36 protein-coding genes and 2 pseudogenes (2 of these 38 cut by a window edge) are annotated in these 57,671 nt (G+C 38.6%); 18 read left to right on the plus strand and 20 right to left on the minus strand.

Annotated features, from left to right (window positions below; all coding sequences use genetic code 11):
* The 4 genes from AC503W_RS19290 to AC503W_RS19305 form a co-directional block, all read right to left on the minus strand.
* Positions 1-1,271 carry the 5' portion of an ATP-dependent helicase ComFA gene (locus tag AC503W_RS19290; protein WP_494915480.1) on the minus strand. It extends 118 nt beyond the left edge of the window, so the window shows 1,271 of its 1,389 coding nt (coding positions 1-1,271); its start codon is at positions 1,269-1,271; its stop codon lies beyond the left edge, outside the window.
* A gap of 117 nt (positions 1,272-1,388) precedes the next feature.
* Positions 1,389-2,231 (minus strand): DegV family protein, encoded by an 843-nt coding sequence (locus tag AC503W_RS19295; protein WP_402954653.1) that lies wholly within the window; start codon positions 2,229-2,231, stop codon positions 1,389-1,391.
* A gap of 182 nt (positions 2,232-2,413) precedes the next feature.
* Complete coding sequence (locus tag AC503W_RS19300) at positions 2,414-3,097, minus strand: response regulator (protein WP_402870571.1); 684 nt, start codon at positions 3,095-3,097, stop codon at positions 2,414-2,416.
* A gap of 48 nt (positions 3,098-3,145) precedes the next feature.
* Positions 3,146-4,297: a sensor histidine kinase gene (locus AC503W_RS19305; RefSeq protein WP_402954656.1), complete on the minus strand. Its 1,152-nt coding sequence runs from the start codon at positions 4,295-4,297 to the stop codon at positions 3,146-3,148.
* 634 nt (positions 4,298-4,931) lie between these two features.
* Here AC503W_RS19305 and AC503W_RS19310 point away from each other — a divergent pair.
* Complete coding sequence (locus AC503W_RS19310) at positions 4,932-5,567, plus strand: YigZ family protein (RefSeq protein WP_494915483.1); 636 nt, start codon at positions 4,932-4,934, stop codon at positions 5,565-5,567.
* Positions 5,568-5,728: 161 nt separating this feature from the next.
* The gene (locus AC503W_RS19315) at positions 5,729-6,751 is read left to right on the plus strand and encodes an LCP family protein (RefSeq protein ID WP_494915487.1); all 1,023 of its coding nucleotides are present in this window, start codon (positions 5,729-5,731) and stop codon (positions 6,749-6,751) included.
* A gap of 151 nt (positions 6,752-6,902) precedes the next feature.
* On the opposite strand, the gene AC503W_RS19320 is transcribed toward AC503W_RS19315, so the two are convergent.
* The 3 genes from AC503W_RS19320 to AC503W_RS19330 form a co-directional block, all read right to left on the minus strand.
* Positions 6,903-7,955, minus strand: a complete 1,053-nt coding sequence (locus AC503W_RS19320) for a glycosyltransferase family 4 protein (RefSeq protein ID WP_494915491.1) — start codon at positions 7,953-7,955, stop codon at positions 6,903-6,905.
* 72 nt (positions 7,956-8,027) lie between these two features.
* Positions 8,028-9,134 (minus strand): glycosyltransferase family 4 protein, encoded by a 1,107-nt coding sequence (locus AC503W_RS19325; RefSeq protein ID WP_494915493.1) that lies wholly within the window; start codon positions 9,132-9,134, stop codon positions 8,028-8,030.
* 19 nt (positions 9,135-9,153) lie between these two features.
* Positions 9,154-9,897 carry a WecB/TagA/CpsF family glycosyltransferase gene (locus tag AC503W_RS19330; protein ID WP_402992086.1) on the minus strand — a complete coding sequence of 248 codons (744 nt, stop codon included), beginning with the start codon at positions 9,895-9,897 and terminating at the stop codon, positions 9,154-9,156.
* A 111-nt stretch (positions 9,898-10,008) separates the two neighbouring features.
* Here AC503W_RS19330 and AC503W_RS19335 point away from each other — a divergent pair, with 111 nt between their 5' ends.
* The 3 genes from AC503W_RS19335 (at position 10,009) to AC503W_RS19345 (ending at position 14,195) form a co-directional block, all read left to right on the plus strand.
* A complete protein-coding gene (locus AC503W_RS19335; RefSeq protein ID WP_494915495.1) occupies positions 10,009-11,433 on the plus strand; it encodes an O-antigen ligase family protein in 1,425 nt (474 codons plus the stop codon).
* A gap of 4 nt (positions 11,434-11,437) precedes the next feature.
* Positions 11,438-12,964: a murein biosynthesis integral membrane protein MurJ gene (murJ, locus tag AC503W_RS19340; RefSeq protein ID WP_494915497.1), complete on the plus strand. Its 1,527-nt coding sequence runs from the start codon at positions 11,438-11,440 to the stop codon at positions 12,962-12,964.
* Between the two features lie 88 nt (positions 12,965-13,052).
* Positions 13,053-14,195 (plus strand): glycosyltransferase family 4 protein, encoded by a 1,143-nt coding sequence (locus tag AC503W_RS19345; RefSeq protein ID WP_494915498.1) that lies wholly within the window; start codon positions 13,053-13,055, stop codon positions 14,193-14,195.
* A gap of 13 nt (positions 14,196-14,208) precedes the next feature.
* Here the strand turns inward: AC503W_RS19345 and tagH are convergent, their stop codons facing one another.
* The 6 genes and pseudogenes from tagH to AC503W_RS19375 all read right to left on the minus strand — a co-directional run bounded on the left by tagH (position 14,209) and on the right by AC503W_RS19375 (position 24,661).
* Positions 14,209-15,006, minus strand: coding sequence for a teichoic acids export ABC transporter ATP-binding subunit TagH (gene tagH, locus AC503W_RS19350; RefSeq protein WP_494915500.1), 798 nt, complete (start codon positions 15,004-15,006; stop codon positions 14,209-14,211).
* Positions 15,007-15,021: 15 nt separating this feature from the next.
* Positions 15,022-15,831 (minus strand): ABC transporter permease, encoded by an 810-nt coding sequence (locus AC503W_RS19355; protein WP_427591471.1) that lies wholly within the window; start codon positions 15,829-15,831, stop codon positions 15,022-15,024.
* Between the two features lie 3 nt (positions 15,832-15,834).
* Positions 15,835-17,037: pseudogene (locus tag AC503W_RS19360) on the minus strand (CDP-glycerol glycerophosphotransferase family protein); the annotation flags it as partial.
* A gap of 177 nt (positions 17,038-17,214) precedes the next feature.
* Positions 17,215-18,753, minus strand: coding sequence for a glycosyltransferase family 2 protein (locus AC503W_RS19365; protein ID WP_427685860.1), 1,539 nt, complete (start codon positions 18,751-18,753; stop codon positions 17,215-17,217).
* Between the two features lie 74 nt (positions 18,754-18,827).
* Entirely contained in the window at positions 18,828-22,157 is a 3,330-nt protein-coding gene (locus AC503W_RS19370; protein WP_427685861.1) for a CDP-glycerol glycerophosphotransferase family protein, read from the minus strand.
* 347 nt (positions 22,158-22,504) lie between these two features.
* Positions 22,505-24,661, minus strand: a complete 2,157-nt coding sequence (locus tag AC503W_RS19375) for a CDP-glycerol glycerophosphotransferase family protein (protein ID WP_402954695.1) — start codon at positions 24,659-24,661, stop codon at positions 22,505-22,507.
* Between the two features lie 389 nt (positions 24,662-25,050).
* On the opposite strand from AC503W_RS19375, the gene tagD reads away from it, so the two are divergent.
* From tagD to AC503W_RS19390, 3 genes are all read left to right on the plus strand, one after another.
* Positions 25,051-25,449 carry a glycerol-3-phosphate cytidylyltransferase gene (gene tagD, locus AC503W_RS19380; RefSeq protein WP_402954698.1) on the plus strand — a complete coding sequence of 133 codons (399 nt, stop codon included), beginning with the start codon at positions 25,051-25,053 and terminating at the stop codon, positions 25,447-25,449.
* Complete coding sequence (locus AC503W_RS19385) at positions 25,442-26,614, plus strand: CDP-glycerol glycerophosphotransferase family protein (RefSeq protein ID WP_427685864.1); 1,173 nt, start codon at positions 25,442-25,444, stop codon at positions 26,612-26,614. Before tagD ends, AC503W_RS19385 begins: the two co-directional genes overlap by 8 nt.
* A 110-nt stretch (positions 26,615-26,724) precedes the next feature.
* Positions 26,725-28,446 (plus strand): transglycosylase SLT domain-containing protein, encoded by a 1,722-nt coding sequence (locus tag AC503W_RS19390; RefSeq protein WP_427686044.1) that lies wholly within the window; start codon positions 26,725-26,727, stop codon positions 28,444-28,446.
* A 35-nt stretch (positions 28,447-28,481) separates the two neighbouring features.
* Here the strand turns inward: AC503W_RS19390 and AC503W_RS19395 are convergent, their stop codons facing one another.
* On the minus strand, positions 28,482-30,632 hold the full coding sequence (locus tag AC503W_RS19395; protein WP_494915504.1) for a PA14 domain-containing protein: 2,151 nt from the start codon (positions 30,630-30,632) through the stop codon (positions 28,482-28,484).
* A gap of 318 nt (positions 30,633-30,950) precedes the next feature.
* Here AC503W_RS19395 and AC503W_RS19400 point away from each other — a divergent pair, with 318 nt between their 5' ends.
* The 4 genes from AC503W_RS19400 to AC503W_RS19415 all read left to right on the plus strand — a co-directional run bounded on the left by AC503W_RS19400 (position 30,951) and on the right by AC503W_RS19415 (position 37,565).
* Complete coding sequence (locus AC503W_RS19400; RefSeq protein ID WP_427685867.1) at positions 30,951-33,092, plus strand: S8 family serine peptidase; 2,142 nt, start codon at positions 30,951-30,953, stop codon at positions 33,090-33,092.
* 186 nt (positions 33,093-33,278) lie between these two features.
* The gene (locus AC503W_RS19405; protein WP_427685869.1) at positions 33,279-34,550 is read left to right on the plus strand and encodes a C40 family peptidase; all 1,272 of its coding nucleotides are present in this window, start codon (positions 33,279-33,281) and stop codon (positions 34,548-34,550) included.
* Between the two features lie 102 nt (positions 34,551-34,652).
* Positions 34,653-36,437 carry a M14 family zinc carboxypeptidase gene (locus tag AC503W_RS19410; protein ID WP_427685871.1) on the plus strand — a complete coding sequence of 595 codons (1,785 nt, stop codon included), beginning with the start codon at positions 34,653-34,655 and terminating at the stop codon, positions 36,435-36,437.
* 201 nt (positions 36,438-36,638) lie between these two features.
* Positions 36,639-37,565 (plus strand): LCP family glycopolymer transferase, encoded by a 927-nt coding sequence (locus AC503W_RS19415; RefSeq protein WP_427685873.1) that lies wholly within the window; start codon positions 36,639-36,641, stop codon positions 37,563-37,565.
* A 1,221-nt stretch (positions 37,566-38,786) separates the two neighbouring features.
* Here AC503W_RS19415 and AC503W_RS19420 read toward each other — a convergent pair.
* Genes AC503W_RS19420 through AC503W_RS19430 form a run of 3 tightly spaced genes read right to left on the minus strand, consistent with a single transcriptional unit; the run spans position 38,787 to position 45,001 of the window.
* Positions 38,787-40,898, minus strand: coding sequence for a DUF6270 domain-containing protein (locus tag AC503W_RS19420; RefSeq protein ID WP_427685875.1), 2,112 nt, complete (start codon positions 40,896-40,898; stop codon positions 38,787-38,789).
* 25 nt (positions 40,899-40,923) lie between these two features.
* The gene (locus AC503W_RS19425) at positions 40,924-42,117 is read right to left on the minus strand and encodes a glycosyltransferase family 4 protein (RefSeq protein ID WP_427685877.1); all 1,194 of its coding nucleotides are present in this window, start codon (positions 42,115-42,117) and stop codon (positions 40,924-40,926) included.
* A 16-nt stretch (positions 42,118-42,133) separates the two neighbouring features.
* Entirely contained in the window at positions 42,134-45,001 is a 2,868-nt protein-coding gene (locus AC503W_RS19430) for a CDP-glycerol glycerophosphotransferase family protein (protein ID WP_427685879.1), read from the minus strand.
* Positions 45,002-45,513: 512 nt separating this feature from the next.
* Between AC503W_RS19430 and AC503W_RS19435 the strand changes: the two genes are divergently transcribed.
* The 4 genes and pseudogenes from AC503W_RS19435 to AC503W_RS19450 all read left to right on the plus strand — a co-directional run bounded on the left by AC503W_RS19435 (position 45,514) and on the right by AC503W_RS19450 (position 49,754).
* A complete protein-coding gene (locus AC503W_RS19435) occupies positions 45,514-47,058 on the plus strand; it encodes a right-handed parallel beta-helix repeat-containing protein (RefSeq protein ID WP_427685880.1) in 1,545 nt (514 codons plus the stop codon).
* A 336-nt stretch (positions 47,059-47,394) separates the two neighbouring features.
* The gene (galU, locus tag AC503W_RS19440) at positions 47,395-48,279 is read left to right on the plus strand and encodes a UTP--glucose-1-phosphate uridylyltransferase GalU (protein ID WP_427685882.1); all 885 of its coding nucleotides are present in this window, start codon (positions 47,395-47,397) and stop codon (positions 48,277-48,279) included.
* Between the two features lie 524 nt (positions 48,280-48,803).
* Positions 48,804-49,265, plus strand: coding sequence for a hypothetical protein (locus tag AC503W_RS19445; protein WP_427685884.1), 462 nt, complete (start codon positions 48,804-48,806; stop codon positions 49,263-49,265).
* Positions 49,266-49,400: 135 nt separating this feature from the next.
* Positions 49,401-49,754 (plus strand): annotated as a pseudogene (locus AC503W_RS19450) (transposase).
* Positions 49,755-49,842: 88 nt separating this feature from the next.
* Here AC503W_RS19450 and AC503W_RS19455 read toward each other — a convergent pair.
* Together AC503W_RS19455 and secA2 are read right to left on the minus strand one after the other, a co-directional pair.
* A complete protein-coding gene (locus AC503W_RS19455; protein WP_427685885.1) occupies positions 49,843-50,724 on the minus strand; it encodes an accessory Sec system S-layer assembly protein in 882 nt (293 codons plus the stop codon).
* Entirely contained in the window at positions 50,724-53,108 is a 2,385-nt protein-coding gene (gene secA2 / locus AC503W_RS19460) for an accessory Sec system translocase SecA2 (RefSeq protein ID WP_427685887.1), read from the minus strand. Before secA2 ends, AC503W_RS19455 begins: the two co-directional genes overlap by 1 nt.
* Before the next feature lie 241 nt (positions 53,109-53,349).
* On the opposite strand from secA2, the gene AC503W_RS19465 reads away from it, so the two are divergent.
* Positions 53,350-54,006: a C40 family peptidase gene (locus AC503W_RS19465; RefSeq protein ID WP_427685888.1), complete on the plus strand. Its 657-nt coding sequence runs from the start codon at positions 53,350-53,352 to the stop codon at positions 54,004-54,006.
* On the opposite strand, the gene AC503W_RS19470 is transcribed toward AC503W_RS19465, so the two are convergent.
* Positions 53,967-55,757 carry an IS1182 family transposase gene (locus AC503W_RS19470; RefSeq protein WP_427686046.1) on the minus strand — a complete coding sequence of 597 codons (1,791 nt, stop codon included), beginning with the start codon at positions 55,755-55,757 and terminating at the stop codon, positions 53,967-53,969. The genes AC503W_RS19465 and AC503W_RS19470 overlap by 40 nt on opposite strands.
* Positions 55,758-56,344: 587 nt before the next feature.
* Between AC503W_RS19470 and AC503W_RS19475 the strand changes: the two genes are divergently transcribed.
* A protein-coding gene (locus AC503W_RS19475; RefSeq protein ID WP_427685890.1) for a YhgE/Pip family protein crosses the window boundary here: on the plus strand, positions 56,345-57,671 show its start. Its footprint extends 2,183 nt past the window's final position; 1,327 of the gene's 3,510 nt are visible here — the first part of the coding sequence; its start codon is at positions 56,345-56,347; the stop codon falls past the right edge of the window.

Consider the following 57,671-nt stretch of genomic DNA (forward strand, 5'->3'; position numbering starts at 1 on the left):
TAAGCAGAGCTTCTGCCCACACGTCCGGCAATCTGGACGAGGGCACTCTCGGAAAACACCTCATGTTCGGCTCCAATCACCGCCACCTCCAGACGTTCGATCGTGACGCCGCGCTCCAAGATGGTCGTCGTCATCAACCCTGGCACTTCGCCATCTCTCAGAGCCTGCACCCTTTCTTTTCGCTCCGGATGCTTTGAATGAACGGCTTCCACTTTCGGGTCCAGATCTTGAAACAGAGGAAGCACCTGCTCCATCACTTGTATGCTCGGGAAAAATAATAATAGAGGCGTCTTTTTCTGTAGGCGGTCGCTTACCCACTTCTTGATCACAGGAGGAATCCTTTTTTGGAGGAACTGCTTTTGCCAATTGCCACCCCACTTCATTTCAGGTACAGGAATGGGTTGCCGGTGATAGCGTGCCGGAATGGTCACCGCTTGCAGTTTTCCGTTTTGGTAAGCTTGTTGCATTGGTTTGGAGGGTGTCGCCGTTAAGTAGATGGTGGTAGAAGTAGGTTTTTTGGATTTCTGGACTGCATAATATAGCGATTTATCCATGGAGTACGGAAACGCATCGACTTCATCAATGATGATGACATCGAAGGCTTCGGAAAAGCGAAAAAGCTGATGGGTAGTGGAAACGGTAAGGGGGGATGGTTTATGTCGATCTTCGCTCCCCCCATAGAGGGCGGATACTTCGATTGTCGGGAAAGCCCGTTTTAAACGGGGAGCTAGTTCTAGTACGACATCGGTACGGGGTGTCGCGATACAAATCCGCTTCCCAGCTAGCAAGCCTGCCTCGATTCCTGCAAACAGAACTTCCGTCTTCCCGGCACCGCACACGGCCCATACGAGGAATTCCCCGTTCTTTTGGATGGCTTGAACGACACAGTCCGAGGCTGTTTGCTGCCCGGCCGATAGTGTTCCCTCCCAGCCCATAACCTGATCCGGAATAGGGAACGCGAGTGGAGGACCACTCCAGCTGTATAATTTGCTACATTCACTGACCCTCCCCATCATGATGCAGGACCGGCAGTACGTACAACCTTGATGGCACACTTTACATGGAAACGTATAAAACAAGGAAGGATCCTTGTTCCCACAGCGTATGCATGTGAAGCGCCCATTCTCGCGCCGTACACCATTTAGTTCTGAAACATGGCCTTTTGTAATATGTTTAGTCAGGATTTCTTTGGGGAAGGGAATTTCCGCTACCAACAGCAGCCGTCCAGCGAGGTGTTTCTGAAGTTCTTTTGAAAAGGGGAGAGTATTCACATTCCTACCTTCTTTCTTGTAAACTGATGGCTCTTGATTAGAATTCTCGCATTCTATAAATGAATCCTTTTTTATTCGCAAAAAAAAACGCCTCTCCTCTGGAAAGACGTTCATCCTTTAGATTTTATACCAGCCCATTCCCATTGCACCTTCGCCCAGATGCGTCCCGATGACAGGGCCGAAATAGCCAAGGCTGAACTCCACATTCGGGAACCGCGCTTCAAGTTCCGTTTTCCATTCCGTCGCTTCCTCTTCCCGCTTGGCATGGATGATGACCGCTCTATACGGTAGCCCGCTTGCCGCGTCTTCCCCAAGTAAATCCGCAATCCGTTTCATCGCTTTCTTTCTCGTACGGATTTTTTCAAACGGTACGATGACCTTGTCGACAAAGTGAAGAAGAGGCTTCACTTGAAGTAGACTTCCGATCAACGCTTGAGCACTACTAAGTCGTCCGCCACGTTGCAGATGGGATAAATCATCTGCCATGAAATAGGCCCGGACGGACTGCTTCATTTCCCGGAGCCTCGCCAAGATTTCGTCTGCAGATTTGCCATCAAGGGCCATCTGAGCTGCTTCAAGAACATAAAGCCCTTGGACCATGCAACTGATTTCGGAGTCAAAGGCATGGACGCGAATCCCTTCAACCATGTCACCGGCTGCAATGGCCCCTTGGTACGTCCCGCTTATCCCACTCGATAGATGAATTGAAATGACATCATCGTAATTCTCCTTCAGTTCTTCAAACTTCTCGACAAACAAACCAATTGGGGGCTGTGAAGTGGTCGGCAATTTTTCTTGCTTTTTAACTTCTTCATAAAATTCATCTGCGGTAATATCCACTTCTTCCCGGTATGCCTCATTCGAGAAAATTACATTAAGCGGCATCATATGTATATGTAATCGTTCACGTACTTCCTTAGGTATATATGCTGTGCTGTCTGTTACGACTGCCGTTTTCATAGTATAGTACCATCCTTAACCATATTTACTCTCTGTACTTATTCAACATTCTATAGGAAAAAGCCTTTATTTGCATTAAATAGCTTTCCTTTCTCCTATGATTATCATGATAAGTCAAACAAAAAAGCCGGCCCTCCCTACGCGTTGCGTAACGGAAGAACCGGACAAAATCATGAATTTATTTATTTCACTTCGACCCAGCCGTTTTTGATAGCCATGACAACAGCCTGCGTACGGTCATTTACATTCATTTTCTGAAGAATGTTACTTACGTGGTTCTTGACGGTTTTCTCACTGATATAAAGCGTTTCACCGATGGCACGGTTACTTTTTCCGTCAGCTAGAAGTTGAAGGACTTCACACTCGCGTCGAGTCAACAGGTGAAGAGGTCTTCTGATTTCCACAGCGTATAGGGAATCGCGATCGGCGCCTTCTTCAGCGGCCAAACGGCGATATTCCTTGACCAGATTGTGCGTCACTTTCGGGTGAAGGTATGAACCGCCTTCAGCAACAACACGAACCGCATCAATCAATGCATCTGCGTCCATTTCTTTTAACAGATAGCCTTGTGCTCCTGTTTTCAATGCATGTTGTACATAGTTTTCATCATCATGAATCGATAAAATGATGACCTTTGTATCAGGATAACGTTGTACAAGCATCTTCGTTGCTTCTACCCCGTTCATATTCGGCATGTTGATATCCATGATAACAACGTCTGGCTTGTGCTCTTCTACGAGGTCCATAGCCTCGCTTCCGTCATCGCCCTCGGCGACAACGTCAAAGGATGATTCAAAATCTAAAATACGCTTAACGCCTTCGCGGAAAAGCTGATGGTCATCGATAATGATGATACTTGTCTTCAACGGCTTCTTCCTCCTAATTTCTATTTAAATGCCTCTGCATTTGGATGTTTATTTTAATTGATAGGGGACTTGGATCAATACCAACGTTCCTGCCCCCGGCTGCGAGTCTATCGTCATGCTTCCTTCGAGGAGCTCGACTCTTTCCCTCATTCCGACTAAGCCGAAAGAACCCTCTTTTTGGATGGCCGCATCGAACCCTTTTCCATCATCTTTAATGACGACGGTCACTAGCTCTTTGGAAATGGATAGTTTGACACTAATATGTTTGGGCTGAGCATGTTTTAATGAATTCTGCACGGCCTCTTGAACCAGACGGAACAAAGCGACTTCCATATCGGAGGGAAGCCTTATAACTTGGCCCATATTGACAAAATTCAGACGCACGCCGCTATTGATATTATAGTCTTCGGTTGTTTGTAGATATTTTCTGAGGGTAGGAACTAGTCCTAAATCATCAAGCGCCATAGGACGAAGATCATAAATGATTCTGCGCACCTCATATAATGCATTACGCACCATGACTTTTAAGCTGCGGATTTCCACAAGTGCTTCATCAGGACCTCTCTCCCGTTGGACACGTTCAATTAAATCCGAACGCATCATGACGTTGGCGAGCATTTGTGCCGGACCGTCATGAATTTCCCGTGAAAGTTTTTTCCGCTCCTGCTCCTGGGCTTCAATGATCTTCAAGCCGAAGTCTTGCTTACGCTTAGCTTCTTGAAGGGCTTCCCCTACAAATTTCAAGTCCTGGGTTAAATAATTCTGTACAACAGAGATTTGCGAGACAAGATGTGCGGCTTTATCAATCGTGTGTTGCAATCCTTTTATTCTGAGTTCAAGTTCATCCCGTCTATTACGAAGCTCTTTTTCAAGCTGCCGGTTCATTTGTAAATCGACTTGCAACTTATGAGCCCTTTCATACGCATCGCGCACCTGTTCCTCAGAAAAATGGTTGAAGTGCATACTGACTTCAGAAAGCCTCTTTCGAGCAAATCTTGCTTTAGAATCCAGTGAATCGCTGTCATTTATCATTATCGCAACTCTTACTTTCACATCTTCAAGCTCTTTTGTCAGTGATTCGAAATCTTTGCGGCATTGCTCTTCAATATCAAAGACTTCATTCCTGCTTTCACTAACCGTGCTTACCATTGTTTCTAAGATCTTGTCCAATGCTTTAGCATCAACCTTGTGTATGGACATCAAGATCCCTCCACTTAAATCAACACACTTTAACCATGTTGTTGTCATTTAGACTATGTATACGGAAAAATATTCTTTTTCCTAATTCATGAATGTTTATATTACAGCAGGTAACATTTAAGAAGAAACCTTCATGAACATATTGTACCAAAAAAAGAAGAAAAATACGTTACTTTCAATAATGGATTTACACAAAATATACATATTTAGCATACTTCGAGCTCACTGGGCTGATACAGAATTGAGGATGAACGGCCCACTTGTAAAGATAAGAAATCTCATTATCCCATACAACTTATCCTAATCAAACAAAATTGAATATTCTACAACCTTAATTATTATACGAAACAGAAAATTACTAAAATGGCATAATTCCTTATATGCATGAACTCTATCAGGAAGAGTCAAGAATATAGTCCAAAACGCATTGATTTAGCCATAAAGATATTCTTTTAAGCATAAAAATACAACTACGAAAGATTTACAGTCAATAAAATTAATTATAACACGTACAAATTTTTCTTATATTAAAGTTTCTTTACACATGTTTAATTTACGTCAAACTTCGTTGCCACAATTCGTGCTAAGACTTATAATTAATCGATTATATAGAAAGAACGAAGGTGAAAAAGTCATGCTCCCTCATTATTTAACGGTAAAAGGACGAGGGGAACACGAAATCGTCATTGAAAAATCCCGGTTCATTTCCCATGTCGCCCGAGTCGAAACAGAAGAAGCAGCACAGGCCTTTATTCAGGAAATAAAGAAAAGACACAAAGATGCAACTCATAATTGTTCAGCTTATATGATCGGCGAACAAAATCAAATCCAAAAAGCACTCGATGACGGTGAACCAAGCGGAACGGCAGGCGTACCCATCCTTGAAGTCCTTAAGAAGAAAGACCTCAAAGATACAGCCGTCGTGGTTACGCGTTATTTCGGAGGCATCAAGCTCGGTGCGGGCGGTCTCATCCGCGCTTATAGCAAAGCCACTTCAGAAGGAATCAATACAACAGGTGTGGTCGTTCGGAAACTAATGCGTGTGATGTCTACAAGCATCGAGTATACGTGGCTCGGAAAAGTGGAAAATGCACTACGCTCCTCTATTTATCAAATGAAAGATATCCAATATCTTGATCAAGTCATTCTCCTTGTTTATGTGGAGGAAGGACAGAAGCAGGCGTATGTAAATTGGATGACTGAGCTGACGAATGGCCAAGGAAGTATAGCAGAAGGCGAGATTCTATATCTAGAAGAGAAACTCCTGTAGGACGTTCTATTTCCTTTTTTTACTATTTTTCACTTGAAAAAGAAATATTTATTTTACGAATTCATGATATCCATGTAAAATTAACTGTAATACTTGACGATATATATTGAAGGATTCGAAGAATAGCGGGTTAAATCTGCTATTTAAAAGGAGAAGAAAAGATGTCTACTACTAGACGTGTTTATAAAATTAAAAAAACAAAGAGAAAAAGACGTAAAAGACTTTGGCTAGTTCTAGTCCCCCTGTTGGTTCTGGCTTTAGGTGCCACTACGTATGCCGCAACTTTATATGTGAAAGCACAGAACGTATTCAATGGTTCCTACGACCCCGTTGAGGCTTCCGCAAAGCGGGATGAAGCGATAGACCCGCTCGAAGATAATTTCTCGATCCTGTTCATTGGAATCGATGACAGCGATGAACGGGACTACCAAGGGAATTCTCGCTCAGATGCCCTGATCTTGGCTACATTCAACAAAGATCAGAAATCGATCAAGCTCTTAAGCATCCCACGTGATTCATATGTGTACGTGCCCGAAAAAGGCGTGACCACGAAAATCAATGCGGCACATGCAGCCGGTGGGCCAAAAGCTACGATGGACACAGTGGAAGAATTGTTTGATATTCCGGTTGATTATTATGTCAGAATGAACTTTAACGCCTTCATCGATGTTGTCGATTCTTTAGATGGCATCGAAGTTGATGTGCCTTATGAAATGCATGAAATGGATTCTCATGACAAAAAGAACGCCATTCATTTAAAAGAAGGATTACAGACAGTCGATGGTGAAGAAGCATTGGCCTTTGCCCGGACACGTAAGCAGGACAGTGATATCCAACGTGGTGAACGTCAACAGGAAGTCTTGAAAGCCATCATCTCCAAAGCAACTACGGTTGGCGCCATATCAAAGTATACCGATGTAATGGAGGCTGTAGGCGACAACATGACAACGAACCTTCAATTTTCACAAATTAGAGGCTTCATCAAATATGTGACGACGGATAATGGCCTTAACCTCGAAACGGTCAAGCTTGAGGGTACCGATTCGAACATTAACGGAACGTACTATTATCAATTAAATGAAACCTCCGTTGAAAACATTAAGCTGCTTTTAAAATCCCACATGAACCTGGGACCGACAAAGACTAGCAGTCAAGCAGATGCCGCAGAATCACAGATTGAATAATGAAAAAGGGACTCGACCTCGAGTCCCTTTTTCATTTGACTGAGCTAGAGATTCCTTCCCCATCTGCCCTTTAAACTCCATAAATCACAAGCTTATAAAAAGCGTAAAATAAAGAAAAGGCTGTCCTGAAAAATCAGGAACAGCCTTCCGTTTATTTTTTCATATTACGTGCATTAAGCATTTTCAACAGTGGCTGGTAATTGGAACCGACCAGCCCGATTTTCTCGACCAATATCTCAATGAGCACGAGGATACCGGCTACAAGAATCAACGCTCCCCATAATGTCGCAAAGGAGAAGATGATCGCAGCGAGTCCAAAGCATGCTGCTAATGCATAAATGAGTATAACCGTCTGCTTATGAGTGAAACCTAAGTTCAATAAGCAATGATGTAGATGCGATTTGTCAGCGGCCGAAATCGGTTGCTTATTGACAAGCCTGCGAATGATTGCAAAGAATGTATCCGAAATGGGAACCCCCAAGATGATGATCGGGACAATCAAGGAAATCATTGTGACGTTTTTGAATCCAAGCAAGGAAAGTACCGCAATGATGTACCCCAGGAACAGGGCACCTGTATCCCCCATAAAAATCTTTGCCGGGTGAAAATTGTATTTCAAGAACCCGAGGGTGCTACCAATGACAATCAAGGCAATCGTCGCAACAAATAAATCTCCTTTGATAAGGGCCATCGTCGCGATGGTCACCAAAGCGATCGTCGAGACCCCACCTGCAAGTCCGTCTAGGCCATCAATCAAATTGATAGCATTGATGATGCCGACAATCCATAAAATCGTGATGGGGATACTGAAGATTCCAAATTCAAGCTTATCCGTGAAAAATGGAAGATTGATAAACTCCACTTCAAGGCCGCCCCATAACACGATGATGAGAGCAGCTAAAATCTGGCCTAAAAACTTAGGCGCAGCCTTTAATTCATATATATCATCCGCGATACCAATCAAAATGATGACAAGGGCGCCGACCAACAGTGGCAACTGCCCTAAAAAATCATCCGTGAAAACCAGTACAGTAATTAAAAAACTCAAGAATATCGCCAAACCACCCATGCGTGGCATAATTTTTACGTGAACTTTCCGCTCATTCGGTTTATCGGTTGCTCCAAGTTTAAAGGCGAGTTTCCCGACAAATGGAGTCAAAAGAAGAGATAAAAAGAATGCTACAAATAAGGCCCCTATTAACATCAAGAACCACCTCTATTCAACTTAAAATCTAATACCCTAATAATCTATAAAACAAACTATATATGTCATTACTTAATATTTATTCATCCTCAAATAAATATTATATATGTTTTCAGCTAAAATCTCTATAGGAAAGTTGTTTTTTGCAAATTTTTGTAAGTTAATTCCTATCTTTGTCAACTTTCCGTCTTTTTTCAGGATGATGGCCTCGCGGATGCTTTCCGTGATTTCCTGGACATTGCCCACCTGGGTAATCCAACCATGTTCTCTATCGGGTATGAGTTCCTTCACTCCTCCGACATCACTCGTAAGGGCCGGCAATCCAGCCCTCGCCCCTTCCAATAAAACAAGCGGAAAACTCTCGCTTATCGAAGTCAGCAAGGTCAAATCTGCCAAAGGATATAGCCTTTCCATATCATCACGGTACCCTAAAAAGAACACATGGTCAGATAATCCCTTATCCAAAACCACCTGTTCTAATGCACGCCTTCTTCTGCCATCTCCAACAATCAAGAGCCTTATATGAGGAAAATCAGAAACCATGTCAGCTACTGCTTCCAAGGCGAATTCATGCCCCTTCACCGGTTCAAGCCTGGCTGTCATGATCATGACGAAATCATCCGCTTCCAAACCGAACTCCGCCCTTTGATAAGGTTCTTCTATGTTCTGTTCAAAATTTATGCCATTCATAATTTTCGTGATTCTGGTGGGTGATATTCCCTGACCAGTCAATTCATCTTTAAATTCATTGGAAATCGCCAATAGATGATCCGCTTGCTTTAATGACAATAGATGCAAGCTTGTATAGAGCTTCCCTTTTAGCCCCATCCCTAAAAAATCATAAGCAGGGGAGCTGTGTACAGTAAGGACCCACGGACATTTTACTAACCGCTTTAAAAGCACCCCGTAAATATTAGCCCGTGGTCCATGTGTATGAATGATGTCTATATGATGTAGACGGATAAAGTTCCGTAAAGGTTTCAATATGGTCAAATCAAATTTGGATCGTTGCCTGAAAATTTCGGTTTGAATGCCAGAAGCCACTGCCTGACGATACAATTCCCCTTCTTCAAACACGCCAAGCAGGCACTCTTCTTTATTTAGTTGATTCAGCAAGGACAGAATATGAAACATACCACCGCCGGTTTCATTTCCAGCGTTTAGGTGCAAGATTTTCATCCAGTCCACTCCTTATTGTTTAGGAACGCTGTACCTTTCTCCTTATCCGCCTGACCTTCCATACGAATTGTGGCAACACCAGCATCCGCTTCCATCGGGAAGGCTCCTGAATCAGCCGGTACATCCATTCAAGACGCATTTTTTGCCACACAACGGGAGCCCGGTTCACCTTCCCTGCGAGAACATCGAAGCTTCCGCCGACTCCCATGAAAAGCCCTTTCTTAAACAAGGGATAGTGGAGCGATGTCCACTTTTCCTGCCGTGGAAAGCCTAAGGCCGTCAAAACGATGTCCGGTTCAAGATCCGCTATCGATTTCGCCAAGGTTTCATCCTCAATATCAATATAACCGTGATGATGGCCGACCAGGTTTAGTCCAGGATACTGCTGTTGGACTTTGGCGGCCGCTTTTTCAATCACGGATTCCTCCGCCCCCAATAAATACACCTTAAGTGCTTGTTCATTGGCAATGGAGAAAAGTTCATTCATCAGGTCGAACCCTGTAATTCGCTCCTGTAGTGGTTGATCCAGCCATTTGGACGCCATAATGATACCTATGCCATCCGGGGTAATGTAATCCGCGTTCGTAATGATGTCCTTATAATCCTGATGTTCATTTGCATACTCCACAATTTCAGGATTTGCCGTTACGACAAACGTTTTTTCTTGATTTCTCATTCTTGGATACAGCATCTGATTTATAAATTCATCCATATTCGTATCTATAAAGGGAATCGTTAAGATTTCCACAAACTTCTCGCTCATATTTTTTCAGCCTTTCATATGTACTATATATTTAGAGGGTCAGGAATTATTCAAGGTTTTTCTCATACACATCTTATAACGGAACCTTCATGCAAAGGTGGTTTTTCGTCGTTGAAGCTTCTTGAAAAATATTCACTGCCCATTCTGATCGCGTGCCTACTCTTCCCATTAGCCATGCCTAATCCGATTGTCGGCTACGCCGCAACCGCAACGATGGTCGTTTTTGCATTCATCCATAAAAAACATCTGTTATTCATTCTATTCTTATACTTCCCTGCCCGACCCTTATTCATGGAACTAAATAACGGATTAACCTATACCGGGGACCTCATCATCCTCATTTTGTTTTTGTCTATGCTGATTGAAAAAGTGAAGAATAAAGAGTGGTCCACCGCAAACTATCATTTTACGGTTCCATTTTTGTTGTTCTGCTTAGTCGGGGTGATCGCCGCGTTCATGACCGGTGTGAGTCTCATTCCGATTCTATTTGAACTACGGGCATTGCTCGTGACCTTCTTGCTCCTCTACATTATCGGTGAACTACATCTAGAAAGAAAGGATATCTTACTCTTTTTAAAGGGGATGCTCCTATTTGCGGTCGCACTTTCCATTCACGGTTTAATCGAGAAAGGTTTCTCGCGCACGATTCTCATTCCTGACAGTTGGGGCGCATGGAATCTCCCTCCTATAAACAACATGAGAATTTATGGAGCAGCCGCCAATCCCAATGTATTTGCCTTATTTTTAGGCATTCAGTTCTTTTTTAGTTTCTTTCTCTTCCAAGCTGCCAAAAAACATAAAGTCTGGATCTTTCTTTCGTCCGCCTTGATATTCGGGACTTTTTTATTCACCTATTCCAGGGGTACGATGATTGCATTCGGGTTGGCCTCTCTCCTGTACATCATCCTGACAAAAAACAAACCGCTTTTTCTATATGGGTTGGGTTCATTCCTTTGTGGCCTGCTTCTCATTTACTTTCCCATTTCATTCACATCAAGCAATGATGATCTGTCCGCTTCCGTTCCTGTCGACACGATGATAGGGAGCCTACCTCCCGAAGGTGATCAGGCCCTCTCCAAGCGGTTTTCAGAGATTTATTCTGATGAGAGCTTAAGCCAGAGTACAGAGTGGGGTCGGTTATATGTGGTGATCAAAGGAATGGAGATTTTCATGGACCATCCTGTAATCGGTACAGGGCTTGCGACTTTCGGAGATTCCGCCACCCTTTCTTTTTCATCGCCGATTTATCAGGAATACGGAATTGGCGAAAACATGTATACAGATAACCAATACATCCAGGTTCTGGTCCAGACCGGCCTGCTCGGCTTGGCGGCCGTTTTCGGATTTGTTTTTTTAACCTATCGCACACTACTTCACAGCAGCAACCGGTCGGCGGCCACCTTCACCATCTGCCTATTGCTGGCAGCGCTTATAGCCGGACTTTTTTACAATATCCTTGAAGATAAGACATTTACGCTCTTCTTTTATAGTTGTTTAGGCTTTTGTTTACAAAAGGACATCTTTTCAAAGGGTTGAACCTATGCCTGCACTTTCACATGTTGTTAAATCGGTAGGAATCGTCACCATCATCGGTGCCATTGGAAAAGTCCTGGGCTTTGGGCGGGAATCCATCATCGCTGCGTACTTCGGTGCATCATCGACGGCCGACATCTTCTTTGTCGCAAGCCTTATTCCGACCATACTATTTACCGCACTCGGCAGTGGCCTTCAAGCGGGTGTCATCCCCATCTATTTGGAGAAAAAAGAGAGAAACCCAAGAAAAGCCGATGAGTTCATCAGTGTTTTGGGCTCCTTTTTCGTGATGGTTGCCATCATCCTGACCCTCCTCTGCCTTCTCTTCACAAAGCCGCTCGTCTGGATGGTAGCCCCAGGGTTCACGGGTTCTGCACTCGAATTAACGGAAGTATTGACTAGGATCATGCTGCCAAGTTTACTGTTTTTCACACTTGCCTACATGGCAACAGGAATCCTGCAAGCCAATCAGCGTTTCCTGCTTCCCGCCTTCACGTCAACGGCTCACAATACGGTGATCATTGTAGCCACGGTCTTATTAGCAGCACCCTTTGGTGTGAAAGGATTGGCCTGGGGATTTTTAATCGGGGCCGCCAGTCAATTCTTGATTCAATTCCCGGCATTAAAAAAGGACCATTTTCACTTGGTGTTTTCTTTCAAATCACATAAACGGGAAATCATTGAGGCATTGTCGATGTTTTACCCGATCATCATCGCGGCATTGGCACTCCAGCTGAATAGTGTCGTCGACCGGATCATCGCGACCTCACTTGAGTCAGGAAGCGTGTCGGCCCTTAACTATGCAAACCGGCTGCTTTGGCTGCCACTGAGCATTGTCCTTACACCCATCATTACCGTACTTTATCCTTCCATCGTCGGTCGTGCCCTTGAAAGTTATCGTGCTTTTCTCACTCTTACCTTAAAAGGGCTGAAGGCACTTGCCTTTTTATCAGTCCCCTTTATGATCGTCATGTTGGTCAGTGGGAAAAGCTTGATCGCACTTGCCTTTCAACGTGGTGCCTTTGATGCGTCCGCAACAGACACCACCTATGCCGCTTTCTTCTTTTATGCGGCAGCCCTTCCCTTTTTTGCAGCGAGGGATTATTTGATGAATGCCTTTTACGCCTTGAAAAAAACGAAAATGGCGATGTATTCCTGCTTGAGTGCCGTTTTACTGAATATCCTGCTCAGCTGGGTGCTATCGCGTTTTCTCGGTGTCGGAGGAATCGCCCTTGCAACAGGCCTTTCGATGCTCCTCCAATGTATCTTCCTGTTCAGCTTGCTACACGTGAACACGACAAAAGCGGATGCATCCTTATTCACTGACATTCTTCAAGAGATGGGCAAGCTTTTGGTCATGGGTAGCATCCTCTATGGAATCGCTTCATGGCTTCATCCATATAGTATAGAGTTTCCGATTTTCCTTGAATTGAGTATGATCACCGCTCTCGTATTCGGAGGTTATCTCCTTCTATCCTTCCTTTTTAAAAGCAGCAGCCTGCAGATTTTAAGAAACATCCGTTCAAGAAATTAAAGAATTTGGATACTCACCATTCAAAAGAAAGGATCATCGTATGAACATTTTGATGACAACGATATTTTCCTATCCCCATGAGGGAGGCTTGTCCAGTCACATCACGACGTTGAAAAGCGGCTTAGAATCGATGGGACATACGGTGGATGTTTTATCCTTCTCGCACTTGCCGCCATTCAGGAAAACGCTTCTTGCAAAAGCCCCTGGCTTTCTATTGAATTCAATGAAAAAAGGAAGCGGACAGCTGTTTAACGACCGGCAACGGATGAAATTATTGACTGCAACCATTAAAAAATCCACGAAAAGGTACGACATCATCCATGCCCAGGATATCTTTGCGACCCTTGCTTCCATTGAAGCCGGAATCCCGACGATCCAAACGGTGCATGGATATTATTCATTTGAGGCAATTAGCAGGGGCGCCATTTTCGAGAACAGCGAGGAGGACTTACTGCTTCAAGAGTATGAAAGAAAAGCTTATCGTTCAGCGGCAAAAGTCGTGACGGTCGACCGGCGCATCAAGGAATACATCGGCCATGCTGCACATGTCGAGGCCACCACGATCAAAAACTTCATTGATGTCACTGCTTTCAAACCCAAAACCACCAACCGGGAAGAAACGCAAAAACGATTCCTAATTCCTTCACATAAAAGGATGCTTCTCGTCCCAAGGCGGATGACGGAAAAAAACGGTGTCATCTACCCCCTTCTTGCTCTTCCAGAAGTGCTGAAAAAGAATCCTGATACGGTGTTAGTCTATGCCGGGACAGGTGAGCAACAAAGCAAGCTTGAAGAAACGGCAACAAAGCTTTGTCTACAAGAGTCCGTGCTCTTCCTCGGTTCTGTTCCCTATGAGAATATGAATAACGTGTATGGCGCTTCTGATATCGTCCTTATCCCGAGTGTCCATTCACACGGAGTGGAAGAAGCCACCTCCATTTCAGCCTTAGAAGCGATGGGCTCCGGGTCACCCGTCATTGCCAGCAGGATCGGCGGACTTAAAGAAATCATTACAGATGGGGAAGACGGACTGCTAGTGGAGGAAAAGAATCCCGTGGAACTCGCTCAAGCCATTACAATGCTGCTTAACGATTCCTCCCAAGGCGAGAGGCTCGCCATAAAAGCCAGAGAAAAAATCGAGCTGGAATACTCTCATCTGGCAGCCGCCAAGCATTTTATGGACGTCTATCAAGAAGTGCTCGACACAAAAACAGGCAGACCCAAGTTTTGAGTCTGCCTGTTTTTTATACTGTTGCTTTACTGCGTTTTTCCATTTGCTCTTCGCGATATTTTTTTTGTTCCTTTTTGGACATCGCTTTATATTCCTTCAAGAACGTTTCATATTGTGGCATGACTTCTTTCATCGTGCCATATGCTTTAACTTCCCCATATTCGAGCCACAATGCCTTCGAACAGAACTTCTTCATCTGACCGATTGAATGGCTGACGAAGAACATCGTTTTGCCTTTTCCCTTGAATTCATTCATCTTTTCCAAGCACTTTTCAGCGAAGTTTTTATCGCCGACCGATAAAGCCTCGTCAATGATCAGGATATCCGGGTCGATATGGACCGAAATGGAGAATCCAAGTCGTGACTTCATCCCGCTTGAGTAGGATTTTACCGGTTGATTGATGAACTTGCCCAGTTCCGAAAACTCGATGATTTCAGGCTCCAGCTCACGGATTTGCTTTTTATCGAATCCGAGCATCAGCATTTTCAATTCGATGTTTTCTCTCCCGGTCAATTGATTGTTAAGACCGGATGAAACGGCGATCAATGCCGTCTTACCATTGGTCACGACGTTTCCATCCGTTGCCGGTACGATTCCGGCAATGATATTCGATAACGTGGATTTCCCTGAGCCATTGACCCCGACAAATCCGATGACGTCACCTTTTTCCGCTTCAAAGCTAACGTTTCTCAGCGCATAATACTCTTCCCCATAGCTTTTGGGCAAAAGGAGGTCGAGAAGCTTTTCCGAGTTTTTATTATATAATTTATATTTCTTCGTTACGTTTTTGACAATTACCGATTTTTCCAATATCTCACTTCCAGTTTACTTAAAGTCAACAAAGCGATCTCTAAATCTAACATGCAGCGAGGAACCTATCAAAAAGAAGACGAGTACGACTGCCCAGAAATAAAGTGTGTATTCCCAATGACCGATGAAGTACCATGATTCCCCCAACAACGAAGCGCGATACCCTTCCACTATATAGTATAGGGGATTCAGCTTCATAATACTGACGATCGTCGGATGCTGGGTCGCATTTAGTATCCAAAGGATGGGTGTTAAATAAAACAAGATTTTCATCAATGACTGGATCATATTGTGTACGTCACGGATGACAGTCGATAACGTCGACGTGATCAATCCGAACGAAAACAGCAACGCTACCGTTGCAACGATGTAATATGGCAGTTGAACGATGTAAAACGTCGGGACATATCCCGTGAAAACTAAAAGGATGATGATGACTGCTAGTAACATAAAGTGCTGATACAACTTCGCAAAAATGACATAAGAAGGAATGACACTCATGGGAAAGTTCATCTTGGACACCATATTCAATCTCGAATAGATCGATTTGGACGCCTGGGTCGTGGCTGGGTTCACGAAGAACCAGACGACAATCCCCGCCATCAGCCATGGTAAGAATGGATGGCCATCTACATCTTTACGATTGAAGATCCCGAAACCGAACACGAACCAATAAATCGCAATCTGAATCATCGGATTGATGATTTCCCAGAGGATCCCCAGGTAATTATTGCTGTTGGCGCTTTTCATTTCATAGGCTGACAAGCGTCTAACCAAATAAAAATTATTGATTTGTTCTTTTAAAACGGTCAAAGCTGAACTCATATATTACACAGACCTTCCTAAAAACACTTTTTCTACGATACGGCGTGAAGCCTGACCATCCTCGAGTGCACAAAACTTCTCATGGAACTGATCCAACTCTACGGGCTTCTCCAATTCCATCGCCTTGATGCTTTCAATGACAGCATCCGACGACCTTACTAACGGACCTGGTGCGGTCCCTTCAAAATCGAAATAAAACCCGCGAAGCTTGTCCCTGTATTTTTCAATATCATATACATAGAACAACATCGGTCGCTGTAAATTTGCGTAATCAAAGAAAACCGATGAATAATCCGTTATTAATAAATCTGAAATGAGATACAAATGGCTAATATCCTCATAACTCGATGCATCGTAAGCAAAGCCTTGATAAGCCGACAAATCCAAGTTCTCGGAAATCAAATAATGAAGACGGAGTAAAATGACATACTCATCCCCTAATTCCTGTCTCATTTGATCCAAATCCAGCTTTATTTCAAACTTATATTTTCCTTTGCTATAAAACTCATCGTCTCTCCAAGTGGGGGCATATAAAATGACCTTTTTCTCCACCGGTACCCCTATTTTCTGTTTCAATGAGTCGATTGTAACACGATTATTCCCATTATACAGTAAATCATTGCGTGGATAACCGGTTTCCAGAATTTTAGAGGGGTCGACATTAAAAGCGCGCGCAAAAATCTCGCTGGAATAGGCATTCGGAGAAATCAGATAATCCCATTTGCTTGATTCAGCATGGAAATTCTCTTTATAGCTCTCCGTCGTCGTCCCAGGCATATGGACTTCCTTCATATCTGACGCAAGTTTCTTCAATGGTGTACCATGCCAGGTTTGCAAATATACGGTGTGCTTTGGCTTTGGAATCCATAGCGGCATCCTACTATTCGTCACCCAATAATGGGCACGCGTCATCTTAAGCAACCACCCTACCGAAAATCGTTTGAGGTGTGGAATGCCCGCCTCTTCAAACAGCGCCGTATACCTTTTGTCGACACTCCAATACATTTTATATTCAGGATGGTTACTCTGCAAGTATTCATATATCGCACGTGGATTACAACTGTATTGTTTTCCTAAAAAGCTTTCAAAAACAACAAGCTTTTGATTGACGGGCAACACTTTCCCTGCCATGCTGAATGCCATTTTATATGCTCTAAAAAAGATGGCTTTCAAACTTTTTTTCAATATGGATAGCAAGGAAGGTTTATTCGGCGTTTTCGGTTTTTCAATTGACATATATTTTCTCCCTGTTTATTGAGTAGTAGTAGTGGTGGTGATTGAATGCTTTAACCCAGAGAATAGAACCTACTTCTTTAAAATATTCAAAACTAAAAATAAGCTCGCCCATATCAGGGAGAGCTTATTTCCGTGTACACGTAACAGCTACTCCAAAGACTTTATTGCTAGTCCTAAATTATTTGCCACTGTTGTATAAAACTCCACATTTTTATTATTATAGATCATCTTATTTTTCAGGATCCTTTTAATATTCACCAATTGATAATCATTATAGCGAATGAATACTGCAAATAATGACTTTTCCATTCGATCAATTTTATCTAAAGAAACAGTGAAATGACCTCTATTATCTTCTATTTGGACTTCACAATTGATTTCATTGTCAATTCTTTTTCTATCACGTATCAATACAGAGTCTATGTTATCTAGATCATCACCATAGATCTCAAAACTCTGATGATAGACATTATCCATAACAAAGGAATCTATTGCACGAGCTAGCATCGGTATCCTTACGTAGCGATAATCATCTTTCAGAAATGGAAGTTCATAATAAGGTAAACCATCTATAATATGATATTTTTTATTGGGATCTCGTTTTAACCATTCAAATAACTTTACGAAATCATCAATACGATCCTCCATAAATAAATCAATGGCACATTTATAAATAGGTTCTTTAAATTCATTCTTAAAGTCATATGACAGAGCTTTCGTTGTTTCGACAGCTTCCCTTAATATTTCTATAAAATCATTTTTATGCTTAGATTTCACAAAAGTTTGACTATCGAACGTTTTTACAATATCGTACTCATAAATCCGGTTAAGAGCCGCCTTTTTCAATTCATTGGCAATATCCTTGGATTGAATATATCTTATTACCTCTAGATCCGCTTTTCTTTTATCTAACACATTCGTAGCACGTGTTAAGGACGATGGGTTCTCAGAAGTTCTATTGACATAATAAATAGGTTTTTTAGTAGTTGATACTGCTCTCACTTTAAAGAAAACATCCGTAAAAAACCATTTATCTTCACCAAATTTCAAATTAGGAAAACCAATTTCATTTTCTTTAACCATAGGCAGTTTCATCATTCTAGCCGTTGGACCCATATGATAAAAAAAGTGTGGAACATCCATTGGGGTAATACTTCTTCTTTCTTTAATGGAAGCAAACTCACCTATAACACTCTCTGACTTAGATTCGACTTTTACCGTTTTCCCCACTACATAATCATCGCCTGTTTCTTCGAGGATGTTATAGAGGGTTTCCAATCCATCATGAGCAAGCCAGTCATCCGCGTCTAAAAAAGTTATATATTTGGATGTCCCCAATTCTATTCCAATATTTCTGGGGGTCCCAGGTGACCCATTATTTTCTTGTAGGGTAACTGAACAGATATTTTTATACTTAGCTGTATACTCTTGAATGATTTTATTAGTCCCATCTGTCGAACAATCATCAATAATGATATATTCGATCTGATCTATACCTATGGATTGATTTACTACTGAATCAATCGTTTTTCTTATGAATTTTTCGGCATTATAAGCAGCAGTAACTACAGTAACTTTTCTAACTTTTCCTAAAAATTTATTTCTTAAGCTTGAAGGATTATTTTTTATAAGAAAATTACCGCTCTTTAGAAGTTCCCTCGCTTTTTGACGCACCAAAAAATTCATTCGATACACTCCTTTTAAGTCTAAAGTACATATTTCAATAAAACAGCTATTGTACTATATACCCTTTTAAGGAATCAATTATCAAAGAATTTATCAACGATTCTTTTCGCTGCCTGTCCATCTTCTATTCCACAATACTTTTCTCTAAATAAACTATATCTTGTTTCATATTGCCTATTGATTTCATCAATATTGGTAATGGATTCAATAATATCCTCAGTCGTTTTAAGGAATGGCCCTGGTGCTTCACCTTCAAAGTCAATATAGAATCCACGGATATTATCTCTGTAATCTTCCAGATCATAGGTGTAATACAAAATTGGACGAGCCGTATTAGCAAAGTCAAACATGACTGATGAATAGTCAGTTATCAATATATCACTAATTAGGTAAAGTTCCTGTATATCTGAATACTTGGACACATTTATAACAAAATCTTCATACCCTTCTGGAATTTTGAGCTTGTTACTAATCACTACGTGCATTCTTAGTAATAGAACATATTCATCCCCAAGTGCTTCTTTCATTTTCTCTAAATCTAAATTTAAATCAAATGTAAATTTATTATTTTTTGAGGTTTGATTATCCCGGAAAGTAGGAGCATACAGGATAACCTTTTTCCCTTTCGGTAACTTCAATCTATCTGTTACAACATTAGCAATCGTTGAAACGTCTTCTCTATAAAACAGATCATTCCTCGGGTAGCCAGTTTCTAATATTTCTCCTTCATAACGGAATGCACTCCTGAAGGCATTAGAGGCATACGAGCTTGGTGACACTAAGTAATCCCATGTCTTTGTTGCACTGTGCACTCGATTTAAATATCCATCATCTCTACCTTGAATATTTTCAATGTCGAATTGCATTTTTTTCAAAGGTGTACCGTGCCATGTCTGTATATAAGTAGTTTCTTTCCTTTTACTTAAATACGTAGGGAAGTTTTGATTATTTACCCAATAGCCTGCTTTCGCTAAGTAATAATAATATTCCGGACTTAAACGTTTTATCCGTATAGTATTCTTATCCTTCAGAGGTAAATTACTGTTGTAAACCCAAACCTTTTTATAGTTATTATCCCTTTTCACTAGTTCTTCAAAAATGTACTTAGGACTATCGGAATATTGCTTCCCGATTCCACTTTCAAAAAGAATAAGATTTTGATCAACTGGAATGGTTTTAGACATGATTTTATATACTTTCTTCATAACAGGGAAGTAATATTTACTCTTTCTAAAACGATTCATTAAGAGCTTGCTAACCGGATGATTGTAAATTTTCACTGCCGTCTTTTCATCTTTGCCTACATTTTGAATGACTTCAAAGATTCTCTCACTAGCATGAACATCACGATATTTAATAAAGCGGTTGGCTCTGTCAATGTACTTATTCTCCATTGTAAAATCATTTTTGACATACTTATCAAGTATAGCAAGCAGTTCATCCAATTCATTACTGATTTCACCCGGAAGATCGTTATCTAAATCCAAATGCGATGGTCTTCTCCCTATGAAACGATCTCTATCAAATTGATAGTAAATCACTGGCTTATGAAGGAAGCTAAAGTCGAAGGCCACACTAGAATAATCCGTTATCATAATCGAGCTTTCCTTAATTAACCTTTGAACGTCCACTTCTCCCTGACTAATCACCCTTACTGGGGCATCTTTAAAATAAGAAGTGAATTTCTGCATATTGGGGTGCAAGCAAAATATGATTTCAAAGCCGAAATTCTTAGAAAGAGCATGTAAAAACGGATGATTTACTAATTCCTGATAACGCTCAAAATACTCGCTTTCCAAAAAGATTTCATCGGATGTAATCCAATCTCTCCAAGTTGGAATAATCAACAGTTGTCGTTTTACTGATACATCATTATTAAAAAGGGAATCAAACCTAGATAAACCCGTAGCAAACACTTCTTTTTCATTGTAGCCAAAATCTGTAACAATCATATTCTTTTCAAAATCTGAACTCACTAGAAAAATATCCGTTTTGAAACCAGATGTTGAGTTCTTCCCGTAATTAGCCACCATATTTTTTGTGCCCATTACACCATGTTGAAGAAAGACTTTAATCGACTTAACCCGCTTTTTAAAGGTAGACGTTCTTAGAGGGTATAAATAATCTGGATGATGTGAAGAAATAACACGTGTCGATTCCAATGTCTTTTTAATATGTTCCTTGGATTTGAAGTAGAGTACATTTCCAAGTGGCTCTACGTTCTTAGCTTCAACAGAGCCTTCTTCAATCACATAATAAACTTCTTTATCCGGATGATTCTCTCTCATATATTTAAAGAAATGATATCCTGTATCCTGTGCTTTATAAATTCTTTCACCAATCAGCCAGACATCTTTCTTCTGTTTAAATACATTCAGGAATCTTCTCCATCCCATTTTCCTTCTTAGATATTCATACGTATCTTTCGGGAAGTTAAACACTTCTAAAGACAGATTGGAAGCTTTAAACGTATAGTACGGATTGATAATCGCAACGGTACGATTTCTACTAACGTTGGTCTGTTTAGTAAATAATTTAGCTCGAGTCGTTGGTCTCCCAATACGGACCAGCTTCGGTTCTTCCTGATCATGTAACTGCAGCCTCATATAAATATCATATACATCATCTTCTAAGGATTCACTTACTATTTGTTCCAGATCTAATTTAATATTATATATATAGCGATTCAGACCAAACTTCTTTATATTCATTTCTTGGTTATATATAAAAGAAATATCTGCCTTATACTCTTGATCGCTTTGTCGTCCTTTGATTACACCTTCTCCAGATAAAATTTTTGAATGTCTAGTGAAGATTTGACCATCGATAAGCATCATTTTTGGTTTATTGATTATTTTTTCAATTTGAGATTTTATCGAAGTATTAGGTGTGACATTCATATAAAGAGACAAATTCCCTTTTTTAGTTATAGAGAATATACATTGTCTATCTTTATTGTTATAAAAATCTAATTGACCAATGTTCGTCTCCTGGAAACGGCCAAGTCGAATAAGATATTCAATATTTAAATGCCCATCAACTTCTACACAGTCGGCCCCATGCTGCACTTTGAATAATGTCTTTTCTCCAATCAGTTCAACAGGAACGGTGACCTTTATATAACAGTCATAAACAGCTGGTTCATCCTCTTGTAAACTTTGGATTAAATGTTTCAGGTTCAATTCAAAGTTAAAGTCAGATGAAATAACAGTTTCAGCTATTTTTACTTTTTTTTCTTCATCTTCTCTAGAAAAAAGCCAAAGTTCTTTTGCACAATAATATTCTTTAGAGAACTTCCCTTTGATCAATACAAAATCTTTATCTTGGGTAATGGTCAGACTTTGTTTTAATTTAATTTTAGGAGATTTTCTTGCTTTCCCTATTCTAAAAAGCTTGTTTATCATGGCGAACCACCTATAATTTATTATTTAAAAAGAACTATTTTAAAATATATACTTTAAAATCATAAACTTTTTTCATATTTTTCTCAATGTTGATGATAATAAGGTCCAATTAGCCAGGCGGATCCTCATTTAAGATATGTCGTTTGCCTTCTAAGTAATTAACTCTATGCAGAAGAGTACATTATATAATGTAAATCACTAAGACAGACATTTAAAGTAATTACTCAATAAAATTTGTACATACTAAAGTAGAAATCAGAAAGTATCACCAAAACACGTACTATGTAATAATCCACCGAAAGGACATTGTTTTCAAATTAAAAAGACCCGCTGTCAAAACAGCGGGGTCATTCACGTTCCACATCCATGGTCACTTTCTCCGTTTGCACAAATGCCTCTACGACACGTTTAGTTGATTGTCCACATTCAAGATAACAAAACTTCTCATAAAATTCTTCAAATCGTTCACTTACCTTAAATTGCCTACTTTGAATATCTTTCACACCGGCAATAAGCTCTTCTGTCGTTTTTGTCAGAAGGCCCGGTGCCTTTTCTTCAAAATCAAAATAAAATCCCCTTAAGTTATCACGGTAATCTTCAAGATCATATGTAAAGAAGATTATCGGTCTTCTTAGGTTTGCATAATCAAAGAATACAGATGAATAATCAGTTATAAGGATATCCGATATTACATACAATTCTCGAATATCTTCTAAGTGGGAAAAGTCATACGCAAAGCCTTCAAATTCAGTAAGGTCCATATTTTGGCTCACTAAATAATGCATACGCATAATAGTAATATAGGAGTCGCCCAGCTCTTCACGCATTCGCATTAAATCCAACTCTAGATTGAATCTGTATTTCCCTTTCCTGTAAAACTGATTATCTCTCCACGTAGGGGCATACAAAATAATTTTTTTATCAAGTGGCAGATTGAATTTCCTTTTAAGATCATTTATTGTTTCTTCGTTATTAGAGTTCTTCAGGAAGTCATTACGCGGATAACCTGATTCAATCACGTCCTTATTAAATTGAAACGCCCGTTGGAAAATTTCCGTTGAATAGGCATTTGGTGACACTAAGTAATCCCATTTACCTGCCTCTTTTAAGAAGTTCACTTTATATTTACTGGTATTTGTTCCAGGCATATGTACTGCGTCCATGTCCATAGCTAGGCGTTTAAGTGGCGTACCGTGCCATGTTTGCACGTAAATCGTGTGCTTCGGCTTTGGAAGCCATATCGGAAACCGAACGTTATTCACCCAATATTTCGCCCTCGTCATAATTAGAAGCCAACGTATTGAAAATCGTCTAACATACTCGACGTCTTTTTGAGCAAAATAGTTCATAGAAGCACGGTTCACACTCCAAATCAGCTTATAATCCAGACAATGTTCCTTCATATATTCGTAAATAGCCCTTGGACTATCACTATATTGCTTTCCGTGGTAACTCTCGAATACCACCAGCTTCTTATTGGTTGGCACCAACATCCCGATAACTGTGAAAGCAGCTTTGTACCAGCTTATAAGCCGCTTGCTTCTACGAATTTTCACCCATCTCTTTTTAATCCCTTGAACAACCTCAGCTTTGAGGTTATAACGGGAAACGGAAAGAGATAAGTACTCTGAGACTTTTGTCGATTTAATTCGCAGCTGTACCTTTTTGTCCTTCACCTTTAAAATATATCTAACAGGAAGACCTTGAACCGAATTGCATTTCATTCTTAAACTCAACAGCTGTTTCTGAACACCATTGATTTTATAATCAAGCACCATGTAAAACGAAAAGTGCTTAACTTGTTCTAACTCTAATTCCTCCAGGAGATTAACTTCACCTTGAAAACCTATATTTTCGGGTAATTTACTTCCGATATACTTTTTGCCCTGTTCAGCGCGATTTACGCTTTTTAAAGGAACCATCCTTTCATTTTCCGTTAAATTATCCTTAACGAGCAGCGTCATCTGACCAAACTCATAACCGTTTATTTGAAATAATGGTGGATAATTAAAATAACCAGAAAATTGAATAGTTCCATCCTTTTTTACATGTAATTCATCGAACATAGAAAATAGTTTATAATCACTCGCACAAAAAGAAAAATTCCCCTTTTTAGTAGTATAAGGATAAACCATTTTTTCTAGGTCTTCTTGTACAATGGAATACAGATTTAACTCGTGCCCTTTGCTTTTAATTCTAGACTTAACCTCGTTATTATCCAATATCCTTAAAATATGAAGGTCCCATATTTCGCCTTCAACGAGCTTCTCTATATCTGAACTGAATGGCACCATTATTTCAAACAAATCAAAGTCATTTAGTTGATCCTTTTTCACAAAATCCAAGTACATACTATTATCTTCATTATATCTATTCGTTATAACAAAAAAGAAATCTTCCACACCTTCCAAGTACGTCTGCTTAATGACCACTTCAATGCAATAAGCATCTTTATCTAAGCGCACACTAATTATCTTTCTATTTTTTAGTAAACTATTCTGCATCCGTAATCTTTTCTCCTCCCAAACTAATATAAAGAATATTGCGACTATTATAAAAACACGAAGTTCAACGAAGCAGTCCCCATAATTCTTCCACTTAAGAAATACTTAAAATCCACTTTTCAAGTAATACCATCATAACTTAGAAATAGAAATTTTTGAATTACGTCAGGAAAAAATGTAAAATTATATCCAAGTTGATTAGATATGTTATATCTTCAACAAGATTGTAAAAATTTTGTGGTTCAATTGTAAATTTAATAAGGTATAATTAGGTGTACTGCTTACTATCTAAAAAGTTTAAGAATAGTGCTTTACTATTGATTCCTTACTATTTGACCATTCAGATTTCTGCTAAATATATAAATTCACAAGTACAGGAGGAGAAAATCATGAAAAAAGTTATAACTTACGGAACCTTTGATTTACTTCATTGGGGACATATTAATCTACTTAAACGCGCTAAAGATTTAGGAGATTATTTAATCGTTGCTATTTCCACGGATGAATTTAACGCATTAAAAGATAAAAAATCTTACCATAGCTTTGAAAACAGGAAAATGATTCTTGAATCCATACGATACGTAGATGAAGTCATTCCGGAAAATACTTGGGAACAAAAGAGAGAAGATATCATTCGTGAAGGTGTAGATGTTTTTGTCATGGGCGATGATTGGAAAGGCAAATTCGATGAATTAGCTGAAGTTTGTGAAGTCGTATACTTGCCAAGAACTATCGGAATATCTACTTCCCAAATCAAAGATGACCTTTTAAAAGTTACAAATGGCTAGGGAAATTGCGATAGAGATTTATTTATTAGGTTTCAAAGTTCTATTCTCACTTTTCAAGCTATTTCCATTAAGAAATAAAACAACTTTCGTCACTACATTCGGAGATAACTGCCAGTACATTAAAGATGAAATGGACAAGCAAAACATTTCTTCCCGAAAAGTTATTCTAACGAAGGCAGGCAGCCATATACAAGTAAAGGACGATGGGACAACCATCGTCCTTCCGTTTGAGACCAAGAATATTATTGCCTTAATCCGGTCCATTTATCATCTGGCTACATCCAAATGGATCATTATGGATAACTATTTTGGTTTTCTCTCGACAGTAACCTTCAAAAAGCCTGTAAGCCTTGTACAAGTCTGGCATGCGGCCGGTGCCGTCAAGAAATTCGGCGCCAAGGACCCTTCGATTGTAGATCGTTCAGCTAGGGCCAGAAAACGTTTTTTAAGCGTCTATCAACAATTCGATTATGTCACGACCGGCTCAGATAAAATGGCCGGGATTTATCAGGAAAGTTTTCAGTTACCGGATTCCCATATAATCAGAACAGGAATTCCGCGTACCGACTTCTTTTTTAATGAAGGTGCAAAGCAGGACGCAAGACGGGCACTGTTAACTAAATATCCCGAACTTGAGAATAAGAAAATCATCTTGTATGCTCCAACTTTTCGAAATGCCGACTTAGTCTCGGGAAAGATTGCACTCGATTTAGCTTTGCTTTACAAAGAGTTACAAAGTGAAAATTACGCGTTATTGCTCAAGCTTCATCCAGCTGTAACAGCTGAACATAATGTCATGCATCAGTTTCCTGGATTCGTGTATCCCGTTACCGGCGATTTTCACGTGAACGAGCTTCTCGTAAGCACCGACCTTCTCATAACGGACTACTCATCGATTCCGTTTGAGTTTTCCCTTTTACAAAAGCCCATGATCTTCTTTGCCTATGACTTGCAAGAATACGAAGAAGAGCGTGGATTCTGGGAAGATTATGAGTCCTCGATGCCAGGACCCATCGTCGAAACAACAGAAGAACTTCTCGAGAAAATTCGTACAGCTGATTACCAGTTAGAAAAAGTCGAACCCTTCAAGCAAAAATGGAATCAATATTCAACCGGGAATTCGAGCAAAAAACTGGTCGACTTCCTTTTTTCCTCTGGAAAATAGACTCTTTAAACCACTCCATTAAATACGTGGTGGTTTTTTATGTAAATTCATATATTTTCTGGTAGAATACTAGTAACACAGACTATTTTACTAGGAGGTTCCATTTCTTGATGCAAGCTAAAAAACTTTTTCTTACCCTCTGTACCCTTTTTCTCTTCGTTGCCATTCTACAGCCAAGTTCAACGCATGCCGTTTCCAAAACGGAGACCGCTGTTACGAATGCGGAAAAGGCAGCGTCCACTTTATATACGCTGAGTTATCTCCCTGGTAAAGCGACCGGGAAAAACCTACCCGAAAAAGAATATAAATCGGCAAACAGCAAGTATGCAATCGCTCAAAAGGAAGTCAATAAGCTATCCAATGGCAAGGCGAAAACCAAGTATAACAACCGTCTAAAGAAAGTGAAGACAAAAGTAGACATTGGAAAGGTATATATCACTGCAGTTAAAGCCGGAAAAGAAATAGACAAAAAAAGGGTGAACCTAGAAAAGGCTTTGAAAACCGGCCCCTACTCTCAATCCGCTCATACAGCATACCTTTCCCTTGTAGCCACCTTCGATAAGCAATCCAGTAAGGTCACTCAGGTAAAAGGAACCAAGACAAAAGAAAAAATGAAGTCACTGTATATCAAGCCTGTCGAACAGCATAAAAGTACGCTACAAACGGTTTCGACCGTGAAACAGGCCATTAACGATACCAAGAAACATATGAATGCTACTAGCGCAAAGATCCTCCCAAATTATAAAAAGGTGATTCTGCATATCGATACGATTTCCAATGCAAAACAAAAAGCACAGCTGAAGAAGGAATTTAGCGCCATTCAGAAGGACCTTGCCAAGAAGGAATTCTCTAAGAAAGATCAACTTGGCGAATGGATGGCCCTTCAATCTGACTATGATAAGGTAGATGGCCTTATCTCTCGGGGAAAGTCAGATGCAAAGGTCCCGCAAATTCGTGATTCCATTATGAAAAAGATAAAAGCCCTTCCTTCTGAAAGAAACTTGTTGGAGCAAAAACTAACGACCATCATGTCCGACATGTTTCTAAGCACGAAAGAATTAAAAACCTTACTAACGAAGAAGGCAATCGAAAAGAACATTCCACCTGAGGTTGTTAAAGCCATTGCCAAAACGGAGAATGGAAAGTGGCACCAATTCACGAATGCCGGCGACGTATTCACAAGTTCGGATAATGGGTATGGAATCATGCAAATCACGCCCCAATCCAAAGAAGATAAAAGCTATGACTGGGATAAAGTAAAGTATGATACGGAGTATAATATTCAGGCCGGCGTGGAGATTCTATTAAAAAAATGGGACTATGCTAATGCGAAGAGGCCTGTTTTGCCTAAGGTCAATCACTATAAAACAGACATTCTTGAAAACTGGTACTTTGCCATCATGGCCTATAACGGTCTATCCGAACGGAACCACCCGGCTGCAAATGCTCCCTATCAGGCGAAGGTCTATCATTTAATTAATCAACAAGCCTTTGTAAATCCTTATGTCTTCACCAAAGATGATGTAGATATCAAGGTGAACGACAACATCCTGAATTTCCAAAATAAGCTGTCTTATCAAACACCTAAACAAATACAATCCGCTCAGCTCTATAAAAAAGGAGCTTCATTCACGTTAAAGAAGGATACGCTATTTAGAAATGAGCCTTCGACAACCAGTTCCAAAAAGCAAACATTTAAAAAGGGAACGACATTCAAGATTGTAGAAAGCTCCATAGAGGACAACAATGCCGCCAACTTGTTCAATTGGTACAAGGTCCAAGTATCAGGTTCGAAAACGACTTGGTATATCGCCTCATCCAATGTTCAATAAACGAAAAAAAGGTACCGCCCGGGTACCTTTTTCGTTTATTTATAACTTGGAACATCATATAAGACCGTATAACTATTGAGTAGAGAATATAGCTTTGCGTAATTATCCGTTTGCTTAACCGCCCAGCCAATATCACTGGCATATTGATGGGTGGCATAGCCTTTCTCCACTAACTGATCTGGATTCCATCTCATTTTATAAAGCGTATCCTGACCAGCATAAATATAGTTTTCCGCCGCGAATTGCGCTCCTTCCACAATGGCCTTGCTTGGTGTTGTCCAGCCTTCATTGAATGCCCTTCTTGCACCGCACTCCAAAGCACAGCTATCATAGGCGCCAATTCCGTACATATTGTAGACCCTGGCTTCATAATCCTTCGCATCATCCGCCAATACAACAATCTCTTTTTCCTTATTGGCTGCATAAACGATGTTGCCTTTGCTATCCTTTTTCGTTTTCACTTTAATTCCCGTAGCCAGCCTTGAGGACCCTCTTCCCGTTTCAAGGTTAGCATGGGAGATGAGATAGATTTCGTTCACGCCATACTTGAATCCGGCCTCTAAAAATGAACTTGCTTGATTTTTCATGATCCCCTTATCTTGGAGGATTTTTTGATTGATTTCACTTTCATTCAGTGCAGAAAACATTGATAGTTTAGCAAATTGATAATAAGACGTATCTGATTTCGTAAAATTACTCGGATCCATATAATACTTCGTATCAGCTTGGGAAGCACTAACCCATCCCGTTGCTATCTTATAATATTTCTTCTTATCGATCGTTTTATTGTCTTGGATCGTCACCTTCGCGTTCTTCGATAACGAACCTAATTTCCTGGAGTCGATTGTAATGATGTTTACCTTTTCCTTCGTTGTCCCGCTCGTCTTCGTCGAGGCAAGTTTCACACTGCTTGCAGGAATGAATGCTTCATATTTTTTATCCGTTTGCGGGTTAGTCGACATTTGCTTCGACAAGGCCGAAGCAAAGGTCACATTATACCCCGTCTCAGCTGCCCTGGTTATATTCGTTTCCTCTTTTAAATCAACCTTAACTTTAGCAAACCCCGTATTGTCATAGTACTCCACTTTGATGACATGAATGCCTGCATCCAATTTCATCTCTATGTTAAAAGGATGTGTTCCATTTTTCCATTGATCTACTTTTTTCGTTCCATCTACATATACCCGTATCCCGTCATTAGCACCGCCTGATAAGATATACGTACCCGTGCTCGTCAGCTTTGTCCGTTTCTCGAATATCGCTGAAAAATGATTCGTCGGGATTCCAGTGGCTGGCTTTTTCGTGCCCCAATCATAATCCAATGTAGCGGCACTTTGATAGACCTTGTTCCCCGTCAAGTCCTGGTTACCATATAAGGTCACTGCCCATCTTTCTAACGGTGTAACCTTTTCCAATTCCTTAAGATCGACTTGTAATTGCGCACTGCCACTCTTATTATAGTATTCTACTTTTATCGTATGAGTCCCTTTTTTCAACGTAAGGTTCTTTTCGAAGTTGCGCGTGCCGTCCTTCCATTCGTTCACTTTCCTTACTCCATCCACATAAATGCGGATGCCATCATTCGCTTTCCCCATCAATACGTATTTCGTATTTTTTTTCACGACCACTTTCTTTTGATAGATGGCCGAGTATGTACCTTTTGCTATTTTACCGACGGGTACTTTTGAACCCCAAGAAAATTTCAGATTACTAGCCGTGGTACTTACTGGTGTTCCCGTGAAGTTAGAACTTGGAAAAAACAAGCCTGTCCATTTGTCTGTTGGAATGGTCTCCGGTACCTTTTCAACGTCGGAATTCAAGTAGGCACTGCCCTTTTGATCATAATATTGCACTTCCACCTTATGATTTCCTTTTGCCAACATAAGGTCCTTCTTAAATGAATGAGACCCCTCTTTCCAATAGTCTACTTTTTTCTTACCATTTACATAGACTCTGACACCATCATTCGCTTTTCCGGAGATACGGTATTTCGCGCCCTCTTTGACCGTAAGCGTTTTCGTCAACTTAGCGGAAAATTTATTGACCGGAATCTTTGCTGCCGGGGATTTAGTGCCCCAGGCAAAATTGATATCACTTACCGTCTTTTTGACGGCGGTTCCTTTGAAGTCAAGTTTCGGATAATACATTACGCTCCATTTACCACTGCTGGCCTCAGCAGTCGTCACTGGAAGTCCTCCACTTGAAAATAACACCAATCCTAAGGTAACTACGCCAACCATTAACCACTTCGTTTTGATAATTAACTCACCCCTAGTCCAATTTTATCGATATACTGTTAATAATATCGCATATATACATAAATTGTTAATAAAAATGAGTAATTTTAGCATAAAATAAGGTACTAACGACCTAGGTTAAATCACTCACAGACATTTTTAGAGGTGATTCGACATACTTCTTAAAAGGAAAATACTAGGTTACCCTTCAATCCATGATACTATTTAGATATGAATCTTCTAGAACAACTCAGGAGGAATATGTTAATGAAAAAATGCATTCCCATGCTCTTTATCCTTCTATTCTTTTCGACGGACTGGTCACATGCCTATGGCTCCGAAATGAATGCGAAGCCGAATGATAAACATTCCACGACAATCTATCAAACTGAACAACTAATCATTAAGTTCGATAAGGAGACTACCTATAACGTAAAAGAATCCATATTACAGAGCATTCAAGCAAAAGAACTCCAAACCGTCCAAGATGGAAACTTCACCCTCATTTCCCTCCATGAAGGAATGGATAGGCAAGAGGCTATCAGCTCTCTTAAAAAGTGGGATGAGGTAGAGGTGGTAGAGCCCAACTATAAAGTGAGGACGAGCTATATTCCTACAGATTCGGGTAACTCCAAACAATGGTACGCAAAGAAAATAAATATGGATACAGCGTGGGACCTCACCAAAGGATCGCCAGACATTAAAGTGGCCGTCATTGATGCTGGCATCCAAGCCACTCATCCTGAACTGAAAGACCACATCATCTATCCATTCAATGCTGTTACCGGGAGCCACAAAACGCTCCCTTCGAATGACCACGGTACCCATGTTGCCGGCATTATCGGTGCTTCCCTAAATGGAAAGGGAATCGCTGGAATCGCTCCCAACGTCAAGATTATTCCGGTCAACGTATTCAGTGAAAATGAGGCGGATATTTTCACGATTATCGATGGAATCGATTACGCGGTTAAATCAGGGGCCGATATCATCAATCTGAGCCTGACAATGGAAGATTATACAGAGGTATTGGATGACTCCATACAGAGCGCGTGGAAGAAAGGGATTCTCATCGTGGCTGCAGCCGGCAACGAGGACACAAAGACCGAACAGTATCCGGCTGCTTTAGATCATGTATTAGGCGTCAGCGCCACAACAAAACAAGATAAGAAAGCTGATTTCTCCAACTATGGTACATCTATCGATTTAGCTGCACCTGGTCTGGATATCTACTCCACTGTTCCTTGGAATTCCTATGATGTCATGAGCGGGACATCCATGGCTGCTCCAGTAGTCAGTGGCGTTTCTGCATTGGTTTTATCAAAGAACCCATTTCTCACTCCAACAGAAGTGATGGATATCTTACAAACATCCAGTAAGGACCTTGGAGTAATGGGCCGAGATGATTTCTATGGATATGGCCGTGTCGATGCCTATAACGCATTGACCCATACTCCGGCACCGTTATCAAAGCTGACGACATCCAGCCAAACACTGATCGAAGACGGAACGAATTCCCTTTCCCTTTCCCTTTCGTTCAAGGCAAAAAAGGGAACGAGTATATCCATTTTCATTCATGATGCCAACAATAAACCCATCCGGAAACTTGTGACGAATAAAAAGTCGGACGGGCAGGCCTTTTCAACGAAGTGGGACGGGAAATTGGATAATGGCTCCTATGCTCCTTCCGGGAAAGTGAAAGTCACTGTGAAGATTTCCAACAAGAAACATAGTGTTTCCAAAAGCACGTATGTCATGGTAAAAGAAGATGTAACACCTGAGCTTACTTTCAATCAGAAATCAATTAGTTATTCCCCACTTGGAGGCGATCAATTGGAAGTTCCTTTTCATCTGAACAAGGTTGCTGTATTAACATCAACTCTAGTGGATAGCACCGGTTTGAAAATAGATACCCTATCAAAATCCAAGACTTTCAAAGGTGGGAAGAACACACTTTTCTGGGATGGAAAAACTAATAGCAATAAGCAGGCGAAGGATGGGATTTATTCGCTCCAAGCTTCACTACTTGATACGGATAAACATAAAGGAAAAAAGAAGATACTTAAGGTAGTCGTGGATACTAAAGCCCCTAAAGCAACCATGAAAAATTCAAGCACAGTTTTAAAAGTGACTGGGGCTTCTACAATCACCACAACCATCACCAAGAATGAATCGGTTGCTTCTACTATTTCCATTATCAATTCAAAAGGTGACACTATAAAAAAACTAGAGGCGTTGCGGCATTATCAAAAAGGAAGTCATACAATTACCTGGGATGGAAAGATATCCAATAATGTCTATACAAAAGAAGGAACCTATCAGTTTAAAGGAAAGTTATCCGACACAGCTGGAAACACCCGCATATTAACAAGCACCCCTTTTAAAGTTGTCGACAAAAGAAAAGGAAAGTGAGTGAGACACAACTCCCTTGTTGAAAAAACACTCACAATATAGGAGAAAAAGACAGAGATCACAACTATTTTACAACACAATAAAACAGTTATTTTATACCATTTTATCCATGTAATATAAATGTAATATATTTTATTCCATTTAGTTTGTTAGAATAGGGAAAAAGATATGTAGAGGTGGAAATACGTGAAAAAGAGTATCGTTGCAATTTCGACATTAGCCGTCCTATCTTCGACTTTTGTTTCTCCGGCCCTTGCCAACTCATATACAGTAAAAAGCGGTGATACCTTAAGCAAAATCGCCCAAAAACACAAGACGACCGTAAAAGAGTTAAAACTACTTAATAACTTACAATCAGATATGTTAAAGATTAATCAAAAGATTATTACGTCTAAATCTCAAACAACAACAACTAAAACAAAAGCTACAACATCGTCAGTGTCTGTAGAAAAAACAAAAAACTCCACTTATACCATCGTTCCTGGGGATACGTTAACAAAAATCGCTAACAAACATAATCTTACACTCGCTGAGTTAAAAAACCTAAACAACCTGAAATCTGATATGATATATGCCGGTAATAAACTGATTGTTTCTAGCTCTAAAACAACCACCACCATTGATTTACCGAGCAGTGCCAAGCCAGCGAATATCTCAACACCTAAAGTCAATCTCACTTCGAATACATACATCATTGTAAAGGGCGACACTCTATCAAAAATCGCCAACAAGCATAATCTTACACTTGCTGAATTAAAAAAACTAAATAACCTGAAATCCGACTTGATATATGCCGGTAATAAGCTGATTGTTTCTAGCTCTAAAACGACCACCACCATTGATTTACCCAGCAGTGCCAAGCCAGCGAATATCTCAACACCTAAAGTCAATCTCACTTCGAATACATATATCGTTGTAAAGGGCGACACTCTATCAAAAATCGCTAAACAGTCAAACATATCAGTAGCTGAACTTAAATCATACAATTCCTTAACCTCCGACATCATTAGAATCGGTCAGAAATTATCCCTGGTTAAATCGGTAACTCCAGCTTCTACAGTGGGAACTCCTGAAAAAGTGACATACTCAAATAACAAAGTGAATACACTCATTTCTGAAGCAAAAAAGTTAATCGGCACCCCTTATTCCTGGGCAGGAGCATCCCCTTCTGGATTTGACTGCAGTGGATTCATTTACTACACATTTAAAAAAGCAGGCTATGAAATATCCAGACTTTCATCTTCCACCTATTATGATATGGGCAAAAAAGTGTCTTCGCCAAAAGCAGGCGACCTCGTTTTCTTTGCAACTGGATCAAGTAAATCCATCGTCAGTCACATGGGTATCTATTTAGGAAATGGACAATTCATCCATGCTTCTTCAAGCAATGGAATAGAAATTAACAATGTTTCAAACTCCTATTACAAAAGCAAACTTATAGGCTACAGAAGTTTATAGCCCCTTTTTGCCAGACTATAATTTAAATAGTCTGGTATTTTTATGATTTTTTGCATATTTTTATGATACTATAGGTAATATTAACCATAAAGGTGGCGTATCATGAACAAATTTCATATATTTCTACTGTATCTCCTCTTACTATTTGGGACTTTCGCATTTTCCGAAACTACTTACGCACAATCATCTATTGTTAACCCTAACAAAACCTACTCTTATGCCAACATGCAAAAAGATATTAAGAAACTAGAAAAGGTGTATCCTGGTCTCATCAAACAAGAAATCATCGGGAAATCCGAGTATGGCCGGAACATTTATGCAGTCTCTCTTGGAAAAGGAGAATCCACGGTCTTCATCAATGGGTCCCACCATGCCCGTGAGTGGATTACAACCAACCTTACTATGAATATGATAGATAAATATGCAGCAGCCTATAAAAGCAACACCGGCATCAACGGCTATAATGTCAAAAAGATCCTGAATGATACAACGATTTGGTTCGTGCCAATGGTCAACCCGGATGGAGTGACCTTACAGCAATCCGGCCTGAAAAGCTTTCCAGCCAAGGATCATGCAAGAATCCTTAAAATGAATGGTGGCAGCAATAACTTCAAACGCTGGAAAGCCAACGGAAAAGGCGTCGATTTAAACCGCCAATATAGTCCGAACTGGAAAAACCTTGGCGGTCCTAAGGTGCCCTACTATAAAAATTACAATGGACCAAAGGTGGCGGCCGCATCCGAAACGAAAGCCATCCTTTCCTTTATTGATAAAATCGATTCAGAAATCGCGATTTCCTACCATTCGAGTGGACAAATCATCTTCTGGAAGTATCAGCAAACGGGAAGTCGCTATACACAAGACGCCCATTATGCAAGCAAACTGAGTAAAATCACCGGCTATAGCCTGGTTAAATCAAAATCATTCGGTGGTGGCTTCAGTGACTGGTTCTCTACTTTAGAAAAGAAACCAGCCTTCACCATCGAGGTATCTCCTGCTGTTGGGGAAACACATGTCCCTCTTAGGAATTACGCCAAAATATGGAGTCAAAATGCAAGCATTGGTCTTTATACAGCACAAGAAGGATTCAAGCTTTACGATACTCGCAACAATGCAGCTAGCGATAAAGTGACCACGCAAATCAAAACATACAATAAGACAGCCGCTAGACTGAAAAACTATTACTCTACCGACATTACAAGCGAAAGTAAATTAAAAGTGTCCAGGGCACATCTGTCCCTATATAACAAGACGAATAAAGAAATTAAAAAACAAGAAAAGGCAATCGCCAAGCTTCCCGCTAAATATCGTACAAAGCCAAATGCAGCCTTAAAAACGACCAAATCATATCGTGATAACTCTCTGGCCTTTATGAAAGCTATTCAAGCTGGAGACGACCTTATTAAAACAAATAAGAAATTAAAGGATTACCTAACAGCAGGAAAACTAAATAGTGCAACATTTACTACCTATGATAAATTGGTCAAACAGACCATCACTACCGAAAATAAAATCAAAATAATGTTCAGTAAGAGTGTTCAAAAATTGGCCACACTCAAATATGTCACTCCTTCTAGAACCAACAAGAAAAATACAGACTATGATATAGCAAGATATGAATTATTATTGGATATGGAAGAACAAGTCGATAATAGACAATACGATGAAGTGAAAAAAAATATTACGAAATATAAAAAATTAAAGTCTACCCACTCCTACAAAAAACTAGAGACGATGTTCAAAAATCGGCTAAGAGCAATTGAAGATCAGCTTCATCTGCTAGAACCAGATGTCCCGACAGTACCTGAACAGCCTACGCCACTTGAAGACCCGGAAGTTCCGGCCCCAGATCCTGAAGTGCCAAAAGACGGCTCAGACGCTAAATAAGAATATCCACCAATCCCAGTGAGCGAAGGAATCTTTGTCATGTAGATTCCCTCGCTTTTTCTATTTGAAAAGGTAAATATGTACTGCATGTACAAAAAGAAACTATTCTTTTTTTAGTAAAAAAAAGGTATATTAGACATACCATCTAGGTATTTTTTCACACTTTTCCATTTAAGTGGAATGGCTCGAGGAGGAACGCAAATGAGATCAGAACGTAAAAAGAAGAAGAGAAAACATAAATCATTAAAAGTAGTGGGAGTCATCCTTCTTATTCTTTTCATTGGTGGAGGAGCTTATGCAACATCTATATATCAGTCCCTATTAGGAACCATAAATACTATGCAGGGTACCGAGCATAAAACAGATAAACGCGTCGAAGATATAACGTTTAAAAACAAGGATCCCTTTTCATTACTGATACTAGGAGTAGATGAAAGGAAGAATGATAGTGGGCGTTCAGACACGATGATTGTCATGACAGTAAACCCTAAAAAAGAATCGGTTCAATTGTTAAGCATCCCCCGGGATACGCGTACAGAAATTATCGGGAGAGGCACGACGGAAAAAATGAACCATGCTTATGCATACGGTGGGGTTACCATGTCTATCAATACGGTCGAAGCCTATTTAGATATACCAATAGATTATTACGTAAAAATGAATATGAAAGGCTTCCAGGACATTGTTAACGCTGTTGGCGGCATCACAGTCAATAATGATATGAATCTCAACTATAAAAATTACAGCTTTGCAAAAGGAACAATTGATTTAGATGGTAAAGAAGCTTTGATATATTCCCGCATTAGAAAAGAAGATCCTCGCGGTGATTTCGGTCGACAAATGAGACAGCGACAAGTGATACAAGCGGTCATTAAAGAAGGCGCAAGCTTGTCCACTTTGACCAACTATGATGATATCCTTAAAGCCATCGGGAAAAATGTAGAAACTAATTTAACATTCAATGAAATGTTAAGCATTCAGAAAAACTACAAGTCTTCCCTCAATAATATTGAACAATTTACACTTGCAGGAGAGAACCAACGAGTTGATGGACTTTGGTATAACATTGTATCCGATGAAACAAAAACCGAAGCACAATATCGTTTGAAGATGCATCTTGGCATATAAGGAAATGAGGGAGCCGCTCCCTCATTTTCCAAACAACAAGCTCAGGTAAGACTTCCCCTAATTTAATCAAACGTTTGATTAAATCATTAAGGCCTTCAATCATTCTTTATTTGGATTCTATAGGATAGTAACGGCTAATAATCGACATTCTATAGGCATCCTCCTAATCCAAAGTATGTAGTGGTAGTTCTTTTCTTCTTAGTACCCTCCCTTCTCGCTTTAGACATGAAGAAATATGGACAAATTAAAGGTGTCTATCTAATTCCTGAAACGGAAGAAGAATTCACTTTAATTCCTTTTGAATTAACTCTGCCACATACCGGTAAAGGAGATAACTAGCTATTACCCTTGAAATCCTTGGAGGTTAAAGGAGTTCAAGCCCAAAAAACGGCAACCTAAAAACCCCTAAGTATTCTTAATTCATAACTGTTGAACCTTTATGATCGATTCCATAAAAGGGGCTCTCTTATAACCTTAAAATAAAAACAGGTGAAGAAAAAAGATTCGTTTTTCTTTACCTGTTTTTTTATTTTTATAATAATTTACTGAAAGTAGCTGACGCAAGCCAGCTATCTTCAGTAAATTATGTGCCATGGCTACGATGCCAAACTCCGTTTGGACTTTCGCTAAGCCACGAAGCGAAAAGGGAAGGACCTATTGCCCTTGATATGACCAAAAACACTCTCTACCTCGATTTTTCGTCAAGCCTAAATTTGTTCATTCAATTCAGACCAAAGGTTCACTTTTATTTTCGCTTTTAGTTCTTCATAAACTGGATTAACATGCACTAGGAGATTTCCTGCCGCCTTTGTACATTGCAATTTTAATGGTCAATCCGTACAATCCTCACATTCATAAATTTTAAAGTCACGTGTGAATCCATTTTTATCCGTACGGGTCGAGGGAAATGATTTATATTACATAGCAAGGTTTAAAGATGGAGGGAAAATGCGAATTAGAAAGCCCCCTTCTGGGATTTCTCTTATATTGTAAACGGTGAAAAATATTGAATACTATTAGCTGGTTTGACTGATTAATATTATCAATAATTTTATTCAAGTTAGAACGTTAGAATATTTTTCATGACGAACTATAGAACGTTTACCCCGTATCCAGAAAAATCAAATAGCCTGAGTCCTTATGATTCTATGACTCAGGCTGAACAAATTATTGCTCTTTTAACCCATTGAAGGGGCTCACTCAACAAAGACGATAGCTATATTACACCAACAGTTCCTTTCCTTGTTGGTGTCTCTCAATTTGTAGATCTTTCATTACAAGCTTATTCAATCTATTCATGAACTCTTTGTAATAACCTGACTGATAGTGGGAGAACGTATTCCCGAATGGATGATCATGTTGTCCTATATACTTTGTATCTTTTAAGCTAATTACCTTACAGCCCGGAATACATTGTAAGAACCAAGAATTAAGCTTATCCCAGAAATAATTGTTTCTTTGTATGATATTCTCCCGTGGGTACTTCTTGATGAATCCATCTGCATCAACATATTTGGAAGTGAAGCCTCCAACGTTAAGGATGATTCGATCTTCAGGAAGGTACTCCTTAATCCTTTTCGCAAATTGAAGCATGGCTTCCTTCCATAAGTCAAAGTAGGCTTCATTATTGTCATGTGTAACGACTTCATAATTCATGAATTCCTTAAAGTACTTGCTTTGTCTTAAAGCAAGACTTGCACTAACGTATGTGTCATCATTTATTTTAATTAGGTCTCGTGCAGCATCCGCATATAAATCGATGATCAAGTAATCCGGATTCATTTCGCTTACCTGATCAAAGAAGTTCTTCTCAAAGTCATTTTGAATAAAGTACTTGTTGTAAGCTGTTACATCATTCATCTTATCAATATCTATTTCCCTAGGGGAAGAAACCATGCTAACAATAGATGAATGGAATTGTGTCAACACGCAACTGTAATTCTTCTTATAACCTGGATTAAAATAACTTGTCGAATTGAAAGGATTTCGACTAAAACATGAGCCTAATACCGCAACTTTCACTGCATCATGTTGATGTTTATTAGAGTCTATGAAATAGAATGAGAAATGACCTTGTCCGTTTACATAAGGTTTAAACTTAAAGGATGGATTCGTACTCATGATTTCGTACGAATATTTCTCTTTTTTTAGTTTTTCAGAAGGATTTACAATTACATCCGTGATTCTACCATCCAACGTAGTTAAACGTACAAACATATCCCATACATCTCCATGACGAATCACTTCTTCGTTTAGAAGCTCTGACATTGATAATTCTGCTTGAAAAAGACCGTTTAATAATGGGATTTCAATTGCTTTTTCTATATAATATATATTTTCTTTCCCAACCGTATACCGCTTTTTGAAAACTATATACGATTCGAATTCATTAAAATTCCAGATATCATATTCATGAGAATAAATTGTCCCGGTAAGCTGTAGACTATTATTTTCAAATTTGAGCTGTGAAAGGTTTACTTTTAATTCGTTTTTTCTTATAAATAGGGAAATGGAATTCTTACCAGTAACATATGGCTTAACTCTATATAAATCATTATGTGCAAACTTAAAATAATTGAAATTAAAAAGTCCTTTATTTCCGCTTGAGCATATCAAAGGAGACTCAACTATTAACCCATCTTTACTTCTCACTTCGATAAATAGGTCCCATATAATATTCTTATTCAAGTTATAGTTCTCAAATATATCATTAATATTTAGAGAGAAATTTAATGTGCTTACTTCTGAAAGAGATTCAAACACCATAGATTCGTAATACTCGAAAAGCCGTTCTTGCTCTCTTTTTTTAATCTTTAATAGAATGGAATAGCAGTTCCAATCCTTATAATTCGAAATGGCTGAATTGCTCAACTGAACTGATAAATTAAAGACACCCTCATCAAAAGTGGCATGACCAATAGTTGCTGTTATTTCATTTTTTAATATATATATTGATATGCCGTTTTCCCCAGTAATGTATGGTTTTACTTTAAACAGCTTATTATCTAAGCTTACATAGTCACTTCTGTCTAAAGTTAATGAAGTATTTGCTTCCAGCTTGAAATAACTATCCCCAGCCAACAAAAAAAAGTCCCAAATCATTCCGTTATCTAGGGAAATTCCTTGTAGTAAATCATTCATATCTTTATGAAAATTAAATTCACTACCGTTAATCATGAGCGGAAATGTATATTCTTCTGGATATTCTAATCCATGTTCTATTTCTCTTCTTCTAATACAAAGGAAATAGTTATCTTCTAATGTAGCTCCTGCTTTACCATACAGGGATAATACCCCATTGCTGTATCCCAAATTAGTTATTAACACACTCATATTATCCTCCTTAAGAATACTTTGTTTAAACTAACGAATTTACTGGTTGATTATTCTTTTGGTATGGATTTTCGTTGATTGTCTCTTCCCATATTTTGCCAATATTTTCTATTTCATATCGCTTAACATTCTCAATAGCATTTTTCGCAAAATATTTCCTTTTCTCTGCGTTATCCATTAGCTCCATTAAGGACTCTGCAAATTTCTCAACATTTCCATCTTCTACAAGAATCCCATCTTCATTTTGAGTTATGATTTCACTCGGTCCCTTCGGACAATCAAAGCTCACTACTGGCACACCACATTGCATAGCCTCTACTATGACCATTCCAAACCCTTCAAACCTAGAGCTTAATGCATAAATAGAAGCTTTAGACAGTTCTATATCAATATGCTGGGTTGATCCCATTAATATTACATGATTATAAAGTTTATACTTTGTAATTAGATCTAAAAGATTGTTTTTCTCACGGCCATCTCCAAAAATTTTCAGCTTCCAATCTGGATATTTTTGATTTACTATTTTGAATGCCTCAATTAATAAATCGAATCCTTTTTGTGGCACTAAACGACCAGCTGCAATGATAGTCTTGGAATTCAAAGGAGATATCACACCTTGCAAATTTGGAATAGAGTTGGTGATTTTCTTTACTTTCACCTTTCTACCTTTTAGAAGTTGTGTGTAATCCATGGTATCCTCATCTGTTAATGTGGCCAAATAATCTAGATTACCATAATGTTTCAAAATAGATTTCTTCATTTTTTCAGGATAGATGGAGAAATTTAAATGCTCTTGTCCAATAATACGAACATCTTTATTCGCATATTTACTAGCAAAGATGTTGAAGCTTGGTCTTGTGGTGACTAAAATCCCTGAATTAATCGTTTTTATAAAGTTATACAACTTTATATCTGTCAGTAACGAAAAGAAATGATACCCCTCGTCATCAGAATGAATAAGTCTGCTTTTCATTTCACCTAACTTATTAGCTGTTTTTGTTTTCAAACTTGTATCATCTTTTCTTCTACTTGCTATATCGTGAAGGACAATAATTTTGATTCTGGGATCAATTTCAAAAAAGGGTACTTTACGAAATCGAAAGACACTAATGATTTCTACATCATAACCAGATTGAGCTAAATAGTTCGTCACATTTAGAACAGTCCGTACTGTGCCACCCATTCCATAAATATCAAACATTAAGAATCGAATTTTCACATCGATCTCTCCAATTCTATTCATTTTTAAATAAAGCTTCTACCGTTCTTTTAGAGGCTTTTCCGTCTTCTAAATGGCAGAATTTATCTCTGAAACTTTTGTATCTCTGATTATATAATGTCTCTAATTTGTTAACATTTTTAATTGCATGAAATAGCTGCTGTTCATTAAGGACAATCGGTCCTGGAGCTTCTGTCTGAAAGTCCATATAGAAACCACGGACCTGAGAACCGTAACGTGATAAATCATAGGTGAAGAAAATGATTGGTCTGTTTAAGTTTACAAAATCGAACATGACAGATGAATAATCTGTAATTAACAAGTCAGAAATTAAGTACAATTCTTGAATATCATCATAACTTGAAACATTGTAGATAATGTCTTCAAATTCTTCAATTTTAATACGTGTGGCATCCCGGTAATGTAAACGAAGCAGTAATACATATTCTTCTCCAAACTGTTCTTTGAAATTATTTAGGTTGAATTTAAATTCATATGGCTTATGTTGATTTCCGTTATGAAAATCATAGTCTCTCCATGTGGGAGCATACAGAATAACCTTTTTGCTTTTTGGAATATTAAGCATCTCTTTAATTTGCTCTTCTTTCCCTTCAAGGTTTGGCTTATAGAAAATATCATTACGAGGGTATCCAACATCTAACATCTGCTTTTCAAATTTGAACGCTCTCTTTAATATGGTAGAAGTGTACTCATTTGGTCCTATTAGATAATCCCACCTTGCATTTCGTCTACATATCTGAGGGGATGTGTTTTCTGCATATGATGGAGAGTTAGGGTCGATATCAAATCCGAGCTTTTTCAATGGTGTACCATGCCAAGTCTGTAGATGTACTGTCTCTTCTCTTTTTTCATAAAAGTCAGGGAAGTTTCCATTATTTACGAAATATTTAGAAGTAGCCATATAATAATAATATTTGAGGGAATGAGGTCGTACTAGAATTGGATTTCCAGGCACTTCTTGTTTAAGATTATTTAAGACCCATATAGGTTTTATATTACGTTTTTGCTCAAGCATTTCTTCGTAGATGGCTTTCGGACTACAAGAATAGCTTTTCCCATGAAAACTTTGGAAGACGACATTCTTCTTTTTAATAGGAAGAAATTTATTACAAGCCTTATAAAAGCGAAGTCCCCATTTAGTCAGAAGTTCTTTATACTTACTAGATTGTCTTAAATGATCCTCTAAGGTTACGATTACCTTAGTTGGGTCAATATTCATGGTAAATGGGATAATACCTAATTCGTGAAATATTTCACACTGAATTAAGTCAAAGTTTATATCCTTGAGCAAGGAATCGCTTAATTCTTTATGTCCTTGGTTAACTAAATCTACGGTTGCCCTAAATTGGAACTCAAGATTAGTTTTTCCCGTCTTTTCCGTTTGCCATGTAGTGGGTAAATTATATACTTTACCAAATTTACCTTTAATCATAAGTCTACCTGTAGTAACTGTAGGGAAGTAGAGATTAGGTGGTTGAATATTTAGCTTTCCAACTATAGAAAGAACCCCTTTTTCTATTGCAACTTTTTCAATGGACTTTACGGCAATAGGGTCTCTAGAAAATATAGAAACTTCTTCATGGAGGGTATAATAGGGCTTTATATCTAATATTTTTCCTTCTTTATTAGAAAACATCTGTTGTGGTATTGACACTAACTTTTGTTTATTCATAATGCCGTCCAAACGGGTCACTAAACGATACATTTGGCCTTCTATCAAAAGGTATAAGTCCCAAACTCCGGCTGTGAAAATACCCTTTTCTAAAAGTTCTTTTACTTTGAATGTATGAGTAAAACAAGATTGATAGATTTCAACAGCGAAATGGTATTCTTTATCAGACTGACGCTCCTTCACAACAATATTGGTGTTATTATAGGAAAATCTCTTTGCCTTATCACGTGAAATGACACTGCCTAACAAGATGATTTCTCCATTTTCAGAATATATTGCGTCAACTTCAGCCTGTAAGTTTTCTTTAGTCACTAATAAAGCAATTCTTTGAGAATTTTCATCTATATTAATATAAATATTCTTAATCCCGTCAGAAGACTGAAAAACGGCTGTTTTATTGAAATCTATGGCCGGTGAAATCAAAATCGGTAGAATCATCTCTTGATTTTTAAAGGTCATTTTAATATGGAGTTCTGTTGATTTTTCATCTAATAACTCATAAGAATTTTTGGAGAAGTCAAGATGGATATCGAACCCCGTCCAATCATACTTATTGTCTGTTCGTCCGAAAAATGTTGAAACATCCTGACGCACCACATTATAAATATCCATATTAATTTCATTATTCCCTGAACGAAGAATAAGCTGCTTCCGTACATCTTCAGACTTCTCTACACTCCAAGAGGGGACTAAAAAATATCCATTTAACATTAAACTTCCGTTTTCTTCAAGGACAATGTTTTCTATCTTAAGGATAGCTTTACTTTCCTCACATTTAAAAGATAAATTCCCCTTGATGGTAGAGTAAGGAACTAACGAAATATTTGAGTTTGTTAAATAAAAAGGGGGTAATTCAATGGATTCTGTAAGTTTATTTTTGACTCGAAATTTACTTACTCTTCCTTCTTTTTCATTTTGTAGATATGCATCCCAGATTCCCATTGTAAGGTAGTTAATATAATTATCTATAGAAATATCTATACTTAAAATATTAGTTTCTCCGTACTCATTTACTGGAAATTTCAAAATTTGTTGAGATGATCTCTCAATTAATGTGAAAAAATTTGTTCCTTCTTTTACTATTTCGTCTGTTTTCAATATGATGTTTAATATTTCACCTTGGTACTTGATATCAAACAAAGAACACTCTGACTGTTCCTTTGGAAGCCATAATAATTCTAAAACCTTCATGTTGCACCTCTCAATCAAAAAATATAATGAGTTTTTAACTCACAAGGTTCTGTTGTTTGTGAAAAAAATTTAAATGTTCACGTAGTATGAGTATAAAAATATTAAAAATAGTCTCTAAACTTATAAGTTTTGATAAAATTCGTAAGAGACTCATATGCTGGGAATATATTAAAAGGGTTGCTTTTTTCATAAGCCAATATCCAATTGTATAATGTTATCTTGAAATAATCTTATATAATATTCATATATTTTTTACAATAACCTAATATTTTGAACAAAATTGAGTATATCATACCAACAAGTTACAAACCATAAGGATTTTTTGTTTGTAGTTGCGTAAAGATGGATAATAGTTGAAGATATAATGGAGAACCATATATCTCCGTTTATTACATTATTCATAAAAACTTAATTAATGGCTTGGTCTCTATTCGTAATAAAAATAGTTAAAAAATAAGTGTTATAGCTGATAAGTAACTATCAAACTACAAACAGAAGGAAATATATTACATATGAAAAAAACACAAAGTGTAATAACCAAACAAATAAAAGTAACGGTTATCATCATCTTTTTTATTTTGGCCTTTTCTATAATTCTCGAAGGAATAAAATCTTTGAAAGATAATGAGTCTAATTCTGTCTTCAATGTACAAGAATTGGGTGCAAAAGGGGATCGTATTAATAACGATACGAAAGTAATTCAAGAAACCTTAGACTTGGCTAAGACAAGTAAAACGCCGATTAAGGTTTTCATTCCTAAAGGAACATATAAACTTACAAATACGTTGCGTATATATAAAAATACTCATTTAGTTCTAGAAAATAGTGCTGTGCTATTGCGTAGTCATGACAATACAATTATGGTCAATGGTGATGCTGGGGCTATGTACACGGATTATAATGGACATGGCAATATTACAATAGAGGGTGGGATCTGGGATGGCAATATCACAAACTACCCAGACCCGTTCAATGCTATTGGAATTGCAAGAGGCAAAAATATTACCATAAGAAATATAGAAGTTAGAGATATAGCCAGTGATCATGCAATTGATATAAACGCTTCCGAAAATGTTGTAATAGAAAATAGCGAATTTTTGGGATTTAAGGATACAACCCCTGACCACTCCCGCTTTTATTCAGAAGCTATCCAAGTTTCTGAGCACACTAAATTAGGTTTTAGTCAATATGGAGAGTATGATGGAACACCTTCCAAAAATGTCACAATTCGCAACTGTTACTTTGGTGCTAGTGGAACTGAGGGGACATCTGCTTGGCCAGTAGGAATTGGAAACCATGGTTCTGTCCACAACAAATTCAGCACGGATATTAAGATACACGATAACATATTTAAAGGAATGACCTTCGTAGCGATTCGTAACTTTAAATGGAAAGATACTTCCATCGAAAACAATACCTTTTTAGATGGTAACAGAGGGATAGCTCTTTCTAACCCTAATGGAAAAGGGGAATCTTCGAAAACATCAAATGGTATTCAAACTGGACTACCACAATCAGGTAGTCATACGTTGATATCGAAAAACATATTTGAAAATACTCGTAGAGAGAATATATATGGTGAGGGTTGGCCTAGCCATTCAAATATTGCAAAAATAGAGTTCGTTATTATATCTGATAACGTCTTTAATCATCAACTTGGTGGTAATCAAAGGCCTAACATTTATCTTAAGTGGGTAGATGATGTATATATTTCAAACAATAGGATCTCCAATTCCTATCTCGGAATATATTTGGGGTTTGCTAGTAATGTAACGATTAATGAAAATACGTTGGAAAATATTGCAACCGACGGATTATTAGTAGACGAACCTGATAAAAACTATCAACATAAAGGATATACAAATAATATTGAAGTAACGCAAAATAATCTCTCGAATTTTGGTAGAATGGGGCTATTAGTTCAATACACAAAAGGATTTACTATCAAAGAGAATAAAATTACAACTAGCCCTGAGAAAAATAGTATTTATGTGGATGATTTATCCATTAATGGTGAAATTTCCAAGAATACGATTATTACAGATGTGAATCAATAATATATAATAGTAAATGTCACGTAAGTAAGAAGAAGGGAAAAATGCATTTTTCTCGAAAGGTCTCAATAATTCAAATTACTTTGAGACTGTAGCCTATATATGAATGGATAACATACCTGTTTCCAGCAAAAAGATATATAAAATTAAAGGATCTTATGTTAATGTTAAAAAATTACAAAAATGCAACTTGATTATAACATGAAAATTACTTATTATAGCATAGTAGGTCAAATAGACTAATAAATAGATATCTAATAAAAAACTCATTAATTCATGTATTTTTTATTAGATTTTTGTTGTGTCCATAGATAAATAAAATAATCGGGGGAGTTAAATTTGAAAAAAGTAAAAAAAGCAATAATTCCAGCAGCAGGATTAGGTACTAGATTTTTACCAGCTACGAAAGCTATGCCGAAGGAAATGTTACCCATTGTAGATAAACCAACAATTCAATACATTATTGAAGAAGCAGTGGCCTCAGGAATCGAAGATATTATAATTGTTACGGGTAAAGGGAAACGCGCAATAGAAGACCACTTTGATAATGCTCCAGAACTTGAACGGAACTTACTAGAAAAAGGGAAATTAGACCTTCTAGATAAAGTACGTTATCCTTCGGATCTTGCGAATATTCACTATATACGACAAAAAGAGCCAAAAGGATTAGGTCATGCTGTTTGGTGTGCACGTAACTTCATTGGAGACGAACCATTTGCCGTGCTTTTAGGTGATGATATTGTTCAAAGTGATACTCCATGTGTAAGTCAATTGATTAATCAATATGAGCAAACAGGCTCTTCCATTATAGGAGTACAAAAAGTACCAAACAATGAAACACATCGATATGGGGTTATTGATCCTTCTACTATAGAAGGTAGACGTTATCAAGTGAGTAATTTTGTTGAAAAGCCAAAGCAAGGGACTGCACCATCTAATTTAGCAATAATGGGACGTTATGTCTTAACACCTGAAATATTTGAGTTCTTGGAAAACCAAGAAACAGGTGCCGGTGGGGAAATACAATTGACAGACGCTATTCAAAGTTTGAATGAGATCCAAAGGGTCTACGCCTATAATTTCGAAGGAAATAGGTTTGATGTCGGTGAGAAATTAGGGTTTGTAAAAACTACAATTGAGTTTGCATTGCAACACGATGAGTTGCGTAGTGACGTTCTTAAAATTATGGGAGAATTGCTTAAGAAAGAAATGATTCATAATTAATTGTTTCGAAAGCAGCTTAATCACCCCAAGTTTTATACTTCTATTTTAAAACAAAAAAGAGTAGGCAAAGTCGATTCTCGTCGGGTGTGTCTCTCTTTTTTTGCCAATGCAAGATTTTTATGTTTACACGAAAGTGATATATGGATGATAAATGTGCTCGTGACTGTCACAAACAGAAAACAACCTTTCCTGATAATAAGAGATTATGAGCGTTTTATGATGTGAAACGAGAAAACCCTTTTAAGATTAGCCGTGATAGCATGTGCAAACATACTCTTAAAAGGGTTTTATGATATTAACAAACAAAAATATTTTGAAAATATTGTAGATCAATATCTTGGTCATCTGTATATGTAATCCCCTTGGGGCTAACAGCCTTAACATTAGTATTCTGTAAAAGTCTTTTTGCTCATTGTGATGTATCTCCAATCCTATCTTTTCTTTATACAAATAAAAGCACCCTACAGAGAGACTTTTTTAAAGTATTTACTCTATAGGGTACATTTTAAATAGAAAAAGCATTAGTGAAGAAAGTTGAAAAAGAAACCAATGACATCCAGCTTGAAGAAGATGTCCAGGTACGAAAAGAAAAGCGACGGGAACTCAGTCCTGTTAAATTGAAATTAGTGCGCGAAGACTTAGGTCCACGATTGGTGAAATACAAACAACAAAACGCTCTATTTGGCGATCGAAATAGTTACTCGAAAACCGATACGGATGCGGCATTCATACGAATGAAAGATGATCATATGAATAACAGACAACTAAAACCTGGTTATAATATTCAATGGCAACGGAAAATCAATTCATTCTTTTTTATACGATACATCAATGCCCAACTGATACGCGTCGTTTCAAGACACATTTTTAGAGGCACTGAAGAATACATCGCTACCATTCCCGAAAAAACATCATCGCAGACCGGCTATGGCAGTGAAGAAAACTATCTCTACTCTTTGGAAGAATTCCTTACAATACTTTTTTAACGAAACAAAAACGGAGCTATAAAAAAGATATTCGTCATGCGAATAACTGGGCATATTATGAACAAAAGGATGAATACACCTGCCCAAATAACCGTAAGGTTTTATTTAAGCGTTACTCGACCCGTACGGATAAAAATGGGTTTACACCGTGACTTTAAAATTTATGAATGTGAGGATTGTAAGGATTGTCCATTAAAATTGCAATGTACAAAGGCGGCAGGAAATCGCCAAGTGCATGTTAATCCAGTTTATGAAGAACTAAAAGCGAAAGCAAAAGTGAACCTTTGGTCTGAATCGAATGCACAAATTTACGCTTGACGAAAAATCGGGGTAGAGAGTGTTTTTGGTCATATCAAGGGCAATAGGTCGTTCCGTCGCTTTTCGCTTCGTGGCTTAGCGAAAGTCCAAACGGAGTTTGGCATCGTAGCCATGGCACATAATTTACCGAAGATAGCTGGCTTGCGTCAGACTTTCAGTAAATTATTATAAAAATAGAAAAACAGGTGAAGAAAAACGATTCTTTTTTCTTCACCTGTTTTTATTTTAGGGACTTATTAGATAGCCCCTTTTCAGGATCTTATATAGAACTAAGCGGATATACTTTCCAACGTGACAAATCAGGGTTTTTCTTTTTCACGAGTTCTCCTGGAAAAATAAATGTCCAGGGCTTACTTGTATTTGATTTCACTTCAAAGTTATCAAGGGAAAAACCACCTTGGCAAACTTGATCTCCATCCGCATCCTCGACAATCAATGGCAGTTTTTCAATCTTAATTTGCTTATCACTACCATTCCGAATTAAAACCGTCACGGCTAATTGATCATTCTCCTTGAACGTGGCTTCTAGTCCCATGAAGTTCACTTCGCCTTGGTTAAGCTTGGGTAACCCGGCAACAAGTTGTTGCAGATTCTGCTGTTGAGCATCCGAAAGCTGCTCTCTCCATGTTGGTGCCAAATCCAATGTATGTTCTTGAGGAGCCTGATTTTTCAGTTCAAAAGCTATCTTCCAGCCGTTATCCAGAATGGGGGCTAAGGTATCCTCTTCTTCAAATAAGAAGCTCCATGGCATACAGGAAACAGCAGGGATTTCACCCATCTCCGATAAATCAAATGACTTCTTCGCCAGAGCCTGCCCGTTTTCATCCAATAATAATAAATCCACTACTTCAAAGCGGATCGCTTTATCTAATGTATTACGGATGAAGGCCATAACCACTACTTCCTCTTCAAACCTTGATAATTTAACTCCTGAAATGGAAATTTGATTTGGTTTTAATGATGGCAATTGTTGATGGTGGAACTGGTAAACATATTTTTCTTGCTTGGATAAATTAGAGTCTTCATGAAAAACCAAGGTAGTATAGATTGCATCTTCTGCATTTGAGACAGACTCTTCCGCTGTTGCTGTTTCGATTTTGACTTTTTCTTTTGCTTTTCCACTTTTACTAAACAGACCCATTATTCATCTTCCCCCTTCTCATCAAGTTCTTCTTGATCCCTTTGGCTTTTTACATACTCCATAAAATGGACACTGATGCCTGACTCGATTTGACTTATAAGTTGTTCGAACTGTATTAGTGCTTCTTTTTCGAATAACATATAAGGGTCTTGTTGACCATACCCACTTAACCCTATGCCCTCCTTCACTCTATTCATTTCGTCTAAATGACTCATCCAGTTCGTATCAATTTGTTTCAACATATAGGCACGTAACCGGCTTCCCCACTCAGCATCCTCTTGTAAAGTCAATAACATAGTTTCCATTTCTTTGAATGCAGACAGTGCCTTTGCTTCTACTTCAGAACGGGTAAGACCTTGCAAATCGTCCTCTTTCCAATCCAACGATAAGTAGACAAGGGACAGCTCTTCAATGAAAGCCTTCGAATTCGGTTCTTCCATATATTCAGGGTAATACTTCGCCACGCGCTTACGGATGTAACTTTCGATATATTCAAGGAGAATCGTAAACATTTGATCCGTTTCCATATCCAGAATCCGATCTCTCATCGAATAGATAATTTTACTTTGCTCATTTAATGCATGTTCCAATTTCAACAAATGATTACGGCTAGACTGATGTGTTTGCTCAATCGTCTCCTGAACCATTTTCACAAATTTTTCTGGAGCAGGACTTATGACCAAACCGGTTTCATCTGTTTTAACTTTCTTTACGTACCGCTCAATTTCTTCTTCCTCATAGTAGACAAACAAATCGTCCTCTAAAGAAATGATAAATTGTGTAGAGCCCGGGTCACCTTGCCGACCCGAACGACCACGTAGCTGCATATCAATACGATTGCTTTCATGCCGCTCCGTACCGATAATATGAAGCCCGCCCAATTCCTTAACATCTTCATCCAGCAAAATGTCGGTACCTCTTCCAGCCATGTTCGTCGCTAACATCACTTGACCCTTTTGTCCGGCCTTGGCGATGATTTCCGCCTCGCCTTTTTCCGTCTTCGCATTCAGGATCTGATGTTGGATTTTTTCTTTCTTCAAGTGAATGGATAACGTTTCCGATTGCTCAATGGAAGTCGTCCCAATCAAAATTGGCCTTCCTTCTTTATGAATACGTGTTACTTCTGAAATGATTTTTTTGATTTTACTTACTTCATCTTTAAAGATTAAATCTGGTTTATCCTGTCGTTGAATGGGTCTATTTGTTGGAATTTCAATAACAGGCAGATGATAGGTTTCCCAAAACTCCTTTTTTGAAGGCATGGCACTTCCCGTCATCCCTGAAAGCGAATGATATAAACGAAAATAATTTTGGATGGTAATTGTAGCCTGTGTTTCATTCTCTTCAGAAATCTCCAAGCCTTCTTTTGCTTCAATGGCCTGATGGAGACCTTCACTAAAACTTCGGCCTTCCATCACCCTGCCAGTAAATTTATCAATCAAGGATATCTGTCCATCCTTGACGATATAATCGACGTCCAATTTCATAATGGCATGTGCTTTAAGCGCTTGCGTCACATTATGCAGTAGCTCTTGATGATCTATATCATATAAGTTATTTACTCCGAATGCCTTTTCAATCTTGGATGCGCCTTGATCTGTTAAAAAGGTAGCCCTTGTTTCGTTAGCCACCTCAAAATCCTCATCCTCTTTAAACGACTTCATAATCTGAGCAGTAATATGAAACAGCTCAGTTCCATCACTTGATTTACTTGCAATGATTAACGGGGTCCTTGCTTCATCAACCAGGATGCTGTCAATCTCATCGACAATGGCAAATCGATGACCTTTTTGCACTTTCTCTTCTTTTCGAAAAACCATATTATCCCGAAGGTAGTCGAAACCGAATTCTGTACCCGTCCCATAGGTAATGTCCGCAGCATAGGCCTCCTGTTTTTCAGAAGGAGACATTTGTGAAATATTCAAGCCGACTGTCAGACCCAAAAATTCATGCACCTGCCCCATCAAATCCTTATCCCGGCTGGCGAGATACTCATTTGCCGTGATAATATGGACGCCTTTACCTTCCAAGGCATGTAAATAACTCGGCAAGGTTGCAACAAGAGTTTTCCCTTCCCCCGTATTCATTTGAGCGATTGCACCCTCATTCAAGACAAACCCACCTACGAGCTGAACATCATAGTGCCGTAGACCCAATACACGTTTCGATGCTTCCCGCACTACGGCAAAAGCCTCAGCTTGAAGATCCATTAACGTTTTACCAGAAGCTAGCAAACTTCTAAACGTATCTTTCATACCTCTTAATTCATGATCCGTATATTTTTCAAACTTTCCCTCTAGTTGGTTCACATTATCTACAAGCTTATAAATTCGCTTTAAGTCTTTAGAACTCTCATTAAATATCTTTTTCATACCAGTTAACACAGGGTTTTCTCTCCTATAAAATCAATTGAATGCACTATAGAAATTATATCATATATAGTTATATACTGGAGTTTTAGCAAAGATTACCTTTATGAAATAATTAATAGAATTAAAGGTTGAATTATCACTTTTTTATGCATAAATTGACTTTTGTAACAGAAACGTAATGTAAAATGTCGTTTATTGTAATAAGACTATAATACTATGTAGGAACCAATATTTGTTTCAGGAGGAAAATTCATTGAAAAAGTTATTTAGTAGTCTAGCCGTCGCTGCCGTCTTATTGCTTTCACCTCTACAGCATCAAGCATCTGCTAATATTGGTGACCAAACGTTAAAACCGAAAATGAAACATTCCGACGTACGCCAACTTCAAAAACTTCTAAAGTTTAAAGGTTACTATAAACCATCAGGCTCCTACTCAAATAATTATAATGAATCTACTACAAAGGCAGTAAAAGCTTTTCAAAAAGACCACAAGTTAAAGAAAAATGGGATATCCAACCGATCCACCTTTAATGCCTTGGGCGTATACAACATAGATAATGACAAATTAATAGAAAAAGCTAAGAAATATATGGGGGTACCATATAGCTGGGGCGGAACCTCTCCCAAAGGTTTCGATTGTTCTGGCTTCATCTACTATGTCTTTGAAAAGTCACAAGATGTCGTCTTGCCACGTACAGCTGCAGATTTGTATTCAAAAGTTGGTTTGAAAACATCTGAACCTGAACCAGGTGATCTTGTCTTCTTTAAAAATGGCAAACGTGTTTCGCATGTTGGAATATACATAGGTGATAATCAATTCATCCATTCAGCCACTTCAAGAGGAGTTAGCATCTCAAGCATGGACAACTCCTACTGGAAGCCGAAATATATCGGGTCGAAAACCCTATAAAAAAAGAAGGGGCTGTCTAATAAGTCCCTAAAATAAAACAGGTGGAGAAAAACGATTCGTTTTTCTTCACCTGTTTTTCTATTTTTATAATAATTTACTGAAAGTAGCTGACGCAATCCAGCTATCTTCAGTAAATTATGTGCCATGGCTACGATGCCAAACTCCGTTTGGACTTTCGCTAAGCCCCGAAGCGAAAAGCGACGGAACGACCTATTGCCCTTGATATGACCAAAAACACTCTCTACCTCGATTTTTCGTCGAGCGTAAATTTGTGCATTCGATTCAGACCAAAGGTTCACTTTTGCTTTCGCTTTTATTTCTTCATAAACTGGATTAACATGCACTTGACGATTTCCTGTCGCCTTTGTACATTGCGATTTTAATGGGCAATCCGTACAATCCTCACATTCATAAATTTTAAAGTCACGTGTGAATCCATTTTTATCCGTACGAGTCGAGTAACGCTTAAATAAAACCTTACGGTTATTTGGACAAGTGTATTCATCCTTTTGTTCATCATATGTCCAGTTACTCACATGACGAATATCTTTTTTATAGCTCCGTTTTTGTTCCGTTAAAAAAGTATTGTAAGGAATCAAAGCTTCAAATTCTTCTTCCAAAGAGTAGAGGTAGTTTTCTTCACTGCCATAGCCGGCATCTGCGATGACGTTTTTCGGGAATGGTAGCGATGTATTCTTCAGTGCTTCTATATGCGGCTTAAAACACCGTGTATCAGTAGGGCGTTGATGGATCGTATAAAAAAGAATGAATTGATTTTCCGTTGCCATTTGAATATTATAACCAGGTTTTAGTTGTCCGTTATTCATATGATCATCTTTCATTCGCATAAATGTCGCATCCGTATCCGTTTTTGAATAACTATTTCGATCGCCAAATAGAGCGTTTTGTTGTTTATATCTAACTAATCGTGGACCTAAGTCTTCGCGTACTAATTTCAATAGTTTCTTTACCGGACTGAGTTCCCGTCGTTTTTCTTTTCGTACCTGGACATCTTCTTCAAATTGGATGCCATTCGTTTCTTTTTCCACTTTTTTCACTAACGCCTTTTCTATTTGAGTTAATTTTTCCTCTGCAGTTAAAGAGGATGTTCCTTCTTGAGCTGACAGTTCATGACCTTCTTCATCTGTAATGGTCTGAATCTGTTGGTACGTTTCTTCAATTTTTTCTTGTAGCTTCGCCTCAAATTTGGTCGTCGCCTTTTTCCACACAAATGAATACTTATTTGCGCTTGCTTCAATCTTTGTTCCGTCTAGGAAGTAATTCTCCATAGTGATATGCTTTTCTTCTATTAGTTGATGGATCATTTTTTCAAAAAGCTTCGGAAGGAGCTTTTCCATTTGTTGTGTACGAAATCGATTAATCGTTCGATAATCCGGTTTCTGCAAGGCAGCCAGCCACATGGTTGGGATATTTTCTTCAACCAGTTTGGCGATTTCACGACAAGAATAGACCTTTTGAGAATAGGCATACAAAATGACTTTCGTCATCATTTTAGGATGGTAAGAGCTACGTCCGCCACCATTATAGTGCTCGAAAAAGACTTTATCTTCTACTGATTCAATCATTTGATCAATTACACGCGCTACGTGGTGAGCCGGAACGAGATCCTGAATATCAAAAATCACAGTGGTTTGTTGGTTATCATAGGGAATAAAAGTAGGCGTGGAATTTCGTTTTTGAGGAACAGTAGTTTCCTCTTGAATGGTGAGTGGTAGTTTAGTTTGTTCCATGTTATAATTTTCTGTAGTGATCTTTTGATTGCTCATAAAAAATCGTCGTTTCTTAAATGTTGTGTGGTAACTTCATTTTACTAAAAAGGGCGATTTTTTTGTGTATAAATTTCATAAAAAAGGGGGTTGCCCTAAAAGTCATATTACTGACTTTTGGGACAGCCCCTTCTTTTTTCAGTAGTATCTTTTTCATCTCTGTACTAAATGTTTCCGACTTTCTTCACATTTTACAATTCGACAAATTAACATTTTGTGCGATTTCGTAAAAATACTTATTGTTTTTTTAGAATTATTATTCCAGTTTTAAGGATAAGAATCTTAATTACTTAATTGTTTAAAAATGAATGAATAACCATTCATCTACCTTACTCTTAAAGAAATTGAAATTGAAATCCTACTTTAGGATCTTTTATTTGTCCAAATAATTACTATTTCATGAAACTTTTATCCTAAAAATCTAAAAAAACTCATAAAATAGTTGTCATTAATAAGAAGGAATTGGAATAAATAGTCAGAATATACTTATAAAAGTTGATTGGACGGCTCCCAATCAACTTTTATAAAATTTTATAGGTAGGGGGTTATGTATGAAAGATTCAGGATTTCAGTTTGGTGGCTCCCAAAATAGGACGGGATGGATTATTGCCATCATTGCTGTCTTATTAATCCCATTCATCTATGCAGCAATCATTCTAACTGCAAAATGGGGGCCATATGACAATTTATCCAAATTACCTGTCGCTGTCGTCAATAAGGATGTAGGTGGCACTTCAGGCGGGAAGCCCATTAATGTCGGCAATGATTTAGTGGCTGAGTTGCGGTCTGGCGATACCCTCGGATGGGAATTCGTTGATGAAAAGACCGCTAAAAAAGGGTTAGAGAATACCGATTACTACATGGTCATTGAAATTCCGGAAAATTTCTCACAAAATGTAACAACGGTCTTGGATGCAAATCCGGTAAAACCCGAACTGATCTATACTCAGAATGAAGGGTTGCACTTCATGGCCGCCCAAGTAACCAAAAGTGCTACAGAACGTATCCGTGAAAGCTTGGCTGATAAGGTGACCGCCACTTATACAACGAGCTTGCTCAATCAACTGGGTGATATTGAAAACGGTTTCATAGATGGGGCGAATGGTTCTCAAAAAATCAATGATGGAGCCGGAGAACTGAAAAATGGTACCGCTCAAATCCTTGATTCCTTGAAACAAAAGGCACCAGACATCGCAAAGCTTGCAAGTGGAGCGACAGAATTAAAAGCTGGAACGAGCGTGATGTATAGCTCTCTTTCTGGTAAACAGGGAGACATCGGCAAATTAGCGGATGGAGCCAAACAAGTAGACAATGGAGCTCAGACCTTAAATGGAGGGGCTAGAAAATTAGATGCTGGTGCCCAACAATTGAATACTGGGGCCAATACACTTAACAGCGGCGCCAATCAAGTCAATTCAGGGGCACAGGCTCTTAATGGCGGCGTCAATCAAGTCAATGATGGAGCACAAACCCTTAATGGTGGTGCCAATCAACTAAATACAGGTGCACAGGCTCTTAATAGTGGCGCCAATCAAGTCAACTCAGGCGCTCAAGCTCTTAATGGTGGCGTCAATCAAGTCAATGATGGGGCACAAACCGTTAATGGCGGCGCCAATCAACTAAATACAGGTGCACAGGCCCTTAATAGTGGTGCCAATCAAGTCAACTCAGGCGCTCAAGAAGTTAATGGAGGTGCCAATCAACTGAATACGGGAGCTCAAGCTCTTAATAGTGGCGCTAATCAAGTCAACTCAGGCGCTCAAGCTCTTAATGGTGGCGTCAATCAAGTTCATACAGGCGCCCAGGCCCTTAATGGCGGTGCCAACCAAGTCAATTCAGGGGCTCAAGCTCTTAACGGCGGCGCTAATCAAGTAAACG

It is taken from the genome of Peribacillus suis (assembly GCF_059384845.1).

Coding starts and splice junctions, on each gene's coding strand:
- AC503W_RS19295 (WP_402954653.1), bottom strand. CDS start 2,231: ATGAAAACGGCAGTCGTAACAGACAGCACAGCATATATACCTAAGGAA.
- AC503W_RS19305 (WP_402954656.1), bottom strand. CDS start 4,297: ATGTCCATACACAAGGTTGATGCTAAAGCATTGGACAAGATCTTAGAA.
- AC503W_RS19310 (WP_494915483.1), top strand. CDS start 4,932: ATGCTCCCTCATTATTTAACGGTAAAAGGACGAGGGGAACACGAAATC.
- AC503W_RS19315 (WP_494915487.1), top strand. CDS start 5,729: ATGTCTACTACTAGACGTGTTTATAAAATTAAAAAAACAAAGAGAAAA.
- AC503W_RS19320 (WP_494915491.1), bottom strand. CDS start 7,955: ATGTTAATAGGGGCCTTATTTGTAGCATTCTTTTTATCTCTTCTTTTG.
- AC503W_RS19325 (WP_494915493.1), bottom strand. CDS start 9,134: ATGAAAATCTTGCACCTAAACGCTGGAAATGAAACCGGCGGTGGTATG.
- AC503W_RS19330 (WP_402992086.1), bottom strand. CDS start 9,897: ATGAGCGAGAAGTTTGTGGAAATCTTAACGATTCCCTTTATAGATACG.
- murJ (WP_494915497.1), top strand. CDS start 11,438: ATGCCTGCACTTTCACATGTTGTTAAATCGGTAGGAATCGTCACCATC.
- AC503W_RS19355 (WP_427591471.1), bottom strand. CDS start 15,831: ATGAGTTCAGCTTTGACCGTTTTAAAAGAACAAATCAATAATTTTTAT.
- AC503W_RS19365 (WP_427685860.1), bottom strand. CDS start 18,753: ATGAATTTTTTGGTGCGTCAAAAAGCGAGGGAACTTCTAAAGAGCGGT.
- AC503W_RS19370 (WP_427685861.1), bottom strand. CDS start 22,157: ATGATAAACAAGCTTTTTAGAATAGGGAAAGCAAGAAAATCTCCTAAA.
- AC503W_RS19375 (WP_402954695.1), bottom strand. CDS start 24,661: ATGCAGAATAGTTTACTAAAAAATAGAAAGATAATTAGTGTGCGCTTA.
- tagD (WP_402954698.1), top strand. CDS start 25,051: ATGAAAAAAGTTATAACTTACGGAACCTTTGATTTACTTCATTGGGGA.
- AC503W_RS19385 (WP_427685864.1), top strand. CDS start 25,442: ATGGCTAGGGAAATTGCGATAGAGATTTATTTATTAGGTTTCAAAGTT.
- AC503W_RS19390 (WP_427686044.1), top strand. CDS start 26,725: ATGCAAGCTAAAAAACTTTTTCTTACCCTCTGTACCCTTTTTCTCTTC.
- AC503W_RS19400 (WP_427685867.1), top strand. CDS start 30,951: ATGAAAAAATGCATTCCCATGCTCTTTATCCTTCTATTCTTTTCGACG.
- AC503W_RS19410 (WP_427685871.1), top strand. CDS start 34,653: ATGAACAAATTTCATATATTTCTACTGTATCTCCTCTTACTATTTGGG.
- AC503W_RS19415 (WP_427685873.1), top strand. CDS start 36,639: ATGAGATCAGAACGTAAAAAGAAGAAGAGAAAACATAAATCATTAAAA.
- AC503W_RS19420 (WP_427685875.1), bottom strand. CDS start 40,898: ATGAGTGTGTTAATAACTAATTTGGGATACAGCAATGGGGTATTATCC.
- AC503W_RS19430 (WP_427685879.1), bottom strand. CDS start 45,001: ATGAAGGTTTTAGAATTATTATGGCTTCCAAAGGAACAGTCAGAGTGT.
- AC503W_RS19435 (WP_427685880.1), top strand. CDS start 45,514: ATGAAAAAAACACAAAGTGTAATAACCAAACAAATAAAAGTAACGGTT.
- AC503W_RS19455 (WP_427685885.1), bottom strand. CDS start 50,724: ATGGGTCTGTTTAGTAAAAGTGGAAAAGCAAAAGAAAAAGTCAAAATC.
- AC503W_RS19470 (WP_427686046.1), bottom strand. CDS start 55,757: ATGGAACAAACTAAACTACCACTCACCATTCAAGAGGAAACTACTGTT.